This is a genomic window from Sphingobacterium sp. ML3W (genome assembly GCF_029542085.1).
Lineage (GTDB): Bacteria > Bacteroidota > Bacteroidia > Sphingobacteriales > Sphingobacteriaceae > Sphingobacterium.
The window spans coordinates 4958667-5016337 of the sequence record NZ_CP107036.1; the positions used below are offsets into that span (position 1 = coordinate 4958667).

Here is a 57671-nt window from a genome sequence, read left to right on the forward strand (position 1 = left end):
TAGAGCAGAATGGTTATGGCATAACGAGCAGGATCTCGTTTTTCATATTACCGCTGATCGTTTTTTGCGCAATATGGTTCGTGCTATTGTGGGAACTTCGTTGGAGATCGGACTGAAGGGTAAACCAGCGTCCTTTATGCAAGAAGTGATCAAGAGCAAAAGCCGTGGCAAGGCAGGTGTGTCTGTCCCTGCACATGGATTGTATTTAACAGAAGTAGCGTACCCTTATATATAAATATTAACGTGAGTCAAGATAAAATAACAGGTAAAACATACGATGTCAATTTGTTGCGACGCATGAGTCGCTATATGCGACCCTATCATGTTGCATTTTGGATATCGGTCGTTTTAACGATCCTATTGGCGGCTGTAGCGCCGGCCCTACCTATGCTCATCCAGCATACACTAGACAATTATATCTTGAACTTTGACACTGGCGGACTGTCTTATATGCTGATTGCCATGCTTGCATTGGTCATCGTGCAGACCTTAATCCGTTATTATCATACCCTGATGACAAATACCCTGGGGCAGTCTGTTATCAAGGATATTCGAATCCAGGTCTTTAATCATATTGTGCAGTTACGCCTTAAGTATTTTGATCGGACAGCCTTAGGAAAGCTGATTACACGGACGATATCGGATCTGGAAACACTTTCCAATATCTTCTCTGAGGGACTGATTCAGATTATTGGTGATCTATTACAATTGGCTGTGATATTAGGGGTAATGTTCTACTCGGATTGGAAATTGACGCTAATCGTGCTTATCCCTATGCCGTTGATGGTCGCCGCAACCTATGTATTTAAAGAAGCGATGAAAGCCGCCTTTATAGATGTCAGAAAATGGGTGTCTAATTTAAATACGTTTTTGCAGGAACATATTACAGGAGTTGGGATTATCCAATATTTTGCACGCGAAAAGCAGGAGATGGATAAATTTAAGGAGATCAATGCACAGCATAGGAATGCTCATATCCGTACCAATTGGTACTTCTCTATCTTTTTTCCTGTTCTGGAAATCATCATGGCTATTTCACTCGGCCTGTTGGTTTGGTTTGGAGCGAAACAGATTATGGGTGACGTGATTTCACCTGGTGTGGTTGTTGCCTTTATTATGTATATCAACATGATTTTTCGGCCTATTCGTGAGCTTATCGATAAATTCAATACACTTCAAATGGGTATGGTTAGCGCTGAACGTATTTTTGAGGTTCTTGATACGGACGAGATGACGCCTAATTTGGGTACTTTAAAGCCTGATCATATCAAAGGAGAAATTACTTTTAAGCATGTTTGGTTTGCCTATAATGATGAGAGTTGGGTATTAAGAGATGTGAATTTTAGAGTACAACCCGGTGAAACATTGGCTTTAGTTGGAGCTACGGGAGCCGGAAAATCATCGACTATTAATATCCTGAGCCGATTTTACGAAGTCAATAAGGGGGAAATCTTACTAGATGGCGTAAATATTCGCGATTATGATCTTGATTATTTAAGAAATACTATTGCAACGGTGTTACAAGATGTGTTTCTGTTCTCAGATACTGTCATCAATAATATTACATTAGGTGATCCTTCAATTTCTAGAGAACAGGTCATTGAGGCAGCAAAAGAAGTGGGAGCACATGATTTTATTATGCGACTTCCGGGTGGATACGATTATGATGTCAGGGAAAGGGGAGCTACACTGTCAGCAGGGCAGGCACAATTAATTTCCTTTATTCGGGCATTAGTGCATGATCCTAGAATTCTGGTCTTGGATGAAGCGACTTCTTCCGTTGATACTGAAACCGAGGAAATGATCCAGAGTGCCATTGACAATTTAATGCGGGGACGGACATCCATTGTCATTGCCCACCGCTTGTCCACCATTCAAAAGGCAGACAAGATCATCGTGTTGGATAAAGGTGAAATTAAGGAAATCGGAACACATCAAGAGCTTTTGTCTTTTGATGGTTACTATAAAAAGCTATACGATCTACAGTTCCATTCCGCAGGAATTTAGTCGTTAAACGACACTCTCTTTGGGGATGGTCTCTTCGTCTTCGATATGTGTATTCGCTTTGATTTCTGATCCTCGACCCACGAGTACATTGGCTCCAATGGAGACATTTGGGCCAACGTTTACAAAGTCCTCAATGATGGTGTTGCTTTCAATGACTGCCGAACCTGAAATGATACAATGATTGCCAATCTGTACATCTGGGGCTATCGTTGCTCCAGGAAGAATGATACAGCCTTCACCAATTTCAGCTCTTTTTGAAACATAGGCTTTAGGGTGGATTAAGGATTGAAAATTCCATTCTGGATTTTCAGAGACAATTCTTTCGCGGAGCCCAGGGTTTTTAACGGCAACAAAGAAATTTTCTGCAGCATCTTTAACCTGATGGTGGAGTTGGACCTCATAGTCAAATACATCCTCTATCAACAAAGATTTGTCAATAAGGCCGCCGATTTCGATATCTAAATCCTCCGCAACATCTACCGCAGTTTTTGCATGTGCTGTTGCTCCATATATGTATAGCATGATCTTTTAATTTTGTGCAAAGATAGTGCTTTCTGAAAAGAACTCCATGAGCTAGCTCGCATCAATAGTGGAATAGTGAATCGGGGTCGGTATTGGATTCGTACACAGTATAGTGGGCATTCCACTGCCGCAAAGAATGAGTTTGGAGTAAATTATAAGTGACTTAAAGATCAAAGGGCATGTTTTATCTACCAAAAGTTGCAACAAAATAGCCCTTTCGATTGTTCTGATTTCTAAATAGAAAGAAAGCTTATTATATTTGTTGATATACAAAAATTAAAATATGATTCAACGTATCCAAACTGTTTATTTATTAGTGGCAGGATTAGTTATATTCGGCTTGTTTTTATTCCCTTATGTAAATTACAGTGATTTAGTCGGTTTGGGAAAGAATGTGAAGGTGACAGGTGTTTATGGTGTTGCGGCCGGACAGCCGGTGCATGAAGGTGGTTTTGGTTATATCCTACAGACCATCGTGACAGCCCTATTGGGATTGCTCCCGATCTTCACGATCTTCAAGTTTAAACAGCGTAAGGTACAGCTTCTGCTGATATGGGTAGAGATTGTTGCGATTATCTTTTTCGCGATTTGGCTCTATTCTTCGGCAAGTACACATCTCACTACTGTTAATCAATTTTTGGGAGCAGGTAATATTGGGGTAGGTTTCTTTTTGCTGCCGATATCAATTATTTTCTGTGCGCTAGCATTAGGTGGAGTGCGTCGGGATGAAAAATTGATTCGCTCAGCTGATCGTTTGCGTGCATAATTTTATTTAAATAGATTTTTAATATGGAAAGCCACGGTTAGCGTGGCTTTTTAAATAGTATAATATATGAAGGTATTTTTTCGTTGCGCTGCCACCCTGCTTTTTCTTTGCTTTGTGGGCGGTGCGGTAAAGGCCCAGTCGGCAGATTCATTGCTGGTGGTTGATGATATTCAGTTTGATGTAAAGGAATATCATGTCGATAAGACTACAAATGAACTGATTATTAATTTGTTCGCAATATCCTATAGTAAAGATCCTCGGGAGTTTAAAATGAATACATTCTCCACACAGATTTTAGATCAAAAGAAACAACCTCACTTTTTCTCTTCGATTCAGATGGGAAATGTCCAGATAAGATTTGAGGACAAACAGAACTATTTACATTACCTACTTGAAGAGGATAAACCTGTAGATATTCAGGTAATCGTGAAAGACTGGAAGAAAACGGATAAACCTGCTAGTATTAAGCTTGTTTTTGAGAGTAGCGAGGAGGAAGGTAAATTTTTGGATGTCCCTATCTTGCTGAATAAATAGTTGATCGGAACTGGGTAAAATAAAAAAGCGCTGTAATCTTCATAGATCACAGCGCTTTTTTTAGTCTTTAGCAATTTGCCTCAACCTATCGGTTGTATCGGATCTGTTGTTTGTCCAGCATGCCCATCTGATCTTTCATCATTTTGATCTGGTCAGCCAACAATTTATTCTTGTCTGCTTTTTTTGCTTCTTGAAGTAATTTTTCTGCTTCGCGCTTATTGCGTTTTGCCATGGCAACACCTGCTAAGCTCAATTTTGCCAATGCAATATTGTGGTCCATGTGGAGTCCTAGTGCCAGTGCTTTTTTGAAATATTTTTCGGATTGCATCGGAGCACGTTGAGACTCGATCAATCCAATCAACATATTGTAATAACCGTGTTGTTGTGGGATCAATTGTTTTTCATAATTCGTGATTTTCCTCAACCATTTTTCGGCGCTAGCCATATCTTGTTTGCGCATATACCATTGCGCGATGAGCATGTATTCATGAAAAAATACAGTGACAAAACCTAGGATAGTGATCAAGATGCCTAGAATTCCCCATCCCCAATTTCCAGTCCAAAATAAGGCAACTGTTCCAATCAGCAATGCACTGCAAATGATGATTCTAACGAGATTTGACATAAATCTTTGTTTAAAAAATATTTGTGTTCAATTTAATTCTGCAAATATCCGTTAATTTCGTCGTTTAAGCAACTCGTTCAAGTGGTTATTTTGTAAAATTATGTTTTTAACGTAGGTGATGACTACCAAAGATCCTTTATGGTAGCCGATGGCGCTGCCCTTATAAATGCTTTGTGAACAGATGCAAGTGAAAAAATTTGTCTTTACATACAACTTTATCTAAGTTTGGTTTATGGAAAAGCTATATGATGATTCTTGGGCATCGGTGCTGAAACCTTTGTTCAGCCAGCCCTATATGAAACAATTGTCTGCCTTTGTGCAAGAGGAACGGCAGCGGACAAAGGTGTTTCCGCCTGCTGATCTGGTGATGAATGCTTTTAAGCTTACGCCGATCCAAGATGTTAAGGTTGTTATTCTGGGACAGGATCCATATCATAACGATGGTCAGGCACATGGTTTGTCTTTTTCTGTGCCAGAAGGGATTGCTTTACCTCCCTCGCTAAAAAATATTTTTAAGGAATTACAAGACGATATTGAAGGGTTTGTAGAACCTCGCTCTGGAGATCTGACGTCCTGGGCCAAACAGGGGGTATTATTACTCAATGCAACGTTGACTGTGCAGGCACATTTAGCCGGATCACATCAAAAAAGGGGTTGGGAAGTTTTTACTGATAGTATCATACATGCTATTTCGGAACAGTGTGAGCATGTGGTTTTTCTGCTTTGGGGGAGTTATGCGCAAAAGAAAAGCGTATTAATTGATGCCCGGAAACATCTTATTTTGACATCGGTGCATCCATCACCACTTTCTGTGTATAGGGGTTTTTTTGGGAGCAAACACTTTTCAAAGGCAAATAAATATTTGGTGGAACATGGTAAGGCTCCGATTGACTGGCGTTTGTCTTAGGGCTGTTATTATTTTTTAGAAAACATCATCCATATTTCGTTGATACGTATTGTGGCATCAACTTGGGTGAGTAAGACCGTGAGCCTTTGGTACCCGGATGATGTTTTCGTAAATATTTCTTTTAGTATTCCAATGGGATGATCGGTTCCTTTTTACTGGTAGACATGATCATCATTGTCTGGAATGTTTTTACAAATGGGATCTTGGCAATTTTCTCCATGATAACACCTTCATAAGCCTTTATGTCTTTCACGTAGACTTTGAGGATAAAGTCACAATTGCCGGTGACGTGATGACATTCGGTGACCTCAGGGATCATTTTTACGGCAGCAACAAATTCGGGAATTGCATTGTGTGTATGGAAGTCCAGTGAGATCTGTATAAAGGATTTGATACCAAGGCCTAGTTTTTCTTCGTCAACAAAAGCATGATAACTCTTGATGAAGCCCGAATTTTCAAGTTTTCTTACACGTTCCAACGTTGGTGCAGGAGAAAGTCCAATACTTGATGCTAATTGCAAATTGGTAATGCGGCCATTCTCTTGTAATAGCTTAAGAATTTTTAAATCTGTTTTGTCTGGTGCAAACGGCATATCTTAGAGTCTTAATAATCAATAGTATTTGTAAATATACAAAATTATATTTGGAAATTTAAAAATATACAAAATTATTGGTGATTAATAGATTTTAACTATACAATTGTTTTTCATTTATAGATTTAATTGATTCAAAATCATTTGACTGTCATAATCGTTTGAAATGTGCGCATTTCAATGAAATGGAGTGATAAATGTCATTTTTTTATTAAAAATACCTGTTTGAGGGTACATAAAATGTATTTTATTGGCTTTGAAATTGTAACTTTGCAGTTCGATAGTTGCGGAGGCTAGACCCCTCCCGAATTAGTTAAACCGTGAGAGCGCAATATGAGTACTAAAGACGACGATTTATTAAAAGAGCTGGAGCTCGAAGAATATAAATACGGGTTCACGACAGATATCGAAATGGAAATTGCAGCCAAAGGCCTTACAGAGGATACGGTGCGTTTTATTTCGGCAAAAAAGAATGAGCCTGAATGGTTATTGGAGTGGAGATTGAAAGCTTTTCGTCATTTCTTGACGTTAAAGATGCCTACTTGGCAAAATTTCAGAGCTCCAGAGATTGATTTTCAAGATCTATCTTATTATGCTGCCCCTAAAGCAAAACCACAAGTAAATTCCATGGATGAAGTTGATCCTGAATTGATTGCGACTTTTGAAAAGTTGGGTATTCCTTTGGATGAGCAAAAGATTTTGGCAGGTGTGGTTGCTGTCGATGCTGTTTTTGATTCTGTATCGGTAAAAACAACTTTTCGCGAGAAGCTGAAAGAACAAGGGGTGATCTTCTGTTCATTTGGTGAAGCTGTGCAAGAGCATCCTGATCTCGTCAAGAAATACTTGGGAACAGTAGTTCCTCAAACAGATAATATCTACGCGGCATTAAACTCTGCTGTTTTTTCGGATGGATCATTTGTTTATGTTCCAAAAGGAGTGCGGTGTCCAATGGAGTTATCAACTTACTTCCGTATTAATGCACAAAATACAGGTCAGTTCGAACGTACATTAATTGTTGCAGATGAAGGCGCTTATGTGTCCTATTTGGAAGGTTGTACTGCACCTATGCGTGATGAAAATCAACTGCACGCTGCTGTAGTGGAATTGATCGCTGAGCGCGATGCGGAGATTAAATACTCTACCGTGCAGAACTGGTATCCTGGTGATAAAGATGGTAAAGGTGGTATTTTTAACTTTGTGACGAAACGTGGTATTTGTAGAGGGGATAACAGCAAGATTTCATGGACTCAGGTAGAGACTGGATCTGCAATTACCTGGAAGTATCCAGGTGTAATCCTAAAAGGAGATAATTCAATCGGTGAATTTTATTCGGTTGCAATGACCCGTAACTACCAAGTTGCTGATACGGGGACAAAAATGATCCACTTAGGTAAAAACACGAAGTCTAAAATTGTTTCAAAAGGAATTTCTGCTGGAAAAAGCCATAATAGCTACAGAGGTTTGGTGAAAATCGGACCTAATGCAGATAATTCTCGAAACTTTACCCAATGTGATTCCTTATTGATCGGTGATAGATGTGGTGCACATACTTTCCCATATATCGAAAACCGGAATAAGACTGCAAAATTAGAGCACGAAGCAACTACGTCAAAAATTGGTGAAGATCAGGTGTTTTATCTGAATCAACGTGGTATAGACTCTGAAAAAGCGGTGGGATTAATTGTTAATGGTTATGCCAAAGAGGTGTTAAATCAGCTGCCAATGGAATTTGCTGTTGAGGCACAGAAATTATTGGCGATTTCTTTAGAAGGTTCAGTAGGATAGATAAAAAATAATTGAGCAAGCTAGCTAATACTGGCCTATCGTTCAATACTCAATAAGAATAAAATGTTAAGCATTAAAAATTTACATGCGTCTGTAGAAGACAAACAAATATTAAAGGGATTAAACCTAGAAGTTAAAGCAGGGGAAGTCCACGCTATTATGGGACCTAATGGAGCTGGAAAAAGTACTTTAGGTAATGTATTGGCTGGACGTGAATCATACGAAGTGAGTGAAGGTTCTGCTTTATTGGATGGAGTAGATCTATTGGATCTTTCTCCAGAAGACCGTGCCCGTGAGGGTTTGTTCCTAGCGTTCCAATATCCTGTTGAAATCCCTGGTGTATCGAATATCAATTTCCTGAAGACAGCAGTGAATGATATCCGTGAATATAAAGGTTTGCCTCCGATGGAAGCGAAAGAGTTCTTACAAATGGTAAAAGACAAGCAAAAGCTGGTTGAATTTTCAGCCAACTTAGCTAACCGTTCGCTGAATGAAGGATTTTCTGGTGGTGAGAAAAAACGTAACGAGATTTTTCAGCTGGCGATGTTAAATCCTAAATTGTCAATTTTGGATGAGACAGATTCAGGCTTGGATATCGATGCACTTCGCATTGTCGCAAATGGTGTGAATGAGTTGCGTTCTAAAGACAATGCTTTTATTGTCATCACACACTACCAACGTTTATTGGATTATATCGTTCCAGATTTTGTTCACGTATTATACAATGGTCGTATCGTGAAATCAGGCCCTAAAGAATTGGCTTTAGAGCTAGAAGAAAAAGGATACGATTGGTTAAAAGAATATGATACACAAAACGCCTAATCTTTTACACCGGTAAAATAGGAGTGGAAGAGAATTTTGGCGATTTGATTAAAAAATAACATGAGTACATTAGTTTCAGAATCATTACTTCAACAAGTGTTGGGAGCTTTTAAAGAGCAAGGTGTTTCAGACGAACCTGCTTTCTTTACAGAGGCACGTCAACAAGCATTCGAACGTTTCGAAGCAGCAGGCTTTCCCACAGTTAAGAATGAAGAATGGAAATATACAAACATCCACAGTATTATCAATAAGCCCTATGCGCTTGATGTAGATGTGGATATCGAGGGCTTGGATTTTAGTGCGGGAGAGATTCCAAATTTGGATGCGTACCGTATTATTCTGGTTAATGGCCAGTACGTATTGGCGGTGAGTGAGCTGGAAAAGGTAAAAGGACTTGTTGTTATTCCAATGGATGACGCTGTTGCTGAACCTGCATTTCAAGCGCATTTTGCGAAGTACGCTGATAAATCTGATAATATCATGGTGGCGCTTAACACAGCTGCTTTTACCAATGGTGTATTCATACATTTGAAAAAAGGTGTTGTACTTGATAAGCCTATACAGATTATTCACGTCGCTACAGGAACAGAAGATTTCTTTGCGCAAACACGGAATTTGGTTGTTGTTGAAGCTAACGCTGAACTTGAATTGATCGAAAGCTTTATCACTGCAGATGGTGCCGCAAGCAATGTGCATAATAAAGTTTCAGAGATTGTCGTAAAAGAGAATGCTAAAGTTCAACATTACTATCTTCAAGTGGCTCAATCTGTAAGCCGTTACTTTAATCATACGGAAGTATACCAAGAGAAATACAGTCTTTATAATAACTACAACTGTAATTTCCCAGGTGCATCTTTTATCCGTAACAATATTAATGTGCGTCTGGATGCAGAAAATGTAGAAAGTCATTTGTACGGTATTAACCTGACCGCAGGGGATCAATTGGTCGATAATCACACTGTCGTAGATCATCTTAAACCACATTGTGAATCATACGAATGGTATAAAAATATCACGCAAGATAAATCTACAGCTGTTTTCAACGGAAAAATCTTTGTTCGGGAGGATGCACAAAAAACTAATGCTTTCCAACAGAACAATAATATGTTGATGTCCGATAGTTCAGCGGTTTATACAAAGCCCCAACTGGAGATTTTTGCAGATGATGTGAAATGTTCACACGGATGTACGATCGGTCAGTTTGATAATGAAGCTTTGTTTTATTTGAGAGCACGCGGAATTGGTGAGGAGTCAGCACGTATTCTTCTTGTGCATGCTTTCGCATTTGACGTAACAACTCGTTTTTCAAATGAGGTTGTTCGGAGATATGTGGAAGAATTGGTCGAAGAAAGTTTAAGAACGAACTAAACTAAATCACACAAACTATAAATAGGATAAGGCGTTTACTGATTCGGTAAACGCCTTATTTTTTTGATAAAGATTCCTTTTTTGGTCTTTTTCTTTTACTTTTGTAGTGCTATGTACATGTCTTTATATACAACTTACGCTTATAAACCTTGGGTTTTATAGCTCATTTACGTTTTTAAAATCTTAATAGAACGCATCCGTTCACGAAACGAATGGCTTGTTTCATACTGAGATATCAAAAAGCCAGCTTTAACTGATTTGATATTCGGGAAAGAGCTTCCTTCTATTTTCCTTCGTTGGTTCGGCGTGCGTAATAACGTTTTATTTCAATGTGTTGGTCATTCTTGATCATACACCTGTTGTATTTTATATAAAATTTTATGGGAAAAAATAACTGGTTTCGTACCTATAGTTATATATGGACTGGGCAATTTATCTCTTTGCTGTCTAGTTCAGCTGTCAACTTTTCGATCATGATATGGTTGAGTTTAACGCACAAGTCTGCTGAAGTATTGGCTTTTGCTGCTATCGCAGGCTTATTGCCACAAGCGATCATCGGGCCATTTGCTGGTGTCTATATTGATCGATGGGATAGAAAGAAAGTCATGATCTTTGCAGATGGCTTTATTGCACTCTGTACATTAGGTATGACCTTTGTACTCAAAAGTGATGGTGCCAATATGTTTCTGATTTATCTGTTAATGGCCTGTCGTTCGATCGGTTCAGCATTTCACTCGCCAGCCATGCAGGCAATTGCGCCACTTCTCGTTCCGGAAGATAAATTATTGCGTGTTTCAGGTATTAATCAGATGCTACAGTCGGTAAGTAGTATTGCAGGTCCCGCATTGGGAACATTGGCTATTAGCTATTTTCCTATTTCGAGTGTCTTGTATCTGGATGTTATCGGTGCCGCAATAGCTATTACATCTTTGCTCTTTGTGACTATCCCACACTTGTCCCGTTCTGATGTGAAACCTACTATTGCTGCCGTTTTGGATGATCTTAAACAGGGAATGCGTGCTATCTATCATAATAAAGGGCTGAAAATGTTGTTTCTATATGCCATGGTGGCGACTTTCTTTATTATGCCTGTTGCCATTATGTTTCCCTTGTTGACGATTGGTCATTATGGCGGTGGAAAGTGGGAGATGAGTATTATTGAGATTATTTGGGGAATAGGTATGCTTGTTGGAGGCAGTTTTTTGGGACTTGCAAAAGTGTCTCTATCAAAAGTAGTATTAGTAAACAGCATGCATATTGTATTGGGGATAACCTTTGCGCTATCGGGGTGGTTTCCTTCGACCTGGTTTATTCCATTTGTCATCATGACAGGTTTAGGCGGAGTTTCAATGTCTATCTTCTCGGCATCATTTATGACAATTATTCAAGAGCAGGTTCCAGTAGAAATGTTGGGGCGTGTTTTCTCGCTTTATTTTAGCATAGCAATATTACCGAGTATGATAGGACTTCTTTTTACAGGCTTTATCGCAGACGCAATCGGAGTGGCAACAGCTTTTATTATTGCAGGTCTTATTGTTGTATTGGTGGGCTTGTTGTCTTTTTTCAACAGCTCAATTATGAGCTTGGGGGAAGGGCGTAAATTAAGCTAAAAGAATAAATAAAAAAAGCTTCCAAATTTTGGAAGCTTTTTTTATTTGGAGCGAAAGACGAGATTCGAACTCGCGACCCCAACCTTGGCAAGGTTGTGCTCTACCAACTGAGCTACTTTCGCGTTGATGCTACAAAAGTAAGGCATTTCTTCTTATTCTGCAAGAGAAAAAGTAAAAAATCTTAACATAAATCAATTGCATCGACACAATTAATTCCATCTATAGCCGCCGAAATAATACCCCCTGCATAGCCTGCTCCCTCCCCGCAAGGGTAAAGTCCTTTGACCTGAGGATGTTGCAGATTTTCTTTGTTTCGAGGTATACGTATGGGTGAAGATGTCCTCGATTCTACACCGACCAAAATCGCATCATTTGTATAATACCCTTTCATCTTTTTTCCAAATATTGGTAAGGCACCACGAAGAGCTTCATGCACAAAAGCTGGTAAAACCTCCCTCAAGTCTGCCGAAGATGTTCCTGGTTTGTACGAATTTTCGGGTAGGTCCATTGAGACCCTTCCCTCCACGAAGTCAACCATTCGTTGTGCGGGGGCAACAAGACTTCCTCCACCAACCTCGAAAGCTTTGCGTTCAATTTGCTTCTGAAAATCAAGTAAAGCAAAGGGATCATTTAGTGCATTAGGTACATCTTCGAGATTGATCTGAATAACGGTGCCTGAATTGGCATGTGGATTATTACGTTTGGAAGGAGACCATCCGTTGACCACGATTTCATTACGGTCTGTTGCACAAGGAGCGATAACGCCACCAGGGCACATACAGAATGAGAATACACCACGATCATTAACCTGTTCGACCAGACTATAATAGGCTGGGGGTAAATGCTCACTTCTGACCTGGCAATGGTATTGTGCCTGATCGATAATAGCCTGTGGGTGTTCTATGCGGACGCCTAGCGCAAAGGCTTTTGCTTCGATCAGCCAGTTGTTGCGATGAAACAGTTCAAAAATATCCCTTGCGGAGTGGCCTGTCGCCACGATAACATGATCAGCTTTGATTTCCTCCCCACTGGCTAATTTTACACCACGGACCTGACCAAAGGATTCCAAAATATTATCTACACGTTGGTCGAAAAGAAATTCCCCGCCAAATTCGACCACACTTTCCCGCATCGCCTCAATAATATGAGGAAGCTTGTTTGTGCCGATATGGGGGCGGGCATTTACTAAGATGTCTGTTGTCGCTCCATGAGATACAAAAAGCTTAAGAACTTTGTCTACGTCCCCCCGTTTATTGGAGCGGGTATAAAGCTTCCCGTCTGAATAAGTTCCTGCACCACCTTCTCCAAAACAGTAGTTTGATTCAGGGTTTACAATACCTTCGCGGTTCAGTTTCGCAAGGTCACGTCTTCGGTCCTGTACTTTTTTTCCTCTTTCGATGACAATCGGTCTGAGACCACGTTCAATACAGCGAATTGCCGCAAATAAGCCAGCAGGGCCAGCACCAACGATAATGACCGGTTTGCCATCCTGTACAGATTTAAAGTGGTTTTCATAAATCTCGGGTAGCGGGAGCTCGTCGATATAATAAATGACCCTTGCTCGATAGACCACCTGTTTACTGCGGGCATCGATAGAACGTTTACGGATTTTATAACCTTTGACCTGTTGTGGTTTCAGACGTAGGGCTTTTACGCCTTGTTGTAGAATATATTGCTCATCTTCGATTTTTTCAGGAAGGATAGCAATCTCAATTTCTTTTTGCATAAGATAAAGGGCTGGGTTTTTATCCCAAAACCGCGACAAAGTTACGGAATATTGGCTGTTTGCCGATTTGGAAATAAAAATATTCTTATCTTAGTAAGAGCTTGGTATATGCTTTGATAGTGTAACCGTATAATTTGAATAGTATTTAATTCTTTGAACAATGAAAATGAAAAGATTTTTAGTAGCCCTATGCGGTTTATTTGCATTAGTATCATTAAACTCATGTGGTTACAATACGATGGTTTCTCAAGATGAGAACGTCAAAGGGAAATGGGCACAGGTTGAAAATGCTTACCAGCGCCGCGCTGATTTGGTGCCAAACTTGGTGAATACTGTCAAAGGTGCAGCAAAACACGAAGAGAGCACATTGACGGCAGTGGTTGAAGCGAGAGCTAAGGCAACATCTGTTACAATTAATGCAGATGACTTAACAGAAGAGAATATTGCGAAGTTTCAAAAAGTCCAAGATCAATTCAGTGGTTCTTTGAGCCGTCTATTGGCTTCGGTAGAGGCATATCCAGACTTGAAGGCAAATCAAAACTTCTTGGAATTACAGGCTCAATTGGAAGGTACAGAAAACCGTATCTCGACTGAACGCAGATCATATAACGAGGCTGTACAGCAATTTAATACGACTGTACGCAGCTTTCCAAATAATTTAATGGCTGGTATGTTTGGATTTAAAGCTAAGGGAACATTTACTGCTGCCCCCGGCTCGGACAAAGCGCCGACCGTATCATTCTAATAATACCTTTGTTAGAAATACACGATATAATGGATGATGCGGCTTGCGTATGGGCCCTTCATCCATTTTTTATACAGAATGTTTTATAGGTAAGTGTTTGCCCGATGGCTTAGTCAGACAGACGAACGCACTAATGCGAACATAAATGAAGATATATTATGGCTTTAAATGCTGAGGAACAAGAAAGAGTCGTCCATGCCATCAATGTGGCTGAAAACGAAACATCGGGAGAAATTCGTGTTGTGATAGAAAATCATTGTCCCGATGAGGTTCACGATCGTGCAACGTACTATTTTTCCAAATTGGGCATGCATAAAACCGTGCTAAAAAATGGCGTGCTTATTTACATCGCATTGGAGGATCATAAATTTTCTATCATTGGTGATAAAGGTATCAACCAACGGGTGGAAAGCGACTTTTGGAATTGTACGAAAGATCTTATGGTCGAAGAATTCCGTATGGATAAAATTGTTGAAGGCCTAGTGAAGGGAATTGAACATGCGGGCAAACAATTAGCGAAATTTTTTCCCAGGGAACATGATGATATCAATGAACTTCCAAATGATATTGTTTTCGGTGATCGCTAGTCAATAAAAAAATATAACTTATGTCGAAATTATTTTCTCGGGTTCGGATTCCAGTCATGGTGATGGTGCTGTGGGCACTGACCCTCATGACTGCAATAGGGCAGGATTTTCCAGAGACACCCAATAAACTTGTCAACGATTATACAAACACATTGACAGCCAGTCAAAAACAGCAACTGGAGCAAAAATTGTTGGCATTTGAGGATTCTACTTCTACACAGATAGCTGTTGTTGTGATGAACTCTACCGGAGGTTATGATATCTCAGATTATGCGGTCCGGCTGGCGAAGAAGTGGGGTGTCGGTAATAAAAAATACAGTAATGGTATTTTATTATTAGCGGCATTGGGCGACCGGGCTGTTACCATTCAGACTGGTTACGGGATTGAAGGAGCTGTCCCAGATGCGATAGCCTATCGTATTATTGAAAATGATATCAAGCCAGCGTTTCGTCAGGGTGATTATTATGGTGGAGTTGACAAAGCGACGAATTCCCTGATTTCGTATGCAAAAGGAGAATATAAAGCTGATCCTAAACAGCCTAGTGGTGGTGGATCGGGATCAATTATATTTGTCATCATTGTCGTAATATTTCTTGTTGTGCTATTTTCAAATCGAGGTGGAGGAGGAAAGGGCGGTGGTCGTGTGATGAATGGTCGTGGCTCGTCCGATATTTTCTGGTGGACCTTGCTTAATGGTCTTGGTGGTGGCGGCCGAGGCGGTGACGGCGGATTCGGTGGTGGATCTGGAGGTGGATTCGGTGGATTTGGCGGCGGCGATTTCGGAGGCGGTGGTGCTTCAGGACGTTGGTAACAACTTTGCTAAATAATGTTAAATAGCATGTCAGTGCAAAGGAAATGTTTTACATTTATGGGAAGTATATAATTATGAAAAAGGGAATATTAATGGGTTTAAGCTTTTTACCAGCCTTATTGATGGCACAAGAAAGCTATACGGTAACAGGAAAAGTGAATGCAGCTTCTGACAAAGCCAAAGTATTTTTGCAGTATCCTAATAATGGTACACGTCAGTTGGATTCAGCAGCTGTCGTTAAAGGTGAATTTAAATTCAACGGTCAGGTAGCTTCACCAACTAAAGGTGTAATGATTTATTCTCCTGATGGACTTTCTTTTGGAGAACTAAGAGGTGCTCAAAAGCAACCTGAAACAGCACAATTGTATTTATCTAAAGGTGTGATCAAAGTTGATGCATCCAAAGGATTTAAAGATGCTTTGGTAACAGGTACAGCAATCAATGATGATTTTACCCAATACAAAACTTTTGTAAAACCTCATACAGATGCATATGAGGCATTAAACCAGCAATATTTTGCGGCATCTGAAGCTCAAAAACAAGATCCAAAATTTATTGAGGGGTTGCAAAAGCAAGCTGGTGAGATTTCTGAAAAGATGGAAAAATCTGACGCTGAATTTATTAATAAGAACCCAAAAAGCTGGTATACATTGGATCTATTGGCGGAAAATGTAAGTGGTGAAAATGTGAATGAATATGTGGCTTCTTTTGAGAAATTGACTCCTGAGCTGAAAAATTCGGAGAAAGGTAAAGAACTTGCTGAACGTATTCAAAAATTGAAAGCAGTGGCTGTTGGTTCACTAGCGCCAGATTTTACATTGCCTGATACGACTGGTAACAATGTTTCTTTATCTTCGTTGAGAGGAAAATATGTCTTGTTGGATTTCTGGGCAAGCTGGTGTGGACCTTGTCGTCATGAAAACCCGAATGTTGTTGCGGCATTCAATAAGTTTAAAGACAAAGGATTTACAGTTTTTGGTGTTTCCTTGGATAATCCTGGTAAGAAAGATGCTTGGATGAAAGCAATCCATGATGATAATTTGCAGCAATGGCCGCATGTATCCGATTTACAAGGTTGGAAATCTGCTCCTGTTAAATTATATGAGGTGCGTGGAATTCCGCAAAACTTCTTAATTGATCCTTCAGGCAAAATTGTTGCTTCTAATCTAAGAGGAGAAGCTTTGGAAGCTAAATTAGCAGAATTGTTGAAATAGTCTGATCTTACAGTCTAAGACTGCGCTATTCAAAAACACTTATTTAAAATCTTTTATTTATGAGAGATTTTAAATAAGTGTTTTTTGTTAAGGGTTTGCCTACATATCTTTTCTTTAACTTTGTTTAAGAAATTGATTTGGGTTTCTCCCCTTTAAGCTGTTGAGGGGCGAATGGATGCTTTGGAGGGAACCGATCAAGTAAGAGACAAGAGGGATGATTTTTTTGCGATTGTCGATTTACATCTGTCAGGCGATCGAATTTGGGTGATTTGTAGGGATGAAATCGAGCAGGAAATAATCTTGACCTGAGAATAACTACTCAGGTCTTCATAAGTAATCAAACCGGGTGTAGTAGTACACTCAGACAATAATAAAATGAGAAAGAAACTGATTGTGGTGATGGCTTTGGCTATATGTGCTGTTGCCTGTAATTCGAAGAAAGAAAATGGCGTCCCTGTGGTTAACCTGGAAGCCCTCAGTGCAATTCCATTAGATCATTCTATTGATACACTGGCTAAAGGAACAGCATTTATAGATGTGACATTACCCCCCAATGCACGTATAGATGAGTTGTCGCAACAGGAACTAGGCTTGTTGAAGGCTGCTGCCTATCGCTTCTATCATCATGTAACGTTAACGGACAACCAGTATAAGGTTAATATCAAAGACCCGAAATCCTTACATATTTCAGATCAGGTTGTCAAAGCCTATGAGCAGGCAATTCTAAATACCAATCATTTTGCCGATTCAATGGCTAAGGTTGGACAGACCATTCAATTACCTGTTGTAAATGAAGAATATCTAAATAATTTGCTGAAATAGTTGTCTCAAAAGAAGATAAAAAAGATATTGAGACGGGAGTATAGTACTAAGAATTCATAAAAAAACGGTGTATCCAAGTTTGTTGGACACACCGTTTTTTTCTTTAGTTTTATTTGTATCTCCTACAGTTGGTTTTCAGATATTCAACTTTTACAGGAAGTACTTCTATTTTTTTGCAGCTTCGTTTTCTTAAATCCCAATTTGGAAACCTGTCTTTTTATAGCGAAAGAATCTCAATGATACGGAGTAGATCCTCATTAAGTTTGACGTTATGTTTAATAGCGCTCTTAAAGGGAGTGAATCTGATTTCACTACAGATTAGTCCCGCCATTTCACCTCTACGGCCTGCGACAAGCGCTTCTACTGCGGCAACACCAAGTCTGCTTGCCAGTACACGGTCCATGCATGTTGGGCTACCACCACGTTGGATGTGACCTAAAATAGAAAGCCTTACATCATAATGCGGGAAATTTTCTTTTATTTTTTCCGAAACGATCATTCCACCTTCTTTGTCCCCTTCAGCAACGATAATAATACGTGAAGATTTGTTCTTACGGCTCTTATCCAATCTTTTCATGATTGCATCGTAATCAACCTCAAATTCAGGAACCAATACCGCTTCGGCTCCGGTACTTATACCAGAACGGATGGCGATCAAGCCAGAGTCACGTCCCATAACCTCTATAATAAAAACACGATCGTGAGACTCCGCAGTGTCACGGATCTTATCTACCGCTTGAATAACGGTGTTTATTGCTGTATCATAGCCAATGGTAAAATCAGTTCCGGCCAGATCATTGTCGATTGTACCTGGTAGACCGATAATTGGGAAGTCAAACTCGTCAATGAATTTTGACGCGCCTGTAAATGTTCCGTCACCACCGATGACAACCATCGCGTCAATTTCATGGCTACGTAAGTTATCATAAGCTTGTTTACGGCCTTCTAGGGTCTTGAAAGCCTCACTGCGCGCAGTTTTTAGGATTGTGCCACCACGTTGTATGATATTGGCCACGGATTTGGCATCCATAGGAAAAATTTCTCCATTGACCAAACCATCATAGCCCCTGCGTACACCAAATACCTCAAGATTGTTAAAGATACCCGCTCTCACTACAGCGCGAATACCAGCATTCATTCCTGGAGCATCGCCTCCAGATGTCAAAACAGCAATTTTTTTAATGTTACTCATACGTACTCAAACTTAGCGATTTTTGCGCTTAAATACAATTATATTTCCGTTATAAAAAGTTCTGAATCGCTTAAAAGTGCTTAAATAATTGCCTTCTGCTGTGCAATTAATCTAAGCGAGTAGCAAACTTCATGTAAACTTTACAATGCGGCTGTATCAAAATTAGATTTTCCTGAATAGGCTCTAAATAAAGATTGGAGGCTTTGTTCAATCAAATGGAAAACGGACCAAAAATTCAATTAGGAATTTGGTCCGTTTTCTGATCTTTTAGTCATTTTATTGGAGTAGCCCAACTTTGATACCGATTTACAATCAAAGTTTTCAATTAGGAGACAGTCCCATTTAAACAGCTTTAACAGGAGCTAACTTACTTTTTCGCTTTAAAAGCATCAATTCCACTCTGTAAAAAAGCCTTGTATTGTTCAATATTTCTATTTGCACCAGATTGAGGTACTAATACCTTACCTGAGGCATCCACGATCACATATAAGGGTTGTGAATTGCTATTGAACGTCGATGCCTGAAAATCACTGTTTTTATTGCCGATTGTTTTAATTTTCTTGCCGCTATATTTGGAAACAAATTGTTCGTTAGCAGGTAATTCTGTTTTATCATCAACAAACAGTTCGGCCATAACAAATTCTTCTTTTAATAGCTTGGCAACAGCGGGGTCGGTCCATACGTTCGCTTCCATCTCTCGACAATTGACACAATTCCATCCCGTAAAATCTATTAATACAGGTTTGTTCAGCTCTTTTGCAGTTTCCAGAGCTTGATCATAATCGTAGTATGGATCAAATCCTTTTGGAGTACCACGCTCATGGAAGATTTCCGCATATTTTTTTACCTTGCCATCACTGTGAGCTGCTGTGCTTGCCACTCCAGCCGAAAGGTCGAAGTCCTGTGTCGCAGAAGGCGGTAAGAAAGCGGAGATCGATTTCAATGGTGCCCCCCAAAGACCAGGGATCATATAAACAACAAAAGAGAATACAATGATTGCCAGTAAGGTTCGCGGTACAGAAAGGAATTTTAGTTCACTATCATGCGAAAACTTGATCTTCCCTATAAGATATAAGCCCATGAGACCAAATATGGCAATCCACAAGGATAGGAATACCTCCCGATCCAACCAATTCCAGTGATAAGCCAGGTCTACATTGGACAAAAACTTTAAGGCCAAGGCAAGTTCTAAAAATCCAAGAACTACTTTTACTGAATTGAGCCATCCACCCGATTTGGGCAATGACTTTAACATGGAAGGAAACATGGCGAATAGACCGAAAGGAATCGCTAATGCAATAGAAAAACCCAACATACCGATCGCTGGGCCCAAACGTTCACCTTTTGATGCGGCCTCAACAAGTAAGGTGCCGATGATCGGACCTGTACAGGAAAAGGATACAAGTGATAGGCTGAATGCCATAAAGAAAAGTCCAATAAGGCCCCCTTTATCTGATTTGGCATCCATTTTATTAACAAAAGAACTTGGTAGTGTGATTTCGAAAGCACCAAAGAATGATGCCGCAAAAACAACGAGCAATAGAAAAAATAGGAAATTGAATATCCCATTGGTCGATAAGGCATTAAGCGCATCCGAGCCAAAAGCAATTGTGATAATCATTCCGAGCGCCACATAGATCACAATGATAAAAAGACCATAGAGTAGCGCTTTGCTAATACCGCTCGCGCGAGTACCGGATTGTTTGGTGAAGTAGCTCACTGTCAGCGGTAACATTGGGAATATACATGGCATCAGGAGTGCGGCAAAACCGCCAATTAATCCTGCGATAAAAATACTCCAAAGAGATTTTTTTCCAGTATCTGAATTACCGGATGGAATATTTGTTACTGCCTTATCCAATTTGCTGCTATCTTGACTCAGGGTTGTATCTGGAGCATCTGAAAAAGCCAAGTCGTCAGGTACAGTCTCCACTGTAGGTGTAGTATCAGGTGAAGATTCAAATTGAAGCCCTTCTGTACTCGTTAGACTGTCTTGTTGAAATGCAAAAGCCGTCGTTGTAAGCGAGAGGCTGAAAAAAGCAATTAAAAGTAGAATAAATGTGTTTTTTAACATGCGTATCTGTTTCTGATGTCAGTTTCAAAAATAAAAAAAGGCGATGAGAATCGCCTTATTATTTTATCCGTGTATGATCATTTTTACTATTTGATTGTCACAGCAAAAGCATATTCGTCAGGAGGAAGACATTGTGATGCATCACAAGCTTGCCATTCGACAGTACCTTTCACTGTTGCAGTACCTTTATTCAACTTTACTTTTTGTTGAAAGATCACTTCATTTGTAAAGTAACCAACATCCATTTTAAACACTTCCTCGTGCTTTACTTTTGGTTTTGGCTCAGCAGTTTTACCAACTAATGCGTATTCAGCAGCTTTTGTGAAATTGAAAGAAGTTGGAATAGGTCCACCATCTTTTACATTTTGAGAATAAATGTGCCAACCGTTTTGGATTGTTCCTTTGACATAGACAACAGCTTCATTGTTGTTCAGTTTCTTACTGGCTACAGTCCATTTTACAGGTTTGTGAATTTGAGCGAAGGCTCCAGTAACTGCGAAAATTACTGCAGTTATTAACAATACTAATTTTTTCATTTTCCTAAATAATTATTGCAGTTCGTTATACACCTTTGATCACTAAAGTTGATAAAGGTTTAATTTATCCACTTTACAAATTTAGCATATTCTAAAATGGTTTATCTGTATTTAGTGTAAAGATTAGGATATAAGATGGCGTATCTCTTTGACGTTAAACTTCTGCAATTTGTTGTCAATAAGCACTCGTAATTGACCATCAATTCCCACAGCCTTGATGATCCCAGTCTTTTTCTCGCCTGCGATTAAAAATGGGCGCTCCAGGTCTCTCCAAAATAGTGACTCATTGTAACGGTCTAATATAGGCTGCCAGGATTGGGTGAAGAGGTTGTTGTATTCCTTTTGGATACATTCAAAAAGCTCGACGGCCAGGTCCTTTATGACATAATCGGCTTTGTTTGTAAGAACAGCTAACGAAGTAATTGTTGTCGCTGTGTCAAAATTGACTTGATTAATATTAATGCCGATTCCGACAATAGACGCTTCAATTTTATTTCCCTTTAATTTATTTTCTATAAGGATGCCTACTATTTTTTTGTTGCCGACATAAATGTCATTTGGCCATTTTACGGTCACATCCTGCTCAGTCTTGCGTTTAAGCCAGTTGACTACAGCGATTGCAACTGTCGCTGAGAGCGCAAATTGTTGTACTATTGATAAGAAATGCGGTTTTAAAAGAATTGATGTGGTCAGGTTTTTCCCTGGTTCGCTGACCCAGGTGCTCCCTCGTTGCCCTTTTCCCTGAAACTGTTCTCCTGCTAAAATGGCAGTGCCCTCTGCGAGTGGCTTGAAATTTGACAATAATTCTCTTAAATAATCGTTTGTAGAGGCAACTTTGTCAAGATATATTGTATTTTGACCGATGATAAGTCCCGAAATATTGTTATTTTGCAAACTGAAAGTATTAAATAAATATTAAGTCAAAACTATCATATTTTTTAATGAGTAAAAATAAAAGTTCAGAATTGTCGCAACGTCTATCAGAAATTATCGTTCATGGTATGCAGGAAAAGAAAGCAAACGAGATTGTTCGTTTGGATTTAAGAGATCTTCACAGTTCTGTTTCTGATTATTTTGTGATTTGCCATGCCGACTCCAACATTCAGGTTAACGCTATTGCCAAGAGTGTAGAGGAGGAAGTCTATAAGGCTTTTGGTCAGGAACCCCAATATAAAGAAGGACAATCAAATGGAGAGTGGTTGATTTTGGATTTTGTGGATGTGGTTGTACATATCTTTAAGACCGAAAAAAGAGCGCATTATGCAATCGAGGATTTGTGGGGAGATGCACAAGTTCAGCATTTCCAAAGTGCTTAATAACAGCCTCAATTCAATAATTTATACAGAAAATATAATTACGATATAATGAAAAAAATCCCAAGTAGTAAGGTAAGCCCGAAGCCGCCAAAATTCAATTTTGTGTGGCTTATGATTGCCATGTTTTTAGGTTTTTTTGCCTTGCAATATGTTTTTGGAGAAAACCCGGCTAAGGAAATTAGCTATAGTGATTTTGAAACACGCATGTTAAAAACCGGCGCTGTTGAGCGTCTGGAAGCATATAAGAAAAATGATCTTGTCGAGGTAGAAGTCTATCTAAAGAAGGGCTGGAAAGATAATCCCAATTTTAAAGACGTAACCAAGAGTAATGATCCAATTCCAAGTCTTGCTGGTCAAGAGGAAACAGGTCCGCAGTATATCTTCAAGGATGCCTCAGCAGAGGTTCTAGAAAAGAAATTAGCTGCATCCCAGGCTGAACTGGCGCCAGGAACACCTAAAGTGCAATTAAAATATGCCGATCGTTCTAATCCTTGGGCGAGCTGGTTTGTGACATTTATGTTGCCGTTGTTAGTATTGGCAGCAATCTGGATCTTCTTGATGCGCCGTATGGGCGGTGGTGCTGGTGGTGGCGGTGGTGCGATATTTAATATCGGCAAATCCAAAGCACAGTTATTCGATAAAGAATCACAAATCAATATCACCTTTAATGATGTCGCAGGTTTAGAAGAAGCAAAACAAGAGGTAATGGAAATTGTGGATTTCTTGAAAAATCCGCGTAAGTACACGAATTTAGGGGGTAAAATCCCAAAAGGAGCATTACTGGTAGGCCCTCCGGGAACAGGTAAGACCTTATTGGCAAAAGCTGTTGCAGGTGAAGCACAGGTGCCTTTTTTCTCACTATCTGGTTCAGACTTCGTAGAGATGTTTGTCGGTGTGGGCGCTTCACGTGTCCGTGATTTGTTCAAACAAGCCAAAGAAAAAGCTCCATGTATTATTTTTATTGACGAGATCGATGCGATCGGTCGTGCCCGTGGTAAAAATTCGATGATGGGTGGCAATGACGAACGTGAAAATACATTGAACCAGTTATTGGTGGAAATGGATGGTTTCGGTACGGATTCAGGTGTTATTATTTTAGCAGCGACAAACCGTATTGATGTATTGGACACAGCATTATTGCGTCCAGGACGTTTCGACCGTCAGATTTCTATTGATAAGCCAGATTTGATAGGTCGTGAGCATATTTTTAAAGTGCATTTAAAACCATTGAAGTTGTCAGCGGAGGTGGATGCCAAAAAATTATCGGCACAGACCCCAGGTTTTGCTGGCGCAGAGATCGCCAATGTTTGTAATGAAGCGGCGCTGATCGCTGCACGTAAAAACAAATCTGAGATAGATATGCAAGATTTTCAGGATGCCGTGGATCGTGTGATCGGTGGTCTTGAGAAAAAGAATAAAATCATTTCTCCTGAAGAGAAACGAATCGTTGCTTATCACGAGGCGGGACACGCTATTGCTGGCTGGTATTTGGAGCATGCAGATCCTTTGGTAAAAGTTTCTATCGTTCCGCGTGGAGTAGCGGCTTTGGGATATGCACAATATCTTCCTCGTGAACAATTCTTATATACAACAGAACAACTGGTAGACAGTTTATGTATGACTATGGGTGGACGTGTGGCAGAAGATATTACTTTCGGGAGAATTTCCACAGGAGCTCAGAATGACCTGGAACGTATCACGCAACTTTCTTATGCAATGATTGCCATTTATGGTATGAATGATAAGGTAGGAAATGTGTCTTTCCGTGATAGCTCAGAGGCTTCTTTTCAAAAACCATACTCTGACAAAACGGCAGAGCTGATTGATGCCGAAGTTCGTAATCTGATTACAGATGTCTATGCACGTACAAAACAACTTTTGTTGGACAAACGTGAGGGGCTGATTAAGATTGCAGAAAAGCTACTGGAAAAAGAGATCCTTTTCCAATCTGATCTTGAAGAGATATTAGGTAAGCGTCCTTTCGATACCAAGACAACTTATGATGAGTTTGTCAACGGTGCTGACGGTGGCGGTGTGCCTCAGACCGATTTACCATTGGATGTTCACCCCGAGGAGGCAACTTCAAAAGATGAACAGCGATTGGATAATCCATCATCAAATAGTTTAAACTAATTTAGATTTTACAGCGCTAGAAAAACTCTAGCGCTGTATTTATATTGCTATTGAGCCATGAACGTGAAGAACGCGACAGCGAAGGAGGTAATGTTAAAACGTATACGTCAGGCATTACTTCAAAAAAACGATAATCCACATCCTAATTTCAAAGAAACACCCCTTTATAAAGAAGAGGATGAATTGGTTGATCTTGTTTTTGTTCGTGAACTGACAGCCGCTGGTGGCAAGTTTCTTTATTGCGACGGTGAGATTGGCCTCATCGAAAATTTGATTACATTAACAGAGGTAAACAATATAAAAAATATCTATGCTTGGGAGCAGGGAATCCAAAATCTGCTGACTCCCTATGGTTTCCCTTTTTTCAAAACAGAGAAAGACTTCGAGTCTGCTAATGCGAGTATTACCTCCTGTGAAGCGTTGATTGCGCGTAATGGAAGTATTATGGTGAGTAATGCAAATGCTTCCGGGCGTCGCCTGAGTATCTACCCTCCAATTCACATCGTTGTTGCCAAAGCTTCTCAATTGGTGTGGGACGTGAAAGATGCCTTAGCTTATATGCAGAAACGTTATGGCCAGGAAATTCCGACGATGATATCAACCATTACAGGCCCTTCACGTACTGCAGATATTGAGAAAAGGCTGGTTTTGGGAGCTCATGGCCCCAAAGAGTTATATGTTTTACTTTTAGAAGACCGTTTCTAGCAATGCTTACTTTTTACTTACAACAAACTCCCGTAGCAAGTGTTATTTTCTTTTTTACGCTTGTAACGAGTATCTATACCTTTTCTCACGAGCAGCTTTATGGTAAGTTAATGCTTCATCCATACAGTATCGCCCGCAAGCAGCGCTTGTATACAATATTAACCAGTGGTTTTATCCATAAAGACTGGGGGCACCTGCTGTTCAATATGATCACTTTTTATTATTTCGCATTTGGTTTGGAACAGATGCTGGCGCAGGCAAGCCCCTATGGACATCTTCTCTTTGCTGTCATTTACTTAGGTAGTCTGGTGCTGAGTGATATTCCGACGATTATCCAACAGAAAAATAATTACGGCTATTACAGTCTGGGTGCTTCGGGCGCTATCTGTGCCGTTTTATTTAGTTATATCCTTTTTAACCCGAAGATGACTATTGGAGTCATGATGATTATCCCAATGCCGGCTTATTTATTCGCCTTTCTGTTTTTGGGTTATTGTATCTGGGCTTCTAAAAAAGCGCAGGACGGAGTTAACCATGATGCACATTTCTTTGGTGCATTATCCGGATTGATCTTGACTATTATCTGTTTCCCTTGGGTCATAAAGCATTGTCTTGCACAGTTCTAAAATTTTCCACCCCAAGTTTCCCTATCCAAATTTCTGTACTGGATCGCTTCAGCGAGATGGTGGTTTTCGATCGTAGGACTATTTTCCATGTCTGCGATGGTGCGGGCGACTTTTAATATTCGATCGTAAGCCCTAGCGGAAAGATTTAGACGATCAATAGCTGTCTTTAGTAATTTCTTTTGCGGTTCACCGATCTGACAGATATCTCTGGTTAACTTGGTGCTCATGTGTGCATTACAATGAACATCTGGATAGGATTCGAATCGTTGTTTTTGAATCAGCCTCGTTTGGATGACACGATTGCGGACCGTCAGGCTATTTTCAGAAGGACCAGAGGCGCTCAGCTCGTCGAAGAGTACGGGAGTGACTTCTACATGAAGGTCAATCCGATCTAATAAAGGTCCCGATATTTTACTTAAATACCGTTGGTAATCTTTTCGCTAACATGGTCTTCCCCGCGCCTGGGGGGCCTATTAGAATAACATTATGCCCTCCAGCTGCGGCTATTTCTAATGCTCTTTTGATATTTTCCTGTCCCCGAACATCCGCAAAATCAACATCATACTTATTTGTTTCAGTGTGAAAGAAAGATTGGATATCGACTTTGGTCGGAATGATATTTTTTGAGTTATTAAGAAACTGTACTACCTCTGTCAGGTTTTCGACGGCAATTACATCGATACCAGCAACAATGGCGGCTTCCTGTGCATTTTGTAGCGGAAGTATAATTCCCTTAAACCCGTCATTTAATGCCTGTAGGGCAATTGGTAATACACCTCTGATAGGTTTTATGCTGCCATCCAGGGATAGTTCGCCCAAGATCAGATACTGCTCTAATAACTCATTTATAAGCTGTCCTGAGGAAGCAAGTATGCCAATGGCGATCGATAAATCATAACTAGAACCTTCTTTTCTGATGTCAGCTGGTGCCAAGTTGACCACAATTTTCTGTCGTGGCATGTGAAGTTGACAGGAAGTAATGGCGCTTTCAATACGTCTGAGGCTTTCTTTGACAGCATTGTCAGGAAGCCCGACTATATAATAATGCAGCCCAGTAGAAACAACTACCTCAACTGTTATGGTACATGCTTCAATACCATAGACGGCGCTACAATAGGTCTTGTTTAACATAAATTTTATAATCGGTTGATTTAAAGATACTAAATATTAAATCATAAATAATAATGCTTTAGTGAATTATTGTAAATCGATAGCGAATTGTTGAAAAATGACTATATTGTAATTATATAGATTCTAGTAAATAATGGATAATTGCGGTATTTGGCAAACGATTTGCTTTATAAATTGTATTATTATCGAAGACTAGATTCATCGTATAATAGAATTAGAACTTTAAAACGAAAAAGAAATGAATGACACAAGTAAAGTAGCTTTGGCGTTATTGGCAGGTCTTGCTGCAGGTGCAGCTTTGGGAGTTTTATTTGCTCCGGACAAAGGATCAGATACGAGAGATAAGATCAATGATTCATTAAGCGATTTGAGTGATGCTATTCGTGAGAGAGCTGAAGAACAATTCGATCAATTGAATGATTTTAAAGAGAAAATTGTCTCCACCTTGAAAGGTAAAATAAACCAAGCCGAGGAAATTGTAGACGATGATATCATCGAGCATGCATAAAAGACAAATTGTCCTTAAGGGCAATTTGGGGAGATACATAGAATTATGGGCTATTTCAAAAGGCTGAATATAAATAATCTATAGAAATTCGTATAAGACTTTTGAGATAGCCTAAATAAATTTAAGATGCATGGAAGAGGAAAAATTTTCACTTAGTGGTACTTTTCAGAAAACAAAGGAGTACATAGATTCCCAGTTTAAGCTAGTTAAGTTGAAGACAATTGAGCGTTCATCGCGCCTGATTGCCAGTTTGGTGGTGGATGCGACCAAATTGATATTCACTTTGTTCGTTGTCTTTTTCTTATGTCTAGCTTTGGGTTTTTGGCTTGGTGAATTGCTGGGAAGCTATTCATTGGGTTTTTTGGCAACAGCAGGTATTTTTATAGTTATTATTGTGATTATACGAGTTTTCGAACCTGCATTGGAATCTAAGTTTATGGATCTTTCTATCCGTCGCTTTTTAGCCAAATGGAATGACGAGATTGAAGAAGAAGAAGATCTGAAAAAAGAAGAAAAATTTGATAGAGAAGGGACTACAAATGAATAATAAGCAAACGAAAATACGTAATTTACAGGAGCTTAAAACTGAAATCGCTCGTTTAAAGGAACTCAAAAATGAACAAGAGGCTTACCTGAAAACACAGTTTACTTTATTTAATAACAAGATCGAAGCTCCGATTCGCTTTTTCAATTCATTAAAAAATAATATTCCCGGAGTCAATATCATTCAGCAATTATTTGCGAAAAGTAGTAATCCGGATTCGGATTGGTTGACAAAAACCTTGCGCATAGGTGTTCCTTTTGTGATGAATAGACTGTTTCTGAAAAACTCAGGAATGCTGAAGAAAGCGTTAATGTTGCTTTTATCAGAGCGTGCTGTCGGCCAGATCAATCAGGATAAAATCAGTGGATTGATCGGTAAACTCACCAATTTTATCCGACCCAAAAAGAAGAAAAAGAAAGGCTCACAAATTGAAGGAGAGGTTCCGCTAAAAGATGAAGTTAACGAATATGGTATTCCTTCCTATAGTGAAACCTACTAGGAGGCTGCTTCCTCTTTTTTCAAAAAATCTTCGTAAGCTAATTTAATTCCCTCACGAAGATTGATTTTATGTTTCCAGCCTAATGCATGTAATTTAGAAACATCCATTAATTTCCGAGGTGTACCATCGGGTTTACTCGTATCAAATGAGATTCTGCCGTTATATCCGACCACTTCTTTAATAAGTGCCGCAAGATTCTTTATGCTTAAATCTTCACCGATGCCGATATTGACAAACTGTTTCTCATTATAGGTATTCATCAAAAACACACAGGCATCTGCTAGGTCATCCGAGAAAAGAAACTCCCTTAATGGTGTGCCCGTACCCCAAATAACCACTTCATCCAGGTTATTTACCTTTGCCTCGTGAAATCTACGGATCAGGGCCGGTAGGACATGCGAGTTTTGCGGATGATAATTATCATTGATACCATACAGATTGGTTGGCATCACTGATATATAGTTACAGCCATATTGATCACGAAAAGCTTCTGCCATTTTTATACCAGCTATTTTGGCGATAGCATAAGGCTCATTGGTAGGCTCCAAGGTACCTGTCAACAATAGGTCTTCGTTTAAAGGTTGTGGCGCCATTTTAGGATAAATGCAGCTTGAACCTAAAAACATCAACTTTGTAACCTCATTGTCGTAAGAGGATTTAATCACATTATTCTGTATCGCCATATTTTCGTAGATGAAATCTGCGCGATAGGTGTTGTTCGCCATAATCCCACCAACCTTAGCGGCTGCAAGGAAAACATAATCTGGTTTCTCTTCGTTGAAAAAGTCAGCAACTGCTTGTTGATTACGCAGATCTAATTCTTGAGAGGTACGAGTCACGATGTTGTTGTATCCCAGTTCTGTTAATTTGCGATATATTGCCGATCCGACCATTCCTCGATGGCCTGCTACGTAAATTTTAGCGTCTTTTTCCACGATAAGTTATTGATTCCTGCAAATATAAGGTTATTTTTGCGGGATATTAATTAAAAAATGGGAAAGGATAAACTACGTAAATTTGCCGAAGTAGCGACTTTTGAGAATGTCATCCAGCTCGATGCCGGCAAAGAATATAAAGGAAAATGGGCTGAGAAGCAATTTGGAAATACAAACCCGGTTGTTTTGGAACTTGCCTGCGGTAAAGGAGAATATACAGTTAATTTGGCACGCTTGTTTCCAGAGAAAAACTTTATCGGGATTGATTTTAAAGGCAACCGTATTTGGCGCGGCGCAAAAACTGCGTTGGAAGATGGTATCAAAAATGTCGCATTTTTACGAATACAGATTGAAACGCTTCTTGAACACTTTGCTGAAAATGAAATTGATGAAATTTGGATTACCTTTCCAGATCCACAGCCACAGGACAGTCGCGAAAAGAAACGCTTGACAGGGCCTAAATTTTTGGACCGTTACAGGATTGTCATGAAGCCAGAAGGAATGATGAATCTAAAGACAGATAATGATGGCTTCTATGCCTATACCCTTGAGCAAATAGAGCTACACAATCTTAAGAAATATAAAGAGACAACAGATCTATATCACTCAGACTTGGTGGATAATGTTTTATCAATCAAGACATACTATGAGAAAAAGTATCTTGCTGACGATAAGAATATAAACTATGTGAAATGGAGCTTTGAGAAACGCTAACATCAAAGTTTTTATAATAAAGGAAAGCTCAAACGAAAGTTTGGGCTTTCTTGTTTTTTAAGCGTAGTAAATGTATCAGTAATTTAGCTCCTGGAATTTAAGCCTAATTGATGCATATGGATATTTGCACATCTGTTCGTATAAAACACTGTTATCTCACCCTTGCTACTACATTGAAGTATAGTTATAGTATTGTGACAGTATTGATGTAGTATCAATATAGTATTGCAAGCATGTACTTTAGCCAGTCTTTGTAGGTTGAAAATATGTGGTTAGGAGCTTGCTTTGGGTGCCAATACCATGTTTTTTCTTTTGTTTTTTACTATGCAATACGCTCGATGTTAGTTTTTTATTGGAGTGTTTTCTTTTAAATAATTTCGATTTATTTCGTTTTTTAGAGAATATTAATTATTTTCGATTGTTTAATAAACAATAACCAGAACTAACAATTTTATTTGAACCTGATAATTGCAATTTAGAGCCAGTTAGATCATTTTAGATACATCAATCGGTATTACAATAGATTGCTGTATTTGCGAAAGGAAATCTAATTCGAAACAATTCTTAACACAAAGAAAACATTAAATTAAAACTAACTTTTTGTTAAGAATATATTTTTGTACCAAATTGAAAAATTACAATTTACATTCATATCTATGTTTAGTATTAATCCTATCCAAATTAACCTGAGGCACTCCTCCTCAAAATTGCTCTTCATTGCATTGGCGATCGCAGGCAATATGGATCTTACGGCGACAGCGGCTCCAGTGGAGCATGGTAAAGTTGTACATTCGTTTAATCAAGCCAAGATTAAGGTAAAAGGAAAAGTTTTAGATAGCAAGACACAGGAGCCCCTGGCATCGGTATCTATCCTTGCTGGCGGGGTAGCCAAGGGGACGACAGATCGAATGGGAAATTTTGAAATAGAGATTGAAGCAGGTGCTTCGATTCGTTTTCAATTAATTGGCTATGAGGCGCAAACGAGGAGCTTTGCGACAGGACAGTCAGATGTGAAAATAGCTTTAGATGTTACTTCCGAGGCACTGAATGAAGTTGTTGTAACGGCGCTGGGTATTCAACGCGAGGAGAAATCCCTTGGGTATTCCATTAGTACGGTAAAGGGGGAGGAATTGACCAATGCAATTTCAAACAACTGGACAGATGCGTTAACGGGAAAAGTTGCTGGTTTAAATTTGGTGAAATCGGGTGCTGGGCCATTGGGATCAAATAAAGTTATTTTACGTGGGGAAACCTCAATGACGGGTGAAAATGATGCGCTTATTATTGTGGATGGAATTATCATGGGAGGTGGAACCAGAATGACAGGGAACGGAAATTCGGCCTATTTGGATGGTGATTCACCCGTAGATTTTGGATCTTCTTTGGCTGATATTAATCCTGAAGATATTGAATCAGTTTCAGTTCTGAAAGGGCCTGGGGCTGCTGCATTATATGGGTATAGAGGGTCTCGTGGTGCAGTTATTATTACTACAAAAAAAGGAAAGAGTATACAAAATAGAATAGGAGTAACTGTCAATTCAAATACGGCAATCGGAACAATTAACAGGTGGCCTGATTATCAGTATGAATATGGGCAAGGCGCTATAGGGCAGGACCTGTATTACTCCTATGGTCAATCGGAAGATGGTGCAAGTACGTTGAGCACTTCATCTGCTTGGGGACCTAAATTTGATGGTCAATACTATTACCAATATGATCCCGCTAATTATAGGCAAACGCCTGCCGAACGTACACTTTGGCGACCTTATGAAAACAATCGCAAGGACCTGTTTCAAACGGAGTTGACTTCGACAAATTCCATTAGTGTTTCAGGATCAACGGAGAAAACAACAGCTCGATTTTCATATACTAATGTAACCAATAAGTGGATTATTCCCAATATGGGCTATAATAGGCATACAATTGCAACGCAATTTAGTAGTAAGATCACTGATAAATTAAACTTATCAACAAAAATTAATTTTAATAATAGAGGATCAGATAACCTACCCAATAGCGGTTACAATAATCAAAGCTATATGTATTTTGTTCGAGGGATTGTTCCGAATATAGATGCGGCCTGGTTGGATCAGAATTGGCTTCCAGGTAAGGAAGGTATTGAACAAATGACACCATTTTCCAATTTGCTGGATAATCCGAGAACGATTTCTTATGATATGGTTAATGCACAGAATAAAAATAACCTGATTGGAAATGTGCAGTTAGATTATAAGTTTACCAATGAACTAAGTTTGATGCTCCGGACAGGGATTGATATGGGCTATGACAAACGTAAGCAGTCAAGACCTTTTGATACTTATAAATACGCATTTGGTTACTATCGTGAACAATCTATTTATACTGAGGAACGAAATTCAGATTTTTTATTACAATACAATAACCAACGTTCTGAAAACCATCGTTTTGGTGTTTCAGCTGGGGGAGCCTTATTAAACAACAAATACATTAAAGATGATGCATCAGCAAATAGTCTGATTTATCCGAATCAGTATAAGTTTGCAAATGCCAGAGAAAGGGTGCTTTATGATCCGTATAGAGCAGAATTTGCTATTCATAGTGTTTATGGTATGGCCAATTATAGTTATAAAGAAAAATATTTTATTGACTTTACAGGACGCGTAGACTGGGCAAGTACATTAGCTTCACCTAAAAGAAATGAAGTTAAGCCTTTCTTTTACCCATCGGTTAATACAAGCTTTATCCTAAGTCAAATCTTTGAATTGCCAAGATCAATCAACTATTGGAAATTACGGGCCTCTATTGCTGGAGTTGGAGGAGGAGGAACCAAACCTTATAATAATTTTTACGGTTATGGTAGTGTGATCGGATTTAACGGTGGATTATCTAATCCTTCGACAGTTCCTGACGAAAATTTGCAAGCCGAAAACACCTTGTCTTATGAATTAGGAACTGACTTTCGGATGTTTAAAGACCGAATAAAACTGGATTTGACGGTGTACCGTACATTGATGGACAAGCAGTTAATCGAAACGCCTGTAGATCCTTCCAGTGGTTATAGACGAAAGTTTACCAATGGTGGGGAAGTTAAAACTCAAGGAATTGAGATTGCTTTATCGGGAGATATTTTGAAAAGCCAAGATAAGTTAAACTGGAATATGTTTGGGAATTTTACCCATTATGATTCGGAAGTCGTTTCTATACCGGCTTCCCTTGAAGGGAGACTTATTCTTTCTACATTGTTTGGTAGTCGCGGTACTATAGAGGCCATACCAGGGCGTAGATTTGGTGATATCTGGGGCTTAGGTTATGAAAGAAATCCCGAGGGAAAGATCATCTATGCTGACGGTGTCCCTGTATTGGCACAGGAAAGCCGTTATATTGGTAATCCTAATCCGACCACGAAATTTGGTTGGGGCAATGAATTCAAGTACAAAGGTTTCCGCTTTAATTTCCTATTTGATGGACAGTTTGGCGGGGTGGGTTATTCATTAACGCATGCTGTTCTGATGGAAGAGGGGAAATTAAAGAAGACTCTTCCGGGACGTTATACAGGAATTATTGGCGACGGAGTTGTGGTGAATCCAGATGGAAGTTATAGCAAAAATACGGTCGTTGCAACGGCTGGAGATTATTATGCAAGACATTTTAATCGGGACAATCTGGAATCAAATACGTTTTCTACTGATTTTATCAAACTGCGGGAAGTTAGACTGGATTATTCATTGCCGAAATCTTTTTTAAGCCGTTACAAAATTGAAAAAGCATCTATCGGTTTATATGGTCGGGATCTTTTTGTATTTACTAAATGGCCAGCTTTTGATCCAGAATTTGCTTCTTTGACCGGTAGTGGAATTGAAAAAGGAGCTGAAATTGCTCAATTTCCTTCGACGCGGACAATGGGTGTGAATCTATCATTTTCATTTTAATTATTGACACTATGAAAAAATATATCCGTATAACATTTTTACTCATTCTCGGGAGTATAGTATTCCAGAGTTGTACTAAAGATTTTGTAGAAAAGAATACCGATCCCAATAAAGTTTCTGCGGTAGCACCGCAAAGCTTGATTGCACCAGCTTTGGTAAATGTGTTGAGTACTAATCTATCTCGTAATTTAAGGATCAATAACGAATTGATGCAGGTTACAGTCACAATAAATGATAATTTGGAAATCCAGCGCTATGAGATCCGACCATCGGAATCGGAATCAAGTTGGTCTGGCTGGTATGTGCAACTGACGAATATTAGAGATATATATCAGAGAGCTAACGACGCAAAGCAGGTCGGTTATCAGACTTATATGGGCATTTCCTTGGTCATGGATGCATGGGTAAGTTCCCTGATCACCGACATGTATGGTGATGTGCCGTATTTCGATAGTAATAAAGGTTTTTCCGAAGGTAATCTTACGCCTAAATTTGATAAACAGGAGGATATCTACAAGGATATTTTCCGAAAACTAGAGGAAGCCAATGCCTTATTGAAAGAAAATGTTTTGGTAGAGTCGGCCAATACCGCCATGGATCCAATTTATAATTCAGATGCTACAAAATGGCGAAAATTTGGTAACTCTCTGTATTTAAGGCTGTTATTGCGGGTTTCGAGTAAAACTGAAAGTAATGCTGTCGCCAAGATCAAAGAAATATTAGAGACTAATGTAGCGGAATATCCGATTATGCAAAGTAATGCCGAGACAGCAGCTTTGTATTACACCAATGTACAGCCATATATGAATCCCAATTATAATGTGCGCGATATTGATTTTAATGGCACGAGGGGATATTCTGAATTTTTTATTAACAATTTGATGGACCTTGGCGATCCTCGATTAAAGATCTGGGCTACTGAAGCTACCCTTGGTGTCTATGGCGGTATGCAGTCCGGTTATGCTCGGGGAAATGTTCCTGAACGTCAATCTACGCTCCTTGCAGCACTAAAGTCCGATGCGCACATGGGTAATATTATGAATTATGCTGAATTGCAGTTTATTATCGCCGAATGTGGTATCCGAGGCTATGCGAATGTCGATGCTTCAGCCGCAAATTTGAAAGGAGTAAACGCAGCTATGGAATTTTGGGGAACAACAGCGCCAGCAACTTATCTAACAAATCCAAAAGTAGCTTTTTCTAACACTGACCCCGAAACTGAAAAACTGAAAAAAGTGCATCTGCAAAAATACTATGCCATGATGTTTACAGATTTTCAACAATGGTATGAGTATCGTAGAACACAGTTGTTGGATCTGTATAAGGGACCTGGTTTATTAAATAATGGGAAAATGCCAGTGAGATTAAATTACCCAATTATTGTTCAGTCTCTTAATAGAGAGAATTACCAAGATGCGGTCAACCGTATGGGAGGGGATGGAATAAATGAAAAAATGTGGTGGCAACCTACAATCAACTAGTTTATGAAAAAGTTAAAGATAGTAATGTGGGCTGCGTTGGCAATGTCAACGCTCCTAACAGGCTGTAAAGAGGATATCAATGAGGCTATCGGAGAATTAAATCCTGAAATATCATTATATACATTACGTAGTCTTCACAAGAATACGGATTTGCAGCTTAACGAATCCAATGCACTAGGCGCCAAGTATGTTAAAGCGCTCGTGGTCTCACGTGCGGAGAATAAGAATCTGCCCGAAAATACCATTGCTGTTCAGAATATCTGGCGAAATCAACGTAGGGGAATATTGGTTGAAGTCACTGATGCCTCAAGCTTTAAATTTGGTGATTCTGTTCAGATTAATATTGATGGTGCAAAATTGGTCAAAAAATCTGGTCTAATGGTTTTATCATCCGTTAATAACCAACAGGTCAATGTCTTTGCCTCGAATAGGAATGTTGCCCCGCTAGCCATATCGGTCGCTAACCTTAAAGCGAAATTCGATGAGTTTGAATCAACTTACATCGATGTTACGGCTGATGTTGAGCCGGAGCCTGCAACTGGAACAGCCTTAAAAGGCGATAAGATCTTGATGGATGGGGATAAAAATGAGATTACCTTGCATACAGAGGATGAAGCAACATTTGCGGCGCAGTCTATTGCTCCAAGTGCCTCTTTCAGAGGAGTTGCATTCAGAGAGGGGGATAAGCTGCAGATCCGAATGCAAGACTATTCCGATATGGCTTATGCGAGTGGTAAATTATATGCCGGATGGCCGGAGACCTTTGAGGCATTAGATGCAAGCGTGAAAGGGAGCTACGATATGGGAGAAAAGAACGATGTACCTTTTTCAACTGGGCAATGGAAACTATATCAGGCTATTCTAGGAACCACGGCTGGTCGTGATCGGATTGTTTCGGGTAAAAATGCGATACGTATGCAACAAAACTTAAGTGTAGATGGCTATGTACAAATGAATTTTGATGTGCAAAATGGTGCTTCAAAAGTGACACTTTGGTATGGCTCATATTATACGGATCGGTCATGCACGTTTAAGCTGGAATATTCTACCGATGAGGGCGCGACTTGGAAGCAAACAGGTGAATCCATTGCAGACGCCCACCCAACTTCGCAGAGTCTGAATTCAAAGCAGGCTGTATTTTTAATGAATATTCAGGGTGCTGTTCGTTTCAGGGTTACCAAGCTTGGCTTGGGTACAAGCAACAATGTCATTAACAATGGAAGACTAGGTCTGGATGATATTGCGATCTATAAGAGTTATTAGATTGAACGATTGATGATGTAAAGCCCTGTGTAGTTAAGACTCCACAAGGCTTTCTGTTGTTGGCATATATTTTCTAAACTCCTCAGAAAAAATCGTTATCTTCATCATAACTATAAACGAAGACTTATGAACTTAACAGACTTAGTTACAGGAGGAGTTGGCTCGAAAGCAATAGAAGCCATTTCTAAAATGACAGGCGTCAGTGAATCCAAAGCAAAATGGATTGTGGCAGCGGCTGTTCCTTTAATGATTGCAGCATTGAACTACAATGCCAAAAACAAAGGTCAATCGGAAAACATCGACAAAGCGATCGATCAACATAGTGGTGGAGGTATCTTCGATAAGATAGGTGATTTACTTGGTCAGGGCGGATCGGACGACGGAAACAAGATTGTCAACCATATGTTTGGGCAAAATACAGAGGTGGTGACACAGAATATTGCCGATAAAGCTGGTATCAGTTCAGCGCAGGTAACAGGTGTTTTAGCAACTTTAGCGCCTATTGTCATGAGTTATTTAGGGCAACAAAAACAGGCATCCAGTGGCGGTGGTATTGGTGATTTAATTGGATCTGTTTTAGGTGGTGGCGGACAGCAGGGTGCCGGTGGTGGTATGCTAGGAGGGATCCTCGGTTCATTTCTAGGTGGTGGACAGGAAGAGCCTGAACAAGAAACACAACAGGCTTCCACAGGCGGTAGTATGACTGATATGTTGGGCGGTTTGGCCGGTAGCTTCTTTGATAAAAGCAACGATGGTCAATCCAAAGGAAACATCCTTGACTCAATCGCAGGAATGTTTGCGAAATAAAGCAATCTAACAACATAAAAAAAGTCGGTAACTGATCAGTTACCGACTTTTTTTATGTTGTATTGAATTAATCTTCTACCGTTACTTTCGGTGGAAAGTTCTTATGTTTTCTCTTGCTGATTTTGTCTACGTTGACTGGTTGAGGTACCTTCACATAATATCCTGTGCCATCATACTCCCGTTTATTCGGACTTTCCTTACATGCTGCCGAACAACAACCATCCATTTCCTGACCACACTCATCGCATTGTGTGAAATGTTCATTACACACAGGATTAGCGCAATTGATCATCTTGGTTGTCTGTTTGCCACAATTGAAACAGGTTGATACGACAGATGGATTGACCGAGTTAACGTCTACTGTGACACGATTGTCAAAGACATAACATTGTCCTTCGAAATCTTCACCACCTGCTTCTTTGCCATATTTAATGATTCCACCATGCAATTGGTAGACGTCCTCAAACCCCTCTTTTAACAATAGGGCAGAAGCTTTTTCACATTTGATCCCGCCTGTACAGTAGGTTAATATTTTTTTTCCTCTATATTGTTCAAGCTCTTTGATTTTTTCTGGAAACTCGCGGAAGTTGTCAATGTCCAAAGTCACCGCATTTTTAAAGTGACCTACATTATGTTCGTAGTTTGAACGTACATCCAATACAACCACATCTTCCTGGTCTTTCATCGCCAAGAAATCTTTTGGCTCCAAATGCACACCTGTTTGGCGGTTTGGATCGATTTCTTTAGGGTCTCTCAGACCAGAGTGTACGATTTCAGCTTTATAGCGACAGTGCATTTTGATGAAAGAAGGTTCTTCAACGTTATCGATTTTAAATTCTGTTTTGTTAAAACGACCATCCGCATAAATTGCATCCATATATTGCTGACAAGCCTCAGTAGTACCCGAAACGGTGCCATTCAAGCCTTCATCAGCGACGATAATACGCCCTACTAAGTCAAGTGATTTACAAAATTCAAGGTGATCAGTAGCAAACTGTTCTGCGTTTTCGATAGGGCTGTAACAATAGTACAGCAATGTTTGATATTGTGTCATGATATTCATTGATACCGCTGCAAACGGCGTTTAATGCAAAAATAAATTCACTGCAAAGCTACGAAAAATAATAAATGGAAGGAAATGACCTTCGTCACCTTTTCTTCAAAGGTTCCAGAAGATACTCCAAGCCGTTTAGTTTGATCTCATAAAGTGTGGCCAGTTGCTGACCTAATTTGCCTTTAGGGAACCCTTTTTGATTGTACCAGACCAAATAAGGCTCCGGAAGATTGCATAACGTGTAGCCTTGATATTTGCCGAAAGGCATTTTAACTGTTACAAGTTCAGTGAGGATTTCAGGATTTAGCATTAGTCTTTGGGTTTTCCGTAATTGATGCGGTACCAGATCGCTTTTAAAGTGATAATCCCATGATTGAATAAATTGGGAATGGTGCCGTAATAGTGTTTGAAGATAGCGAAGCGTTCTTTTAGCGACTCCTTATGTTTCTGTTTTGACATCCCGCCCACGAGATAGCGAGCTACATATTGATGCGCATTAACAGATTTATTTGCCTTTTTAGCACAGCGAATGACCCAATCTATATCAGCGCATAGTTTGTAATTGAGATCATACGGTTCTGCAATACTCCGTTTGATGTAGATGGCCTGGTGACAGATATTCATGCCATAACGAAAACTCTTCCAGTCAAAACTTGCAGGTACCTTATGTCTTCGTTCACCAATAAAAGCCCTATTGTCATCTATCAGTATCGTTTCACCATAGAGGATATCGGCTCCATCACTGAGCTTCGCTAGGTTTTCGATGCTATTGAGATCGTATATTTCATCACCGGAATTCAAAAAGAGAACATAGTCACCTGTAGCCAAAGCAAGGCCTTTGTTCATCGCATCGTAAATTCCTTTGTCTTTTTCAGATAATAAGGCCGCAATTTTATCCTGATATTTTTGAATAATGGCTAAAGTGCCATCGGATGATTCCCCGTCAATGACGATATATTCAATATTGTCATAAGTCTGGTTAACAACAGATGTGATGGTATGCTCAATATCCCGCACATTATTGTAAACGACAGTGATGATTGAAAATTTTGGATGAGCAGACATGTCTATTTATTGAATTTGTTAATTTTTTTCTTGAGGAATCGGATGCCCCGATTGAATAAAGAACCTTTCCGATGTGCGTAGAAATATTTGATAGCTTCATACCCTTGTACATTCTCCGCTATTTCGGTAGGGAAAGAATGTACAGGATGATCTGCTAAAGTGACCTGATAGGTTGATTCCGCAGCTGTATGAGTGCCCGAACCATCGTTACCGATATTCTGTGTCATCGAATTCCTCGGATACAAAACTAGTCCATTTTTTTTGAATACCGAAGCGTACCAACGTATTGCCCAGGAGTTGATCTTTCCAGTGCGGAGCTCCTGTACCTGCTTCCAAAAGTTCTCTTTTCCTTCAATACTGAACTGATGAATCTGTTCCTCCGAAAAATCGGAAACAAGCTCATCGATGTTTGGGTTGAAATGTTGCCATGCACGATCCCATGTTGCCCAACCCCAGCTATTGGCGACCCGAAAGAAAAACGTTTCAGGAAGCTCATTCAGGTTTTTTACCGGGTATCCGTAGCCACTGATCTGCATCACCTGTTCGTCCTCTTTATAGCGTTCTAGTGCTTTATTAAAGTAATCGAGGGCAAATTCCGATGTTTCAAGATCATCTTCTAAGACTATAATCTGCCCATGTTCATGCACGACTTTGGTAACACCGTCGATGACATTTGCCGCTAGGCCCCAATTTTTGTTCCGTTCGACAATTTTGATCTGTTTAAAATACCATGGCTTTTTTATAATCCTACGTACCTCTTCTACAGCCTCAATCGCGCGCTCATCTTTTGCCGCATCCGAATAAATATAGAGAATGGTCTGGTCGGCATACTTGTTTTTCTCAAGTGATGCAAGTGTCTTTAGCGTATGCGCTGGACGATTATACACAAAGAGTAGAACTGGAGCAAGACTGTTCATCTATCAAAAAATTTTGTTAAAAGCTTTTTTATTAGCCTGGCGGGTATCACGGACTTCTATGGTCTTACCCAATAGTCTAAAAGCAATATTGAAGTAACTTCTTGTTTCAAAAATACGACCTTTACCTAAAGAAGATAGCATTTTCTTTACGCTCGCTAGTATAGCCATTGAGAAAGCCTTTGTAAACGTATAATTGATATTGCAATATTCGGTCAGATGATAGACAAATTCACTCTTTAGAAAAGCTTTGCGATCTACTTGGCGCTGCTGTCTGTCGTGATAAGCCTTGGCATCTTCGGCCAATACAAAGTTCAATCCGTAATAATGGATGCGGTTGGCATAATCTTTATCTTCTCCATAATGGAAGAAAATTGGAGAAAAACCGCCGACTTTTTTGATGACCGCTTTTGGTATCAACCAAAAAGCAGCATTGACGAATGAGCAGGTTCGATACGAATTTTCGAGCTGCGTATGCTTCGTATAAACTGAGAACCCATGGTCGAGTTTTTCCTCCGTGCCATCGTAGTGGATAGGGGAAACAATTCCAATGTTTATGGTATTTACCTTGATCAGGTTGGCGATGCAGTTCTGATCTATCCAAGCGTCTTGATTGACCAAAAAGGTGTAGTCATAATCTTCTTCTAGGGCGATGGCCAACCCCATGTTGTTAGCCTTTCCAAAACCGAGGTTTTCGGAGCTTTCTATCAGTCTGACAGCAGGATAAGTTTCTTTGATGATACGGGTAGTATGATCCCTTGAGTTATTATCTATAACAAGGATATCCGTTTGATGGCTTGATGCCAATAAACTGGGCAAACATTTGTGAATCCAAGGTTCAAAATTATAAGAAACGATTATGGTGAGAATCTTGGCCATCTATTTTTTTCGGATAACTGTGATGAAATAGCTGAATAACTCAAGCAGAATGCTTGGCTTAAAAATTCTATTGACGATAATATATGCACATACAGCGACAGCAACAGTACTAGCAAACCGAAGGTAGAGGTTGGCAATAGATGCAGTGGCGTAGTGTGCTGCTAAACAGCTGATACCTGCTAATACAGCATACGAAAAAACATCCTGAATCAGATAGCTGAATGAATAGGTCATATAGGGTTTGGCCGAAGCGTACCAGACAAATATCCATAGGGCATTTAATCCGGAGGTTAAAGCGATGAGCATTTCAATGCCAAGCGATTTGCCAAAGACTAAAATAGCTATTTGAAGTAAACCAAAAACGACGATATTTCGCATATAGATCTGAGATTTGCCCTTGCTGATAATCAAGCTGGAGAAGACATTGCTTACAGAATCGAAAGCCGCGCCAATACAGAAAATTTGAAGAAAGATAGCACTTTGTTGCCATTTTTCGGTTATCGTAATCGTAATGAAGTCTTGTGCCACTGTGGTTAAACCAAATAACATTGGAAAAGCCAAAAAAGCCGTAAAGGAGATGAGCTTGCGGAATACACGAACCTGCCTGTCCTTATCGTCTTCTATCTCACGTAGGATAGGTTGTGTGACGTTATTAACCATATTGGTTAAAATAGACTGAGCCATTTGGCTCCATTTATTTGGTTGAACAGTATATCCTAGTTCTTCGGTTGTATAATGTTTTCCCAAAATTGCAGCATATATGTTTTTATTGATATTGATAAAAATATTGGTAACCAGTATTTTACTGCTAAACCCTAGAATATCGCGGATAGGACTGAAATCAAAGGTAAATGAGGGTTTGAATTTGGAGAAATACCAAAAGCCAAGCATATTAAAACCGCTATAAGAAACGATTTGAACGGCAAATGCCCAATAGGCATAACCTTTATAGGCTAAATATATACCAATTGTATTTGATAAGATAAGAGCCAAAGTCCCGGTGATCACTCTTTCCTTGATCTTTAAATTACGGAAAAGGTAGGCGTTATGTGCAATCCCGAAACTTCCTAACCAGAAGGACAGAAAGGTAAATCGACTGAGTTCAACAAGTACAGGTTGATTGTAGTAAAGGGCAATCAGCGGAGCTGAAAAGAATAATACAATATAAATAAATGTACCTATTCCGACGCTTGTCCAGAATACAGCATTGTAGTCTTTATGCTGAACTTCTTTTTTATTGACAATCCCATACACAAATCCGCTCTCTTGAAATGCTGAGGCAAGAACAGAGAATATGGTAATCATGGCTACTAAACCGTAATCTTCTGCTGTTAGTTTACGATTTAGTAGAATACCGAAGCCGAAGCCCAAAAACTGCTGAATAATGCTGGCCATGCCACCCCACAGCAGTCCTTTTGTTGTTTTTGATTTTAAAGAGTCATTTTCCGTTTGCGATGACATGCTAAATTAAATGAGCGGCAATATTAAAGTATTGCAATTGTATTCGCAAATTCTTTTAAGGAAACATCAGTCGGATTGATATCAGTAATCAGATAAGAAATATCACGTAGGGGTACCACTTTCATTTTTTGAACGGAATTAAGTTTTTCCGCAATACTGAGTATAGCAACCTTTTTAGAGCATTTGATCATTGCACGTTTGATCTGCACAACTTCCCAGTCTGAATCCGTTACCCCATCTTCTACAGAGAGTGAATTGGTACCCAGCAAGCAAAGATCTACTTTTAGGTCCGCCAATTCATTGGCCACCTGTGCGCCTGATACAATATTTGTATTCCGTGAAAGCTTTCCACCAACCAAGATCACTTCAAGATTTGGCTTTTCAGCCAGTTCCAGTGCAACTAATGGGCTGATCGTGAAGAATGTACATTGAAGGTGGTCTGGAATTGTTCGTGCCAGTTCAATCAAGGTCGTTCCCCCGCCGACCAATATAGTCATACCATTTGAGATCAATGAGCTTGCCTTCTTGGCAATTTCTTTCTTCGCCTCTTTAGCGTAAACATTTCCGTCCTGAAAAGGAAACTGAAAAGATTTGGATAGCGCTCCACCGTAGACTTTTAAAACTTTGCCATTTTCTGCAAGCTCGTTCAAGTCACGTCTGATCGTATCTTCGGATACATTAAGTTGGACACTTAAATCTGAAGATAAAACTTTGTTATGTAGATTGATCTGATGTATAATAAATGCTTGTCTTTCTTCCTTTAACATTGGTCTTTGGTTTTAATCGGAATTTTAAAATTAATTGAAAAAAATCAGTTTAAATGTAATGAAAATTATTCTTCCTTTTTATCAATTTTTGTTAAACCCGCTTTAAAGCGAGGTTTGAATCCTGTTGGCTTGTTGGTTGCTGTTTGTTCCTTTGTCGTATCGTCGTTCTGCTGTGGTTCAGCAGTTGGATTGGTTGTGCTGCTTTCCGTTAATGTTGGGGCTGCTTTTGAAGCCGGTTCAGCTGTCTGCTCTTCGCTTGTATCCTCTGCTGAGGGAACTACTGTCGACGAAGAATCAGTACTTGCTGTTTTCGTTACACCAGCTTTGAATCTTGGCTTAAAGCCTGTCGGCTTCGATGTCTCTGTTGCCGAACTGCCCGAGGCCTCTGCAGGTAAGGATGTATTCGCTGTAACAGTGCTATCCGCAGCTACTGAAGGTACCGTCGCATCCGCTACCGAAGAGTCTGCGGATTGAATAGGTTCATCCGCCCGTTTGTCATCAGTATTTGCCGCTTTCGTTATTCCGGCTTTAAAGCGAGGAGTGAACCCCGTTGGTTTAGCTATTGTTGTTTCCTGCTCGCCGGGTTCCTTTTGCTGCTTGTCAACAGTGTTCTCTACTGGCGCGGCCTTTGTTTGTGAAGAATCCGTATTTTCTGCTTTCGTCACGCCGGGCTTAAACCTAGGCTTGAATCCTGCGGGTTTGTTTGCTGCGGTTGCATCCGTTTCAGCGATATTCTCCTGTTGAGGTTCAATGGATGGATTGGCGGGGCCAGCTTCATCAAAAGTTGAAGATACTGGTTGCACAGGCTCAGCTGCTTTCGTCAGGCCTGCTTTGAATCTTGGCTTAAAGCCTGTCGGCTTCGGTGCTTCAGTTGCTGAACTGTCCGAGGGCTCTGTAGGTGAGGATGTATCCTCATTAACAGTACTATCAGCTGCTTTCGTTACACCCGGCTTGAACCGTGGTTTAAAACCTGTCGGTTTAGCCGTTTCTGGCGCAGCATCGTTCGACAAATCTGTAGGGGCGGACGTTTCGGCTGTAGCCGCTGTGTTTTTAGTGATCCCTGGTTTAAAGCGTGGCTTAAATCCTGCAGTAGAATTTGCAGCTGCTGTCGAAGATTCTGTTGTATGTTCCTCTTTCTGCTCAGTCGGCTCAGTTGTTGGAGTTGCTGCCTTAAACCTAGGTTTGAAACCTGCAGGTTTTGTGGCAGTGGCATCCGTTGCGGCCGGTGCCGTCTCAACAGGATCTGTTTGGATCGGTTTTTTGATGACCACGGTTTCTTCTTCCGCCAGATGGTAACTCTTACGAAGCTTGTTGAACCAAAATTTCTTGCTATGATCAAAACTTTTCTCGCCCATAGCAGAATAGTGTGCTCTGAACTCTTCAAATAAAGGTTCATCTGCAGCTTTTAAAGCTTTTAAATCAATTTTCTTTTTCGTGAAAAATTCTTCAAAAGTCATCCTGTTACGAGTTTGATATAGTCTATTACAAATGTAGTAATTTTTCTGACGGCGCTGAGAGGCCTTTCTATAAAAAAAGAGCGACAAGCGCTCTTTTAGATATTTTTGAGATAAACAGCTTATGCCATATTATGGTATACCGCCTGAACATCGTCATCCTCTTCGATTTTATCGATCATCTTTAACACATCTGCTGCTTGTTCTTCAGTAATATCAGAGTGTGATAGAGCAATACGCTCCAATTTTGCTGAGCTTACTTCAATACCTTTCTCTTCTAGCAATTTTTGCATATTACCGAAATCTTCAAAAGAAGTCTGAACTACAGCAACATCATTGCCTTCTTCATCAGCTTCAACGTATAATTCTTCCAAACCACCATCGATAAGCTCCAGTTCCAACTCTTCAAGATCCAATTCGTCTGTAGCTGCAAAACGGAAAATGGACTTGCGATTGAAAATAAAATCCAAGGATCCTGTTTTTCCCAATGAACCTCCGGCTTTGGTAAAATAGCTGCGGATATTTCCTACAGTACGGTTGGTATTATCTGTCGCTGTTTCGATCAAAACCGGAACACCATGTGGGCCATAACCCTCATATACATATTCTTCGTAGCCTTTTGAATCTTTCTCTGAAGCACGTTTTATAGCCGCTTCAATACGATCTTTAGGCATATTTACAGCCTTAGCATTATGTATTGCTGTGCGAAGTCTCGAGTTGGTTTCAGGGTGAGGGCCGCTTTCTTTAACCGCCATAGCGATCTCTTTACCTAAACGTGTAAATTGCACGGCCATCTTAGCCCAGCGTTTGAATTTCCGCTCTTTTCTGAATTCGAAAGCTCTTCCCATTGTTATATTTTGTTTTTAAGATTCTCAATCATATCGACTGTCATCTTCTGGATGTCAAATTCTGGCTTCCAGTTCCAGTCTTTGCTTGCGTATGAATCATCCAGACTTGCAGGCCATGAATCGGCAATCTGCTGTCTTGGGTCATTCTCTACGTAAGAGATTGCAAAATTAGGAAGAATTTTTTTAATTTCTTGTGCGAGTTCTTTTGGAGTAAAAGTAATACCACCAAGATTATAGGCGTGGCGGATGCTCAGACTTTCCTGTGGTGCGTCCATCAGCTCAAGTGTGCCGCGGATGGCATCTTCCATATATAACATCGGTAATGCTGTATTCTCGGATAAGAAACATTCGTAAGTACCTGTTTTCAGCGCCTCATAAAATATATCAACAGCATAATCTGTCGTTCCACCTCCCGGTTCAGTCTTCCACGAGATAATACCTGGATATCTTACGCTACGGATATCCAATCCGCGGTGCTCCTGATACCATTCGATAAGACGCTCACCTGCAAGCTTGCTGATTCCATAGATCGTATTCGGATCCATAACACAGTATTGTTCCGTATTTACTTTTGGTGAGTGCGGACCGAAGACAGCAATGGAACTTGGCCAGAATATTCTTGAAACTTTATACGTAACAGCTAGATCAAGCACGTTGAGTAATCCATTCATATTAAGCTCCCAGGCTTTTTCAGGATATTTCTCTCCTGTTGCTGAAAGCATGGCTGCCAATAAATATACTTGAGTAGGTTTATATTTTTGAAACAATATGTCGAGACCATTTTTGTCAAGCACATTTGCAATTTCAAAATTCTCGTCGGGGCTTTTTGTTTGTGGTTCTCTGATGTCTGTGGTGACAACATTTTCTGCACCAAATTTTTTACGCAGAGCGATTGCCAATTCAGTACCGATTTGGCCGTTTGCACCAATGATAATAATGCTTTCTTTCATGATGCAAATATAACGGCTTTTCAGTATCTAGCAACTGTTTGATGCAAAGGATATCTTTCTAAAAATGTTAATTTATAGACTCTTGGCACTGTTTTTATGAGATTTTAAACCGTTTCAATCGTTTGTTCTGTTTTTTTGAACGAGCAGCGAAAATTTTTATTTTTTTTGAATTATCGTCACTTCAATTTTTTTAGTCAAATCCGCGGTTCGTGGCCAATAATTTTTTGGCTGGGGTAGAAAAAAACTGAGTCGTTGTGACTTTTTTAGCGGAATAAGCGATATTTTGTTATTTTAATATTGTAATTGGGGAATATTTTTTAAATTTGAAGAATTCATTCTTCAAGAATCAACTAAAAACAAATCAAATAACAAATTTTATATACACAATTTAAACACAGACAAAAATGAAAGTGGCAGTAGTCGGCGCAACAGGCCTTGTAGGTACTGAGATGCTAACCGTGTTGGCGGCGCGAAATTTCCCAGTAACAGAATTGATTCCAGTAGCTTCAGAGCGTAGCAAGGGTAAGGAAATTGAATTCAAGGGAAAGAAGTATAAGGTGGTTACACCATCTGAGGCTATTGCTTTGAAACCTGATGTTGCATTGTTCTCCGCTGGAGGTGATACATCTAAAGAATTTGCACCAAAATTTGCAGAAGCTGGAATTACAGTTATTGACAATTCTTCAGCATGGCGTATGGATCCGACCAAGAAATTGGTCGTTCCAGAAGTAAATGGCGATGTGTTATCTGCTGATGACAAGATCATCGCAAATCCAAATTGCTCAACTATTCAAATGGTGGTGGCGTTAAAACCATTGCATGATAAATATAAAATTAAGCGTGTCGTAGTTTCGACTTATCAGTCCGTAACAGGCACCGGAGTAAAAGCCGTTAACCAGTTGATGGACGAGCGCGCAGGTAAAGAAGGCGAAAAGGCTTATCCATATCAGATTGATTTGAATGTCATCCCACATATCGATGTATTCCAGGAAAATGGCTACACCAAAGAGGAAATGAAAATGATCTTGGAAACAAACAAAATCATGCGTGACGATTCAATCAAGGTAACAGCAACAACTGTGCGTATTCCAGTGATGGGCGGGCACTCCGAATCATTGAATATCGAATTTGAAAATGACTTTGATTTAAATGATGTACGTGCTGCATTAGCTGCTCAAAGTGGTTGTATCGTTGTTGATGATCCTGCTACTCTTCAATATCCAATGCCAAAAGATGCACATGGTAGAGATGAGGTTTTTGTAGGACGTATCCGTCGTGATGAATCGCAACCGAATACGTTAAATATGTGGGTAGTAGCAGACAACTTGCGTAAAGGTGCAGCAACAAATGCTGTTCAAGTTGCTGAACTATTGGCAGAAAAAGGATTGATCTAACTCAAGTAGATTCCATCATATTGAGCCCCCATGAAGCAGTTCATGGGGGCTCTTTTTATAGGTGCATTTGTGATTTTCGGAAGGACAGGTATATTTCCGCCAGATCCAATAAATCTGTTGCTATGGTGTCAAAGTCTTTGGCAGGATGGAAAAATCAATCTTATCATTTAGTGGTACATAGCTGTCTTTTTCCTGCTCTTCCAGACGGTCAGGAAATAATATTCCGAAGAGGTGATCTGTTTCATGTTGGAAAATAACTGCTGTAAATCCTTCAATATTTTCTTCAATAACTTTTCCCTCCTGATTGATGTATTGTAAACGGATCGCATAGCTCCGCAGAACATCTTCTTTGCGATTTGGGATGGATAGACAGCCTTCTGTACCCTTCCGTTTTAGCTTTGAACGCCACAGGATTTTTGGGTTTACATAAAACTCGAAAGGTTGTTCTGGCTTGTCAAACCGTTGCACCCAGATCAGGTTTTTGTTGATCCCAATTTGAGGTGCCGCTATTCCTACCCCTGGATGATTTGGATCCCGAACGGTTGCAAACATCCGCTTTGAAAGTGTTTCTAACAGTGGGTCATTGTACTTAACATCACTGCTTGTCGCTTTCAATACCTTTAGATCTTTTTCATCGGTAGTTTGTAATACACGAAGAATTGTGTTTTCATCACCTGATAGAATAATCTTCTTGTCAGCTTCTGTAAATTCCTGTCCGGCATTCAGGTTGACCGGCCGTTCATTCTTCGCTTTATGAAAGGCTTTTTCTCCTGCCATAATTTTTGTTTCTAAATTGTTTTCTACTGGGGGAACTGGACAACGATAACCGTTGCTATAGGCGCAATAAGGATTGTAAGCCTTATTAAAATCTATTTCAATGGTACTACCCTTGATGTCATCCGTGGACAGGTCGATATACCGTCCACCACTATAACTCTCCTGGCCGTTTGTCTGATCTAAAAATGGTAAAAATAAATGTTTTTTGTAGGCAGGATTTTGAAATAAGGCCACACTTTGGTAAATATTTAATGTCCTTTCAGCCCCATTCAATTGAAATGTCACAATCGCATAGCGTTTGTACTCATTGCTGGTACCGTCATAGGTTGGCATACGAAATACAGGTTCATCAAATAAGACCTCTATCTTAGCTTTAGCCTTATAGTTAGGGCTTATAGGAAAGTAATCTAAAGATGCCACTTGATCGGCTTTCAATGGGCCAAATTGCTCTTTGGCCAATTCCAAAGCTTTTTCCTTGCGCTGAGCCAAAATTTGTTGCTCATAATTGCTCTGGGCATGACCATATAGGCAAAATGCAACAAAAAGGCTGGCAATAACTGTTTTTCTCATTTATATTTTAAATAGTCTATCAAAGTTATAGCTTTTTTAGTGAATTCAGGTTTTACACAGTAAAAAATAAAAAAATGATGACACTTCATAGGCCTATAGCGTGTAGAAGCAGAATCTCAATACGCATATCTTGATACTCAAATCTAAATTGTACTTTTGTAAAAAACGATTTTCCATGAGGTTAATGGCATTTGATTACGGTACAAAACGAATTGGGGTTGCGGTGACGGATCCGATGCAAATTATTGCTACGGCACTGACAACAATACATCCGCAGGATATTTGGACTTTTCTAACGGATTACCTCCAAACGGAACAGATCGAAACATTCGTTGTCGGTAAGCCCAAACAGCTGGACGGATCGGATTCGGAGTCAGCTTCGCATGTGGTCGGGTTTATGCGCAAATTGAAAAAGACCTATCCTACCATCCCAGTTGTGGAAATCGATGAACGGTTTACTTCAAAAATGGCCTCTGCAGCCATCGCTCAAAGTGGAAAGAAGAAAAAGGACCGTCAACAGAAAGGCCTGGTTGACACCGTCTCTGCGACAATTATCTTGCAAAGCTATATGGAGGGTCGGAATTTTTAAATACGAATTTTATGGCATGAGCCGCTAGCGTTAGATGACTCGTTTATTGATGGAGCAATGTCGATTTTAATAGCATATTGTCCATTTAAGCGATGAAATCAAGCCGGGTATAACGGGTTCACTTAATACAAAGTTATAGATGAAAAGCATATTATTTTTTACAGAAGACATAGATTTCAAATTAAAAGAAAAAGGTAAGATTCGTCAATGGATCGCTGATGCGATTAAAGGTGAGGGATTTAAACGCATAGGCGAGCTGAGTTTTATCCTCTGTTCGGATGCCTATCTGTTGGAGATCAATAAAGAATACCTGAACCACGATACGTATACCGACATCGTGACTTTTGATTCATCAGAGGATGAAGATACCATTGCTGGCGATATTTTTATCAGCGTGGAACGTATCCAGGAAAATGCACAAAAATTTAAGGTTGGTGAACGTGATGAGTTGCATCGCGTCATTATTCACGGTGTCATGCACCTTTGTGGATATCCGGACAAAAAGCCAGCCGATAAAGCAAAGATGACGGCTAAAGAAGATGAATATCTAGGAAAAAGAAATTTCTAGTTTAATTATAATCCAATGTCAGTGGGGGTGTCCAAAAGAAACGGATACCCTATTTTTTTATTCATATCCTCCTAGAGCCTCATTTCAGCAGTTCAATTCTCCAGCGAGGCACTTTTCCTTTTTTGACAGCTTCTTGTTCATCTTTTTATACAAGTGAACGGTCATTTCTGTCTCAAATCTTCCCAGCTGAGGAATGCCTAATTATAAGGTATATATGTGAATATCTCATAAGTTTTTCCGGCAAAAAAAACTTGACTTTTCGATTATATTTAATTAGCTTCAAAACACAAATTGTCTAAACCATTTATTTGTGTCTAATATGAACGAATTAGAGGAATATTTCCGAAATAACAATGCGAAGCTGATAAACAAATGGATGCATTATTTCGACGTATATGATCGTCATTTCCGTCGATTTAAAGATAAAGAGATTGTTGTGCTTGAAATAGGTGTCTTTCAGGGTGGAAGCCTCCAGATGTGGAAGAAATATTTTGGCGACAAAGCAAAAATCTATGGGGTAGACATCAACCCCAACTGTAAAGAACTAGAAGAGGAGAATGTAGAAATATTTATCGGATCTCAGTCAGACCGTAAATTTCTACGTAAAGTAAAAGAATCGATCCCGCCAATAGATATCCTGATAGATGATGGCGGGCATACCATGCTGCAACAGATTATTACATTTGAAGAGTTATTTGGACATGTAAAAGAGGATGGTGTCTATCTATGCGAAGATTTGCACACCTCTTACCAAGTTTTTTATGGTGGTGGGCATAAGCGGAATGGCACTTTTATCGAATACAGTAAGAATTTTATTGATTACATCAATGCCCATCATTCAGAACAACGTGGACTAAAGGTTAATGAATTTACACGGTCGGTCAACTCCTTGCATTATTACGATAGCATACTGGTTGTTGAGAAACATAAAATGCAGCCGCCAACACATATGAGAACGGGTAATGCTACAGTACAGGACTTTGATGCTCCGCCAACAGGGATAAGTGGATTAAAGTGGAAGATTAAGAAGCCGGCGCTAACAGTGATCAATAAATTCCTCCGTTTTTTTAGGATTGGAGGATTTATGTGGAGATAAGAAAACGATAATACACAAAAAAAGCGCTGTACAAAGTACAACGCTTTTTTTATAGCATTGCTAATGACTAAAATCTTTCAAATTGAGAGAAGAAGAAGTTACCTTCGATAGCCGCATTTTCATCAGAATCAGATCCGTGGATAGCGTTAGCATCGATAGATTTAGCATATTTGTTACGGATTGTACCTTCAGCTGCGTCAGCAGGATTAGTAGCGCCGATTAATGTACGGAAATCTTCAACGGCATTGTCTTTTTCTAAGATTGCAGCAACGATAGGACCTGAAGTCATGAATTCTACCAATTCACCGTAGAAAGGACGTTCTTTGTGCACTGCGTAAAATGCGCCAGCAGTTTCTTTTGATAATTGAATGTATTTCATTGCAATGATTTTGAAACCACCAGCAATAATATCGTTTAAGATTGCACCGATGTGACCGTTCGCTACTGCGTCAGGTTTAATCATCGTAAAAGTTCTGTTAGTTGCCATTATTTTAATTTTTTTGCAAACTTAGATAAATTGCTTTTTATATGCAATATAATTAGGTTTATATAAAAAACAATTTATTCACCTTCGTGTGTTAACTAGCGTTACACATGGTCATGAAACAAGTCTCAGTTTAACTCTGCTGAACCCGCAAGTTGTGCCTCCCTCTGTCACTGGCAATCTTTTTGCCGTGGAGAATGTAATAAGTTCATAGGCAATTGATAATGAAAGGAAATAAAAAATCAACTGTAAACAAATCTATAAGATAAATATATTCGATACGAATATGTAACTTTGTAATGTTATGGCATTAAATCTAACAGTAGACATCGATAAGGATTCCGGCTTTTGCTTTGGAGTGGTATACGCTATAGATATGGCAGAGGAGATTTTGGAAGAGGATGGTTACCTCTATTGTCTTGGTGACATTGTACACAATGACGAAGAAGTAGCCCGATTGAAAGCCAAAGGACTGCGTATTATTGATCATGCTGCGCTGCCTACACTACAAAACGAGAAGGTGCTGATCCGTGCACATGGTGAAGCCCCCGAAACCTATCGTACAGCTTTAGAAAACAATATTACGCTAATTGATGCCTCTTGTCCAGTCGTACTCAAATTGCAGAATAGGATCAAAACCTCGTTTGACCAGGAGGAAAAGATCTTGATCTTTGGAAAACATGGGCATGCGGAGGTCATCGGCCTACAGGGACAGACAAATAACGAAGCACTCGTATTTCAGGATATAGCTGAGTTGGATGATGCTGATTTGCCAGCTTCATTTACGCTCTATAGTCAGACAACAAAAAGTGTGGATAAATTCTACGCCATCAAAGATGAGTTGATCAAAAGAGGGTATGAGGTCAAGGCCAATGACACTATCTGTAGACAAGTATCTAACAGATATGAGGATCTTGGTGCCTTTGCTCGACAATATGATAAAATTGTTTTTGTATCCGGTAAAAAGTCTTCCAATGGAAAGGTTTTGTTTGAAGTATGCCAAAAAGCCAATCCTGAAAGTTACTTTATCTCCGACCCTGCCGAACTGGATGCGTCAGTTTTTAGGACCGGTGACCGTATTGGTATATGCGGAGCAACCTCAACACCAATGTGGCTGATGAAAGATGTAAAAGCGAGCCTGGAAGCACTCTAACCTAGTTTACCCGTCATAGATATTTCATATTATCGCGAGTGAATCTGCAGTACATGCTTTTTTGTTTATTTTTGTAGGCTATGAGCAATAAAGCCAAAAAAGGTATTCTTTTAGTACAATTAGGTACACCCGATAGTCCAACTACTCCAGACGTAAAGAAATATTTGACCGAATTCTTAATGGATCCCCGCGTCATAGATATTCCTTATTTTCAACGGACATTATTGGTAAAAGGAATTATTGCTCGTACCCGCGCACCAAAATCAGCAAAAATTTACGAAACAATCTGGGACAAGGAAACCGGCTCTCCCTTGATGCATTACAGTATATTGCAACGGGACCTATTGCAGGAGTCTCTAGGGGAGGAGTATCATGTGGAGTTGGCCATGCGTTACCAAAATCCATCCATAGAAGCTGCACTGAGCAAGATGGAGGGGATGCTGCTCGAATCCGTTCGCGTTATTCCATTATTCCCACAATATGCATCGGCGACATCAGGCTCGGTAATAGACCGTGTGATGGAGTTGATCCGCAAATGGAACTATTTGCCTGAAATTAGTTTTGTAAGCAATTTCTGCACGGATGACTTAATGGCTGAAACGTTTGCAGACCATGCCAGAAAACACGATCTTACACATTTCGACCACTTTGTGTTTAGCTATCATGGCCTTCCCGTCAGGCAGCTGGGTAAGGTGGATCCCACAGGCAAACTAAAATGCCCTGAATCAGGTTGTGATTCCTGCAAAACAAATGTCAACGCATATTGTTATGTTTCTCAGTGTTATGCGACGACGCGGACCATTGTTGAAAAACTAGGCTTGCAAAAAGAACAATACTCCCTGTGCTTCCAATCCCGTTTGGGCAAAGAGCCGTGGATTCAACCCTATACTTCCGATCTGTTGCATGACCTCGCTAGTAAAGGCTATAAAAAATTACTGGTCTTCAGTCCGGCATTTGTGGCAGACTGTATAGAGACTATCGATGAAATTGGTGTGGAATATGCTAGTGAATTCAAGGATTTAGGTGGAGAGGAAGTCTGTTTGGTCGAAAGTCTCAATGACGATCCCAAATGGATTGCATCTCTGAAGCAATTGGCACTCAATGCCAAAAATTAAAACGAATTAATGATGTTGTTAGTAAATGCATGTGTTTTACTCATTCTAGATTTTTATATCTTTTTTGCCCTTCGTGCTACGAAGATTAAATTTCCCAAAACAAAAATATTCGCCGTGTTATGGTGGTCGTATTCGGCCCTATTATTATTAGGTGTTTTTATATCTGCCAAATATAACATTCCATTGATTGTACGATCTGTTATTTTGGTTGGATTCTTTCTGACAGCAGCTTCAAAGATATTCTTCTTTTTGATTTTATTGATTGATGATATCCGTCGTGGTGGAGTCTGGGTCAAACGCTTGTTCAGCAAGAAAGAATCCGTTGAGGATGTTGTTGAAGATGCTGGCGATCCATTACCCGAAAATCCGGTCAAAGGCATCAGTCGATCCGAATTTTTGACCAAAGCGGGTATTTTAATTGGGGCCTCACCACTGATTCCATTAAGCTGGGGTATTATTTCTGGCGCATACGATTACCGCGTGAGACGTGTACCTTTATATTTACCTAATCTTCCGAAAGCTTTTCATGGCATGACTATCGCACAGATATCAGATGTACACTCGGGATCCTTCTATAACAAGACCGCTGTAACAGGTGGAGTCGATATGTTACTGAAAGAAAAAGCGGATGTAACATTCTTTACGGGGGATATCGTGAACGCTCAAGCATCTGAAATGCGCGAATACCAAGATATCTTTGCGCGTGTGAAGTCTGATTTAGGGGTATTCTCAACTTTGGGTAACCATGATTATGGTGATTACTATTATGGAAAAGAAGATTCTCCCGAGAAGCGGAAAAATTTAAAGGATGTGATTGATGTTCATAAAGTGATGGGCTGGGATCTATTAATGGATGAAAACCGCAAGATTAAAGTCGATGGTGAAGAGCTCTGTATCGTTGGGGTGCAGAACTGGGGAACAGGTCGTTTCCCAAAACATGGCGATATCAAAAAGGCATTGATGGGAACTGAGGAACAGTCCGTTAAGTTATTATTGTCCCATGACCCTTCTCATTGGCGCGCACAAGTATTGGATACTGATGTCGATGTGATGTTTGCAGGCCATACCCATGGTATGCAGTTCGGTGTACGCGCTGAAATGTTGCAATGGAGTCCTGTACAATATATTTATAAAGAATGGGCTGGATTATATCGTGCACAAGAAAACAAACGGTTATATGTCAATGTCGGTTATGGATTCTTAGGATATCCCGGTCGTGTTGGTATCCTGCCTGAAATTACAATCTTTGAGTTGATTAAAGGGCAAGATCCGAAATTTAAGGCTTAGTTTACTTTATGGAGGCCGTGGTCGTTCCGACCTTTGGCTTACTTAACCCTAGAAATGGCTAACCATACAGTGGGAAGATGACGTCGTTAGTTTTTTTTAAGCTTTAAAGGATTCATCTTTAGATAATTTTACTTTTTAATTTTAACTTTTTACTTAAAAAAGCTAATATTGTGTATTCTGTACACCAGTTATACATAACATGCAATCAACTTTAAACTTTGGGGACTCTCCTCACACACGCGTTAATATTCTTACCGGGGAAAAAGTACTTGTGTCTCCACATCGCAGCAAGCGGCCATGGCAAGGACAAGTAGAAGATCTGCCTGGCGATGATAGACCAGCTTATGATCCCAAATGCTATTTGTGCCCTACAAATAAACGGGCAGATGGGGATATCAATCCAGATTATAAAGAAAGCTTTGTTTTCGTCAACGATTTTTCGGCATTATTGAAAGATACTAGCCAACAGGAATTTAATGAGGACGAATTGTTTATTGCAGAGACCGAAAAAGGAATCTGTAAAGTTATTGCTTTTACACCACGCCATGACCTCACCTTGCCCGAAATGGAACAATCAGCTATAAAGGCTGTGGTTGATCTCTGGCAGAAGGAATTTGAGGAACTTTCCAAGGTGGAATGGATCCGCTATATTCAGATTTTTGAAAATAAAGGTGCTATCATGGGTTGTAGTAATCCACATCCACATGGGCAGATCTGGTCACAAAATCATTTACCGGTAGAGATCCAGAAAGAATGTGTTCAGCAGAAAAGATATTTCGACAAATATCAGCGTACCCTATTAGCTGAATATATCAAAGCCGAACTAAAAAAAGAAGAGCGCATTATTGATGAAAATGATTCTTTTGTCTCTTTAGTGCCTTTTTGGGCCGCTTGGCCTTATGAAGCCATGATTGTCAGCAAGAGAGCTGTGCAGAATATTACCGGATTTGACGAAAAGGAAAAGGAAGATCTTGCAGCGATACTTAAGTTATTGACTACACGTTATGATAACCTTTTCAAAACATCTTTTCCTTATTCTGCGGGTATGCACCAAGCTCCAGTTAATGATGGGGACCATCCGGAATGGCATTGGCATATGCATTTCTATCCACCCTTATTGCGCTCGGCAACAGTCAAAAAATTTATGGTCGGATACGAGATGCTCGCTAATCCACAACGGGATATTACACCTGAAGTCGCCGCTGAACAATTGCGGAATTGTGCTACTAAACATTATAAATCTAAGTAAGAATGATCGCAAAAGAAACTATAGTAAATAAATTTAAAAGCTTATATCAGGAAGAACCCATTGTGGTTTCCTCTCCGGGCCGGATTAATATTATTGGCGAACATACCGATTATAACGATGGTTTTGTATTACCTGCAGCTATCGACAAGGCTATTTATGTTGCTGTCAGCAGACGTACTGA

Annotated in this window: 56 protein-coding genes, 1 tRNA gene and 1 pseudogene (2 of these 58 cut by a window edge); 35 read left to right on the plus strand and 23 right to left on the minus strand. The window is 39.8% G+C overall.

Annotation, left to right across the window (positions count from 1 at the left end):
* Both truA and OGI71_RS20930 read left to right on the plus strand, forming a co-directional pair.
* Positions 1-235 carry the end of a tRNA pseudouridine(38-40) synthase TruA gene (gene truA, locus OGI71_RS20925; RefSeq protein ID WP_282251650.1) on the plus strand. Its footprint begins 521 nt before the window's first position, so 235 of the gene's 756 nt are visible here — the last part of the coding sequence; the start codon falls outside the window, past its left edge; its stop codon occupies positions 233-235.
* Between the two features lie 8 nt (positions 236-243).
* Positions 244-2007: an ABC transporter ATP-binding protein gene (locus tag OGI71_RS20930; protein ID WP_282251652.1), complete on the plus strand. Its 1764-nt coding sequence runs from the start codon at positions 244-246 to the stop codon at positions 2005-2007.
* Between the two features lie 3 nt (positions 2008-2010).
* Here the strand turns inward: OGI71_RS20930 and OGI71_RS20935 are convergent, their stop codons facing one another.
* Positions 2011-2529, minus strand: coding sequence for a hypothetical protein (locus tag OGI71_RS20935; RefSeq protein WP_077437273.1), 519 nt, complete (start codon positions 2527-2529; stop codon positions 2011-2013).
* A 283-nt stretch (positions 2530-2812) separates the two neighbouring features.
* On the opposite strand from OGI71_RS20935, the gene OGI71_RS20940 reads away from it, so the two are divergent.
* Together OGI71_RS20940 and OGI71_RS20945 are read left to right on the plus strand one after the other, a co-directional pair.
* Entirely contained in the window at positions 2813-3295 is a 483-nt protein-coding gene (locus OGI71_RS20940) for a DUF4293 domain-containing protein (RefSeq protein WP_120260439.1), read from the plus strand.
* Positions 3296-3361: 66 nt separating this feature from the next.
* Entirely contained in the window at positions 3362-3829 is a 468-nt protein-coding gene (locus tag OGI71_RS20945) for a hypothetical protein (protein WP_282251654.1), read from the plus strand.
* A gap of 85 nt (positions 3830-3914) precedes the next feature.
* Here OGI71_RS20945 and OGI71_RS20950 read toward each other — a convergent pair whose 3' ends face one another.
* Positions 3915-4454, minus strand: a complete 540-nt coding sequence (locus tag OGI71_RS20950; RefSeq protein ID WP_077437270.1) for a hypothetical protein — start codon at positions 4452-4454, stop codon at positions 3915-3917.
* Positions 4455-4686: 232 nt separating this feature from the next.
* Between OGI71_RS20950 and ung the strand changes: the two genes are divergently transcribed.
* Positions 4687-5361, plus strand: coding sequence for a uracil-DNA glycosylase (ung, locus tag OGI71_RS20955; RefSeq protein WP_282251655.1), 675 nt, complete (start codon positions 4687-4689; stop codon positions 5359-5361).
* A gap of 121 nt (positions 5362-5482) precedes the next feature.
* Here ung and OGI71_RS20960 read toward each other — a convergent pair whose 3' ends face one another.
* A complete protein-coding gene (locus OGI71_RS20960; protein ID WP_028071042.1) occupies positions 5483-5953 on the minus strand; it encodes an Lrp/AsnC family transcriptional regulator in 471 nt (156 codons plus the stop codon).
* A gap of 333 nt (positions 5954-6286) precedes the next feature.
* Here OGI71_RS20960 and sufB point away from each other — a divergent pair, with 333 nt between their 5' ends.
* The 4 genes from sufB (at position 6287) to OGI71_RS20980 (ending at position 11538) form a co-directional block, all read left to right on the plus strand.
* Positions 6287-7738 carry a Fe-S cluster assembly protein SufB gene (gene sufB, locus OGI71_RS20965; protein ID WP_259179594.1) on the plus strand — a complete coding sequence of 484 codons (1452 nt, stop codon included), beginning with the start codon at positions 6287-6289 and terminating at the stop codon, positions 7736-7738.
* A 63-nt stretch (positions 7739-7801) separates the two neighbouring features.
* On the plus strand, positions 7802-8560 hold the full coding sequence (sufC, locus tag OGI71_RS20970) for a Fe-S cluster assembly ATPase SufC (protein ID WP_104383566.1): 759 nt from the start codon (positions 7802-7804) through the stop codon (positions 8558-8560).
* Positions 8561-8620: 60 nt separating this feature from the next.
* Positions 8621-9928 (plus strand): Fe-S cluster assembly protein SufD, encoded by a 1308-nt coding sequence (gene sufD / locus OGI71_RS20975; RefSeq protein WP_120260434.1) that lies wholly within the window; start codon positions 8621-8623, stop codon positions 9926-9928.
* A 380-nt stretch (positions 9929-10308) separates the two neighbouring features.
* On the plus strand, positions 10309-11538 hold the full coding sequence (locus OGI71_RS20980; RefSeq protein ID WP_282251664.1) for an MFS transporter: 1230 nt from the start codon (positions 10309-10311) through the stop codon (positions 11536-11538).
* Between the two features lie 46 nt (positions 11539-11584).
* On the opposite strand, the gene OGI71_RS20985 is transcribed toward OGI71_RS20980, so the two are convergent.
* Positions 11585-11660 (minus strand) — tRNA-Gly (locus tag OGI71_RS20985).
* Between the two features lie 59 nt (positions 11661-11719).
* Positions 11720-13264, minus strand: coding sequence for an FAD-dependent protein (locus tag OGI71_RS20990; protein WP_282251666.1), 1545 nt, complete (start codon positions 13262-13264; stop codon positions 11720-11722).
* Between the two features lie 166 nt (positions 13265-13430).
* Here OGI71_RS20990 and OGI71_RS20995 point away from each other — a divergent pair, with 166 nt between their 5' ends.
* From OGI71_RS20995 to OGI71_RS21015, 5 genes are all read left to right on the plus strand, one after another.
* Entirely contained in the window at positions 13431-14009 is a 579-nt protein-coding gene (locus OGI71_RS20995) for a LemA family protein (RefSeq protein WP_120260560.1), read from the plus strand.
* Positions 14010-14167: 158 nt separating this feature from the next.
* On the plus strand, positions 14168-14596 hold the full coding sequence (locus tag OGI71_RS21000; protein WP_310446286.1) for a TPM domain-containing protein: 429 nt from the start codon (positions 14168-14170) through the stop codon (positions 14594-14596).
* Positions 14597-14616: 20 nt separating this feature from the next.
* Positions 14617-15408: a TPM domain-containing protein gene (locus tag OGI71_RS21005; RefSeq protein WP_282251669.1), complete on the plus strand. Its 792-nt coding sequence runs from the start codon at positions 14617-14619 to the stop codon at positions 15406-15408.
* A 74-nt stretch (positions 15409-15482) separates the two neighbouring features.
* Positions 15483-16622, plus strand: a complete 1140-nt coding sequence (locus tag OGI71_RS21010; RefSeq protein ID WP_282251670.1) for a TlpA disulfide reductase family protein — start codon at positions 15483-15485, stop codon at positions 16620-16622.
* Between the two features lie 375 nt (positions 16623-16997).
* The gene (locus tag OGI71_RS21015) at positions 16998-17444 is read left to right on the plus strand and encodes a hypothetical protein (protein WP_282251671.1); all 447 of its coding nucleotides are present in this window, start codon (positions 16998-17000) and stop codon (positions 17442-17444) included.
* 217 nt (positions 17445-17661) lie between these two features.
* Here OGI71_RS21015 and pfkA read toward each other — a convergent pair whose 3' ends face one another.
* The 4 genes from pfkA to OGI71_RS21035 all read right to left on the minus strand — a co-directional run bounded on the left by pfkA (position 17662) and on the right by OGI71_RS21035 (position 22140).
* Positions 17662-18636 (minus strand): 6-phosphofructokinase, encoded by a 975-nt coding sequence (gene pfkA, locus OGI71_RS21020; protein WP_282251673.1) that lies wholly within the window; start codon positions 18634-18636, stop codon positions 17662-17664.
* A gap of 367 nt (positions 18637-19003) precedes the next feature.
* Positions 19004-20710 carry a thioredoxin family protein gene (locus OGI71_RS21025; protein WP_282251674.1) on the minus strand — a complete coding sequence of 569 codons (1707 nt, stop codon included), beginning with the start codon at positions 20708-20710 and terminating at the stop codon, positions 19004-19006.
* Positions 20711-20796: 86 nt separating this feature from the next.
* On the minus strand, positions 20797-21246 hold the full coding sequence (locus OGI71_RS21030) for a protein-disulfide reductase DsbD N-terminal domain-containing protein (RefSeq protein ID WP_259179608.1): 450 nt from the start codon (positions 21244-21246) through the stop codon (positions 20797-20799).
* Positions 21247-21369: 123 nt separating this feature from the next.
* Positions 21370-22140 (minus strand): biotin--[acetyl-CoA-carboxylase] ligase, encoded by a 771-nt coding sequence (locus OGI71_RS21035; RefSeq protein ID WP_282251676.1) that lies wholly within the window; start codon positions 22138-22140, stop codon positions 21370-21372.
* A gap of 47 nt (positions 22141-22187) precedes the next feature.
* On the opposite strand from OGI71_RS21035, the gene rsfS reads away from it, so the two are divergent.
* From rsfS to OGI71_RS21055, 4 genes are read left to right on the plus strand one after another with little or no spacing between them, the layout of a single operon-like run.
* Positions 22188-22562 (plus strand): ribosome silencing factor, encoded by a 375-nt coding sequence (gene rsfS / locus OGI71_RS21040; RefSeq protein WP_104383576.1) that lies wholly within the window; start codon positions 22188-22190, stop codon positions 22560-22562.
* A 48-nt stretch (positions 22563-22610) separates the two neighbouring features.
* Positions 22611-24695, plus strand: coding sequence for an ATP-dependent zinc metalloprotease FtsH (ftsH, locus tag OGI71_RS21045; RefSeq protein WP_282251677.1), 2085 nt, complete (start codon positions 22611-22613; stop codon positions 24693-24695).
* A gap of 57 nt (positions 24696-24752) precedes the next feature.
* A complete protein-coding gene (locus OGI71_RS21050) occupies positions 24753-25400 on the plus strand; it encodes a lactate utilization protein (RefSeq protein ID WP_282251678.1) in 648 nt (215 codons plus the stop codon).
* A gap of 2 nt (positions 25401-25402) precedes the next feature.
* Positions 25403-26026 carry a rhomboid family intramembrane serine protease gene (locus tag OGI71_RS21055; protein WP_282251679.1) on the plus strand — a complete coding sequence of 208 codons (624 nt, stop codon included), beginning with the start codon at positions 25403-25405 and terminating at the stop codon, positions 26024-26026.
* Here OGI71_RS21055 and OGI71_RS21060 read toward each other — a convergent pair.
* A pseudogene (locus OGI71_RS21060) lies at positions 26023-27157 on the minus strand (magnesium chelatase domain-containing protein). The gene OGI71_RS21055 and the pseudogene OGI71_RS21060 overlap by 4 nt on opposite strands.
* A gap of 238 nt (positions 27158-27395) precedes the next feature.
* Here OGI71_RS21060 and OGI71_RS21065 point away from each other — a divergent pair.
* From OGI71_RS21065 to OGI71_RS21075, 3 genes are all read left to right on the plus strand, one after another.
* Positions 27396-27665 (plus strand): YtxH domain-containing protein, encoded by a 270-nt coding sequence (locus tag OGI71_RS21065; protein ID WP_259179617.1) that lies wholly within the window; start codon positions 27396-27398, stop codon positions 27663-27665.
* A 130-nt stretch (positions 27666-27795) separates the two neighbouring features.
* Positions 27796-28212 (plus strand): hypothetical protein, encoded by a 417-nt coding sequence (locus tag OGI71_RS21070; RefSeq protein WP_282251680.1) that lies wholly within the window; start codon positions 27796-27798, stop codon positions 28210-28212.
* Positions 28205-28708 carry a hypothetical protein gene (locus tag OGI71_RS21075; protein WP_282251681.1) on the plus strand — a complete coding sequence of 168 codons (504 nt, stop codon included), beginning with the start codon at positions 28205-28207 and terminating at the stop codon, positions 28706-28708. Before OGI71_RS21070 ends, OGI71_RS21075 begins: the two co-directional genes overlap by 8 nt.
* Here OGI71_RS21075 and OGI71_RS21080 read toward each other — a convergent pair.
* Entirely contained in the window at positions 28705-29643 is a 939-nt protein-coding gene (locus OGI71_RS21080; protein ID WP_282251682.1) for a GDP-L-fucose synthase, read from the minus strand. The genes OGI71_RS21075 and OGI71_RS21080 overlap by 4 nt on opposite strands.
* Positions 29644-29700: 57 nt before the next feature.
* On the opposite strand from OGI71_RS21080, the gene trmB reads away from it, so the two are divergent.
* From trmB to OGI71_RS21105, 5 genes are all read left to right on the plus strand, one after another.
* Positions 29701-30357 (plus strand): tRNA (guanosine(46)-N7)-methyltransferase TrmB, encoded by a 657-nt coding sequence (gene trmB, locus OGI71_RS21085; RefSeq protein ID WP_282251684.1) that lies wholly within the window; start codon positions 29701-29703, stop codon positions 30355-30357.
* 656 nt (positions 30358-31013) lie between these two features.
* The gene (locus tag OGI71_RS21090; protein WP_282251686.1) at positions 31014-34265 is read left to right on the plus strand and encodes a SusC/RagA family TonB-linked outer membrane protein; all 3252 of its coding nucleotides are present in this window, start codon (positions 31014-31016) and stop codon (positions 34263-34265) included.
* A gap of 11 nt (positions 34266-34276) precedes the next feature.
* Positions 34277-35746, plus strand: coding sequence for a SusD/RagB family nutrient-binding outer membrane lipoprotein (locus OGI71_RS21095; protein WP_282251687.1), 1470 nt, complete (start codon positions 34277-34279; stop codon positions 35744-35746).
* Positions 35747-35749: 3 nt separating this feature from the next.
* Complete coding sequence (locus OGI71_RS21100; protein WP_282251688.1) at positions 35750-37009, plus strand: DUF5689 domain-containing protein; 1260 nt, start codon at positions 35750-35752, stop codon at positions 37007-37009.
* A 126-nt stretch (positions 37010-37135) separates the two neighbouring features.
* Positions 37136-37816: a DUF937 domain-containing protein gene (locus tag OGI71_RS21105; RefSeq protein WP_282251690.1), complete on the plus strand. Its 681-nt coding sequence runs from the start codon at positions 37136-37138 to the stop codon at positions 37814-37816.
* 67 nt (positions 37817-37883) lie between these two features.
* Here the strand turns inward: OGI71_RS21105 and OGI71_RS21110 are convergent, their stop codons facing one another.
* From OGI71_RS21110 to OGI71_RS21155, 10 genes are all read right to left on the minus strand, one after another.
* A complete protein-coding gene (locus tag OGI71_RS21110) occupies positions 37884-38870 on the minus strand; it encodes a rhodanese-related sulfurtransferase (RefSeq protein WP_282251691.1) in 987 nt (328 codons plus the stop codon).
* 94 nt (positions 38871-38964) lie between these two features.
* Positions 38965-39180 carry a DUF3820 family protein gene (locus OGI71_RS21115; RefSeq protein ID WP_046673143.1) on the minus strand — a complete coding sequence of 72 codons (216 nt, stop codon included), beginning with the start codon at positions 39178-39180 and terminating at the stop codon, positions 38965-38967.
* Positions 39180-39935, minus strand: a complete 756-nt coding sequence (locus tag OGI71_RS21120) for a glycosyltransferase family 2 protein (protein WP_282251704.1) — start codon at positions 39933-39935, stop codon at positions 39180-39182. Before OGI71_RS21120 ends, OGI71_RS21115 begins: the two co-directional genes overlap by 1 nt.
* A gap of 2 nt (positions 39936-39937) precedes the next feature.
* A complete protein-coding gene (locus OGI71_RS21125; protein ID WP_282251705.1) occupies positions 39938-40852 on the minus strand; it encodes a glycosyltransferase in 915 nt (304 codons plus the stop codon).
* Positions 40853-40855: 3 nt separating this feature from the next.
* Positions 40856-41728, minus strand: a complete 873-nt coding sequence (locus OGI71_RS21130) for a glycosyltransferase family 2 protein (protein ID WP_282251707.1) — start codon at positions 41726-41728, stop codon at positions 40856-40858.
* Complete coding sequence (locus tag OGI71_RS21135; RefSeq protein ID WP_282251708.1) at positions 41729-43189, minus strand: lipopolysaccharide biosynthesis protein; 1461 nt, start codon at positions 43187-43189, stop codon at positions 41729-41731.
* A 23-nt stretch (positions 43190-43212) separates the two neighbouring features.
* The gene (locus OGI71_RS21140; protein ID WP_104383594.1) at positions 43213-43956 is read right to left on the minus strand and encodes a DeoR/GlpR family DNA-binding transcription regulator; all 744 of its coding nucleotides are present in this window, start codon (positions 43954-43956) and stop codon (positions 43213-43215) included.
* Between the two features lie 65 nt (positions 43957-44021).
* Positions 44022-45413 (minus strand): hypothetical protein, encoded by a 1392-nt coding sequence (locus OGI71_RS21145; protein WP_282251710.1) that lies wholly within the window; start codon positions 45411-45413, stop codon positions 44022-44024.
* 119 nt (positions 45414-45532) lie between these two features.
* Positions 45533-46258 (minus strand): YebC/PmpR family DNA-binding transcriptional regulator, encoded by a 726-nt coding sequence (locus tag OGI71_RS21150; protein ID WP_120260406.1) that lies wholly within the window; start codon positions 46256-46258, stop codon positions 45533-45535.
* A gap of 2 nt (positions 46259-46260) precedes the next feature.
* Positions 46261-47208: an NAD-dependent epimerase/dehydratase family protein gene (locus OGI71_RS21155; RefSeq protein ID WP_223581435.1), complete on the minus strand. Its 948-nt coding sequence runs from the start codon at positions 47206-47208 to the stop codon at positions 46261-46263.
* A 404-nt stretch (positions 47209-47612) separates the two neighbouring features.
* On the opposite strand from OGI71_RS21155, the gene OGI71_RS21160 reads away from it, so the two are divergent.
* Positions 47613-48602: an aspartate-semialdehyde dehydrogenase gene (locus OGI71_RS21160; RefSeq protein WP_282251719.1), complete on the plus strand. Its 990-nt coding sequence runs from the start codon at positions 47613-47615 to the stop codon at positions 48600-48602.
* A gap of 120 nt (positions 48603-48722) precedes the next feature.
* Here the strand turns inward: OGI71_RS21160 and def are convergent, their stop codons facing one another.
* A complete protein-coding gene (gene def / locus OGI71_RS21165; RefSeq protein WP_282251722.1) occupies positions 48723-49949 on the minus strand; it encodes a peptide deformylase in 1227 nt (408 codons plus the stop codon).
* 175 nt (positions 49950-50124) lie between these two features.
* Between def and ruvX the strand changes: the two genes are divergently transcribed.
* From ruvX to OGI71_RS21180, 3 genes are all read left to right on the plus strand, one after another.
* A complete protein-coding gene (gene ruvX, locus OGI71_RS21170) occupies positions 50125-50538 on the plus strand; it encodes a Holliday junction resolvase RuvX (protein WP_282251724.1) in 414 nt (137 codons plus the stop codon).
* 139 nt (positions 50539-50677) lie between these two features.
* A complete protein-coding gene (gene ybeY, locus OGI71_RS21175) occupies positions 50678-51106 on the plus strand; it encodes an rRNA maturation RNase YbeY (protein ID WP_282251726.1) in 429 nt (142 codons plus the stop codon).
* Between the two features lie 319 nt (positions 51107-51425).
* A complete protein-coding gene (locus tag OGI71_RS21180) occupies positions 51426-52202 on the plus strand; it encodes a class I SAM-dependent methyltransferase (protein WP_282251728.1) in 777 nt (258 codons plus the stop codon).
* Positions 52203-52269: 67 nt separating this feature from the next.
* Here OGI71_RS21180 and OGI71_RS21185 read toward each other — a convergent pair whose 3' ends face one another.
* Positions 52270-52689, minus strand: coding sequence for a nucleoside-diphosphate kinase (locus OGI71_RS21185; RefSeq protein WP_077437233.1), 420 nt, complete (start codon positions 52687-52689; stop codon positions 52270-52272).
* Positions 52690-52990: 301 nt separating this feature from the next.
* On the opposite strand from OGI71_RS21185, the gene OGI71_RS21190 reads away from it, so the two are divergent.
* The 5 genes from OGI71_RS21190 to galK all read left to right on the plus strand — a co-directional run.
* Positions 52991-53839 carry a 4-hydroxy-3-methylbut-2-enyl diphosphate reductase gene (locus tag OGI71_RS21190; RefSeq protein WP_282251731.1) on the plus strand — a complete coding sequence of 283 codons (849 nt, stop codon included), beginning with the start codon at positions 52991-52993 and terminating at the stop codon, positions 53837-53839.
* 80 nt (positions 53840-53919) lie between these two features.
* Complete coding sequence (hemH, locus tag OGI71_RS21195; protein WP_282251733.1) at positions 53920-54954, plus strand: ferrochelatase; 1035 nt, start codon at positions 53920-53922, stop codon at positions 54952-54954.
* A 12-nt stretch (positions 54955-54966) separates the two neighbouring features.
* Complete coding sequence (locus OGI71_RS21200; protein ID WP_282256156.1) at positions 54967-56241, plus strand: metallophosphoesterase; 1275 nt, start codon at positions 54967-54969, stop codon at positions 56239-56241.
* A gap of 199 nt (positions 56242-56440) precedes the next feature.
* Positions 56441-57490: a UDP-glucose--hexose-1-phosphate uridylyltransferase gene (locus OGI71_RS21205; protein ID WP_282251734.1), complete on the plus strand. Its 1050-nt coding sequence runs from the start codon at positions 56441-56443 to the stop codon at positions 57488-57490.
* Between the two features lie 2 nt (positions 57491-57492).
* Positions 57493-57671 carry the start of a galactokinase gene (gene galK / locus OGI71_RS21210; RefSeq protein WP_282251735.1) on the plus strand. 973 nt of this gene lie beyond the right edge of the window, so only the first 179 of its 1152 coding nucleotides appear in the window; it begins with the start codon at positions 57493-57495; its stop codon lies beyond the right edge, outside the window.

Excerpts from the sequence above, each read along its gene's own strand:
- OGI71_RS20935 (WP_077437273.1), bottom strand. The coding sequence starts at position 2,529 with ATGCTATACATATATGGAGCAACAGCACATGCAAAAACTGCGGTAGAT.
- OGI71_RS20940 (WP_120260439.1), top strand. The coding sequence starts at position 2,813 with ATGATTCAACGTATCCAAACTGTTTATTTATTAGTGGCAGGATTAGTT.
- OGI71_RS20945 (WP_282251654.1), top strand. The coding sequence starts at position 3,362 with ATGAAGGTATTTTTTCGTTGCGCTGCCACCCTGCTTTTTCTTTGCTTT.
- OGI71_RS20950 (WP_077437270.1), bottom strand. The coding sequence starts at position 4,454 with ATGTCAAATCTCGTTAGAATCATCATTTGCAGTGCATTGCTGATTGGA.
- ung (WP_282251655.1), top strand. The coding sequence starts at position 4,687 with ATGGAAAAGCTATATGATGATTCTTGGGCATCGGTGCTGAAACCTTTG.
- OGI71_RS20960 (WP_028071042.1), bottom strand. The coding sequence starts at position 5,953 with ATGCCGTTTGCACCAGACAAAACAGATTTAAAAATTCTTAAGCTATTA.
- sufB (WP_259179594.1), top strand. The coding sequence starts at position 6,287 with ATGAGTACTAAAGACGACGATTTATTAAAAGAGCTGGAGCTCGAAGAA.
- sufC (WP_104383566.1), top strand. The coding sequence starts at position 7,802 with ATGTTAAGCATTAAAAATTTACATGCGTCTGTAGAAGACAAACAAATA.
- sufD (WP_120260434.1), top strand. The coding sequence starts at position 8,621 with ATGAGTACATTAGTTTCAGAATCATTACTTCAACAAGTGTTGGGAGCT.
- OGI71_RS20980 (WP_282251664.1), top strand. The coding sequence starts at position 10,309 with ATGGGAAAAAATAACTGGTTTCGTACCTATAGTTATATATGGACTGGG.
- OGI71_RS20990 (WP_282251666.1), bottom strand. The coding sequence starts at position 13,264 with ATGCAAAAAGAAATTGAGATTGCTATCCTTCCTGAAAAAATCGAAGAT.
- OGI71_RS20995 (WP_120260560.1), top strand. The coding sequence starts at position 13,431 with ATGAAAAGATTTTTAGTAGCCCTATGCGGTTTATTTGCATTAGTATCA.
- OGI71_RS21000 (WP_310446286.1), top strand. The coding sequence starts at position 14,168 with ATGGCTTTAAATGCTGAGGAACAAGAAAGAGTCGTCCATGCCATCAAT.
- OGI71_RS21005 (WP_282251669.1), top strand. The coding sequence starts at position 14,617 with ATGTCGAAATTATTTTCTCGGGTTCGGATTCCAGTCATGGTGATGGTG.
- OGI71_RS21010 (WP_282251670.1), top strand. The coding sequence starts at position 15,483 with ATGAAAAAGGGAATATTAATGGGTTTAAGCTTTTTACCAGCCTTATTG.
- OGI71_RS21015 (WP_282251671.1), top strand. The coding sequence starts at position 16,998 with ATGAGAAAGAAACTGATTGTGGTGATGGCTTTGGCTATATGTGCTGTT.
- pfkA (WP_282251673.1), bottom strand. The coding sequence starts at position 18,636 with ATGAGTAACATTAAAAAAATTGCTGTTTTGACATCTGGAGGCGATGCT.
- OGI71_RS21025 (WP_282251674.1), bottom strand. The coding sequence starts at position 20,710 with ATGTTAAAAAACACATTTATTCTACTTTTAATTGCTTTTTTCAGCCTC.
- OGI71_RS21030 (WP_259179608.1), bottom strand. The coding sequence starts at position 21,246 with ATGAAAAAATTAGTATTGTTAATAACTGCAGTAATTTTCGCAGTTACT.
- rsfS (WP_104383576.1), top strand. The coding sequence starts at position 22,188 with ATGAGTAAAAATAAAAGTTCAGAATTGTCGCAACGTCTATCAGAAATT.
- ftsH (WP_282251677.1), top strand. The coding sequence starts at position 22,611 with ATGAAAAAAATCCCAAGTAGTAAGGTAAGCCCGAAGCCGCCAAAATTC.
- OGI71_RS21050 (WP_282251678.1), top strand. The coding sequence starts at position 24,753 with ATGAACGTGAAGAACGCGACAGCGAAGGAGGTAATGTTAAAACGTATA.
- OGI71_RS21055 (WP_282251679.1), top strand. The coding sequence starts at position 25,403 with ATGCTTACTTTTTACTTACAACAAACTCCCGTAGCAAGTGTTATTTTC.
- OGI71_RS21065 (WP_259179617.1), top strand. The coding sequence starts at position 27,396 with ATGAATGACACAAGTAAAGTAGCTTTGGCGTTATTGGCAGGTCTTGCT.
- OGI71_RS21070 (WP_282251680.1), top strand. The coding sequence starts at position 27,796 with ATGGAAGAGGAAAAATTTTCACTTAGTGGTACTTTTCAGAAAACAAAG.
- OGI71_RS21075 (WP_282251681.1), top strand. The coding sequence starts at position 28,205 with ATGAATAATAAGCAAACGAAAATACGTAATTTACAGGAGCTTAAAACT.
- trmB (WP_282251684.1), top strand. The coding sequence starts at position 29,701 with ATGGGAAAGGATAAACTACGTAAATTTGCCGAAGTAGCGACTTTTGAG.
- OGI71_RS21090 (WP_282251686.1), top strand. The coding sequence starts at position 31,014 with ATGTTTAGTATTAATCCTATCCAAATTAACCTGAGGCACTCCTCCTCA.
- OGI71_RS21095 (WP_282251687.1), top strand. The coding sequence starts at position 34,277 with ATGAAAAAATATATCCGTATAACATTTTTACTCATTCTCGGGAGTATA.
- OGI71_RS21100 (WP_282251688.1), top strand. The coding sequence starts at position 35,750 with ATGAAAAAGTTAAAGATAGTAATGTGGGCTGCGTTGGCAATGTCAACG.
- OGI71_RS21105 (WP_282251690.1), top strand. The coding sequence starts at position 37,136 with ATGAACTTAACAGACTTAGTTACAGGAGGAGTTGGCTCGAAAGCAATA.
- OGI71_RS21110 (WP_282251691.1), bottom strand. The coding sequence starts at position 38,870 with ATGACACAATATCAAACATTGCTGTACTATTGTTACAGCCCTATCGAA.
- OGI71_RS21115 (WP_046673143.1), bottom strand. The coding sequence starts at position 39,180 with ATGCTAAATCCTGAAATCCTCACTGAACTTGTAACAGTTAAAATGCCT.
- OGI71_RS21120 (WP_282251704.1), bottom strand. The coding sequence starts at position 39,935 with ATGTCTGCTCATCCAAAATTTTCAATCATCACTGTCGTTTACAATAAT.
- OGI71_RS21125 (WP_282251705.1), bottom strand. The coding sequence starts at position 40,852 with ATGAACAGTCTTGCTCCAGTTCTACTCTTTGTGTATAATCGTCCAGCG.
- OGI71_RS21130 (WP_282251707.1), bottom strand. The coding sequence starts at position 41,728 with ATGGCCAAGATTCTCACCATAATCGTTTCTTATAATTTTGAACCTTGG.
- OGI71_RS21135 (WP_282251708.1), bottom strand. The coding sequence starts at position 43,189 with ATGTCATCGCAAACGGAAAATGACTCTTTAAAATCAAAAACAACAAAA.
- OGI71_RS21140 (WP_104383594.1), bottom strand. The coding sequence starts at position 43,956 with ATGTTAAAGGAAGAAAGACAAGCATTTATTATACATCAGATCAATCTA.
- OGI71_RS21145 (WP_282251710.1), bottom strand. The coding sequence starts at position 45,413 with ATGACTTTTGAAGAATTTTTCACGAAAAAGAAAATTGATTTAAAAGCT.
- OGI71_RS21150 (WP_120260406.1), bottom strand. The coding sequence starts at position 46,258 with ATGGGAAGAGCTTTCGAATTCAGAAAAGAGCGGAAATTCAAACGCTGG.
- OGI71_RS21155 (WP_223581435.1), bottom strand. The coding sequence starts at position 47,208 with ATGAAAGAAAGCATTATTATCATTGGTGCAAACGGCCAAATCGGTACT.
- OGI71_RS21160 (WP_282251719.1), top strand. The coding sequence starts at position 47,613 with ATGAAAGTGGCAGTAGTCGGCGCAACAGGCCTTGTAGGTACTGAGATG.
- def (WP_282251722.1), bottom strand. The coding sequence starts at position 49,949 with ATGAGAAAAACAGTTATTGCCAGCCTTTTTGTTGCATTTTGCCTATAT.
- ruvX (WP_282251724.1), top strand. The coding sequence starts at position 50,125 with ATGAGGTTAATGGCATTTGATTACGGTACAAAACGAATTGGGGTTGCG.
- ybeY (WP_282251726.1), top strand. The coding sequence starts at position 50,678 with ATGAAAAGCATATTATTTTTTACAGAAGACATAGATTTCAAATTAAAA.
- OGI71_RS21180 (WP_282251728.1), top strand. The coding sequence starts at position 51,426 with ATGAACGAATTAGAGGAATATTTCCGAAATAACAATGCGAAGCTGATA.
- OGI71_RS21185 (WP_077437233.1), bottom strand. The coding sequence starts at position 52,689 with ATGGCAACTAACAGAACTTTTACGATGATTAAACCTGACGCAGTAGCG.
- OGI71_RS21190 (WP_282251731.1), top strand. The coding sequence starts at position 52,991 with ATGGCATTAAATCTAACAGTAGACATCGATAAGGATTCCGGCTTTTGC.
- hemH (WP_282251733.1), top strand. The coding sequence starts at position 53,920 with ATGAGCAATAAAGCCAAAAAAGGTATTCTTTTAGTACAATTAGGTACA.
- OGI71_RS21200 (WP_282256156.1), top strand. The coding sequence starts at position 54,967 with ATGTTGTTAGTAAATGCATGTGTTTTACTCATTCTAGATTTTTATATC.
- OGI71_RS21205 (WP_282251734.1), top strand. The coding sequence starts at position 56,441 with ATGCAATCAACTTTAAACTTTGGGGACTCTCCTCACACACGCGTTAAT.